The organism is Motilimonas pumila (genome assembly GCF_003596335.1).
GTDB lineage: Bacteria > Pseudomonadota > Gammaproteobacteria > Enterobacterales > CBDFNC01 > Motilimonas > Motilimonas pumila.
Genome location: NZ_QZCH01000002.1, coordinates 288,209 through 342,420, shown reverse-complemented (window position 1 = coordinate 342,420; position 54,212 = coordinate 288,209). Strand labels below are relative to the sequence as shown.

Genomic DNA, 54,212 nt, shown 5'->3' with positions numbered 1-54,212 from the left:
TTGCTAATTGTTAAAGAACATTTGACTGAAGCGTTTCGCCTCGTCAGGGCTGCGCATTCTACGCTAGCCGATTTGAAAGTCAACCGTTAATTTGCATTAAATTATCGAATTTTCTTTCCCGGTTAAAAGCCTTGCTTTTGAACCAGACTGATTGGCTTGTGACCCTTGCCCTTAGTGAGCTGGTCTGCCGTGTCAGTGGTTGCGCATTATAGGGAGAAACGGATTTGGCGCAAGCCCTTTTTACAATAAAATCGCAATTAATTTTCAGTCACATGTTACCCAATACTTACCCACAGCTTATCCATTAAAGGTGTATAAAATGCCACCAACTTTTATTGTGCTAACACCACAAGGCTTAGTTCATCGACCTAATGTGTGGCAGATAATCCGACACAGAAAAAGTTGTATTAAATTTAGCGCTTTCACATTGCAGCGAACAACGTTTTTGCTCAAGCTTGTAGGCTTATATCGAGAGGGGGTAACTACACAATTCAGGTGAAGCTTGCACACGGGGAATACATATCAAATAGGTATACTCATGGCGAGCCGCTTGGGATTGTCTTCAGATACAGCTAGCAGAGCCGAATCAAAAGCAATTGGGTTGCGGTAAAGAACATCGATTGAAGAAAATGTTGAGTTAAAGCGAGACTGTTGATAGTCAAACTTTAACTTTCGTGTTGTTTGAGCGCATCCAACGACCTAACAGCGCAAAGAGCCACAACGAAGGCAAGTCCGATGCAAGGGCTACATTATTAGTTTTTACCTTACTCACTAGAGGTGCTGCATTATTTATTGCAAAGTAGATAACACGCTAAAAGCCTACTCTAATGTATAAGCTGATAACACCCTAAGAGATGACTCTAGTGTATAAGCAGATAGCACCCTAAAAGCCTTCTCTAATGTATAAGCAGGTAACACCCTAAGAGATGACTCTAGTGTATAAGCAGATAGCACCCTAAAAGCCTTCTCTAATGTATAAGCAGGTAACACGCTAAGAGACTACTCTAGTGTATAAGCTGATAACACCCTAAGAGACTACTCTAGTGTATAAGCTGATAACACCCTAAGAGACTACTCTAGTGTATAAGCTGATAACACCCTAAGAGACTACTCTAAATGTATAAGTAGATAACACCCTAAGAGCCTACTCTAATGTATAAGCAGATACGGCGACGATCGAATCTAGCCTAATGTAACTAAGCTGCAGTTTTTCTTTGCCTGATTTAAGGTGTGTATTACCTGTATGCTGTTTCAGAACAAGTACTTCACTGGTTTGCTGTACATACTCACCACGAAAGGCACCCGCAGTCGTAGATACAACAATTTCTTTATACCCTGAACTTTTAGCATCGATAATGCTTTGACTGATTGCGGCATCAAAAGACATATCCGTTGGATATACCGGCTCCGCATGAACACTTTGCGGCCCTGCAAAAGCCAACAAAATTAGTCCGCAAAAGAGTGCTGTTACATATGACATATAAAACCTATAAGTGATTAACGCTGAGTAATTTGGCCAAGGTAAGTTTGGTAAAAAGCGGCCGGTTCAAAACTCTTAGGGCGTTCGGCTTTATAAAGGTACTGCTTTTCCTCTATACCCGGTGGGTACATAACTAGCCCAGTATTGCCACCCCAACTCTGCGTCGTTTGTATGGTCCACCACCTCTGAGTTCCAGGGATCTCTTTGGTTTCTAGTTTGTACTTTTTGCAGGAGGTGTTATCACATAAGGTGTGATGCTTGTAGATCTGACCGTCAAAGTCGTTATCTAAGCCATCCACTTTTACCAAGTAAGTTTGCGCTTCTTTACTACCTATTCGTAATATTGTTACTTGGTAATCTTGGGTTTGATACACCTTAGGGTATTTGCCTAATTCCGGACTTCCTTCATCAGCTTTGACCACTGCGGAACACAATAGCAGCGTGCTCAATGTCCACTTTATTAGTGTTTTCACATTTATATCCTTGAACAATATGATTATCGCAAAAACGGCGCGATAGAGTCTGATTTCAAGTTATTCCTAAATCAGTATCTTGTCGAACTTTTAACTGGTTGAGTATAAAACTTTGAGAGGTGACTGGAATTAGCGGTTTGAAGTGAAGGGGTACATTTGAGGCAAAAAAAAGGCCGGGAGAACCCGGCCTTCTATATTTACTCGTCTGCTGCGTCTTCTGCAGCTTCAACAACTGGACGTTCTACCAGCTCAATGTATGCCATAGGAGCATTATCACCAGCACGGAAGCCACATTTTAGAATACGAGTATAACCGCCAGGGCGAGACTCGTAACGTGGACCCAATTCATTGAATAATTTACCAACAACGCTGTTATCACGTGTGCGGGCAAACGCTAAACGACGATTAGCAACGCTATCTTGTTTAGCTAGTGTAATTAATGGTTCAATTACACGACGTAGTTCTTTAGCTTTTGGCAAAGTTGTTTTGATAACTTCATGAGTTACCAAAGAGCTTGCCATGTTACGAAACATAGCCTGACGATGACTGCTGTTTCGGTTAAGTTGACGTCCACTCTTACGATGGCGCATAACCTAATCCTTATAACTAATTCGTTAACTCAGTTAACCTGATTATTCGTCAGCAATACTTGCTGGCGGCCAATTTTCCAAACGCATACCTAGTGATAAACCACGAGACGCCAATACGTCCTTGATTTCAGTCAGAGACTTCTTACCAAGGTTAGGCGTTTTAAGTAGTTCAACTTCAGTACGTTGGACCAGATCACCGATGTAATGGATCGACTCTGCTTTCAAACAGTTAGCAGAACGAACCGTTAGCTCTAGATCATCAACAGGACGAAGCAGGATTGGATCAAACTCTGGCTTCTCTTCTTTCTCTTCTGGCTCACTTACATCACGAAGGTCAACAAATGCATCTAGCTGTTCAGCTAAAATGGTTGCTGAGCGACGAATCGCTTCTTCTGGATCCAATGTGCCATTAGTTTCCATGTCAATGACTAGCTTATCCAAGTCAGTGCGCTGTTCTACACGAGCAGCTTCAACGTTGTAGGCAATTCGCTCTACTGGGCTGTAAGCTGCATCTACAAGTAGACGACCGATTGGACGTTCTTCATCTTCTGCATGGACGCGAGTTGAAGCAGGTACGTAACCACGACCACGTTGTATTCTAATACGCATGCTGACTTCAGCATTGCCTGTTAGATTACAGATAACGTGCTCTGGGTTCACGATCTCCACATCACCATCATGAGTGATGTCTCCCGCAGTAACAGGGCCTTCACCAGACTTTGTCAGTGTAAGTAATGCTTCATCTTTGCCTTCCAGTTTAACTGCAAGACCTTTCAGATTAAGTAGGATTTCAAGAATATCTTCTTGAACGCCTTCTTTGGTGCTGTATTCATGCATTACACCGTCGATTTCAACTTCAGTCACTGCACAACCAGGCATTGACGAAAGTAAAATACGACGAAGAGCGTTACCTAAAGTGTGGCCAAAACCACGCTCTAGGGGCTCAAGAGTTACTCGAGCACGATTAGCCGTAGCTTGCTCGATATCAACTAGTCTAGGTTTAAGAAATTCAGTTACAGAACCCTGCATTATGTCCTCTCTTAGCAGTTAACTTTACTTAGAGTAAAGTTCGACGATCAGCTGTTCGTTAATGTCCGCAGACAAATCAGAACGTTCTGGTAGGCGCTTAAAGTTGCCTTCCATTTTGCCAGCATCAACTTCAACCCAAGTTGGAAGTTCACGCTGTTGTGCGATTTCTAAAGCAGCCTTGATACGTGCTTGGCTCTTAGCTTTTTCGCGAACGCTGATTACGTCGTTTGGTTTAACGTTGTATGAAGGTATGTTTACAACCTTACCGTTAACTAAGATAGCTTTATGGCTAACTAGCTGACGTGATTCAGCGCGAGTCGCACCAAAACCTAGACGGTATACAACGTTATCTAGACGACTTTCAAGAAGTTGTAACAGGTTTGAACCTGTTGCACCTTTAAGACGTGCAGCTTCTTTATAGTAGTTACGGAATTGCTTTTCTAGTACACCGTACATACGACGAACTTTTTGCTTCTCACGTAACTGTAAACCAAAGTCTGAAAGACGTGGTTTACGTGCACCATGAACACCTGGTGCGTTATCAATTTTACACTTAGAGTCGATTGCTCGAACACCAGACTTAAGGAATAAGTCCGTGCCTTCACGACGGCTAAGCTTGAGCTTAGGCCCAATATATCTTGCCATTTTCTTTCTCCAGCAAATCTAAAAAACGTTTATACGCGACGTTTCTTAGGTGGACGACAACCATTGTGCGGAATCGGGGTCACATCAGTAATGTTAGTGATGCGGAATCCTGCTGCATTTAAAGCACGGATAGACGATTCGCGACCTGGACCGGGACCTTTCACAAAAACTTCAACGTTTTTAAGGCCATACTCTTTTGCAGCTTCAGCAGCACGCTCAGAAGCGACCTGTGCAGCGAAAGGAGTAGACTTACGAGAGCCACGGAAACCAGAACCACCTGCTGTTGCCCATGAAAGAGCATTACCTTGACGGTCAGTGATGGTGATGATCGTGTTGTTGAAAGATGCATGGATATGAGCCATGCCGTCAGCAACTTGCTTTTTGACGCGCTTACGTGCGCGAGTTGGAGCTTTAGCCATTACTTAACCCCTACTTCTTAATCGGTTTACGAGGACCTTTACGAGTACGAGCATTCGTTTTAGAACGCTGTCCACGTACAGGCAAGCTGCGACGATGACGAAGACCACGGTAACAACCAATGTCCATTAGACGTTTGATGCTCATGGAAACTTCACGGCGTAAGTCACCTTCAACGGTAAACTTAGCTACTTCAGTACGAAGAGATTCAATTTGAGACTCTTCTAGATCCTTGATCTTAGCATCTTCAGCAATACCCGCTTCTGCACAGATTTGTTGTGCGCGAGTTTTACCGATACCGTAGATCGCAGTAAGTGCGATTACAGTGTGCTTTTGATCAGGAATGTTAATGCCAGCGATACGGGCCACTATGCACTCCTATTATTAACAAATGGTCACCTGCGAAAAGCCCGGTAGGATACTCAACAGGTGACAGAAATTCAAGCAAAAAGCAGCCCTAATGAATATAAATTCATCAGGCTGCGTTTCATCTCGACGAAATATCTGTATTAGCCTTGGCGTTGTTTATGCTTTGGCTCGCTGCAGATTACACGTACAACGCCATTGCGTTTGATAACCTTACAGTTGCGACAGATTTTCTTAACGGATGCACGAACTTTCATTGCAACACTCCGTAGATAGATAGCATACCCTAAAACTTAAGTCTTAGCGACCATAACCTTTAAGATTTGCCTTTTTCAGAACAGACTCATATTGATGAGACATCAAGTGAGTTTGTACCTGAGCCATAAAATCCATAACGACTACAACTATGATTAACAACGAAGTACCACCAAAGTAGAACTGCGTGTTCATCGTAATCATCATGAACTCGGGAACCAAACAGACAAAAGTAATATAGAGTGCGCCAGCTAATGTTAGGCGTGTCATCACTTTGTCTATGTAGCGCGAAGTTTGTTCTCCGGGACGAATACCTGGAATAAAGGCACCGCTTTTCTTCAAGTTATCTGCCGTCTCGCGTGGGTTAAACACAAGTGCAGTATAGAAGAAGCAGAAGAAGATAATTGCACCAGCATATAATAATGCATGCAATGGTTGGCCTGGAGATAGCGCTAGCGATACTTCAGATAACCAACTCAAACCTTCTGTCTGTCCGAACCATTGTGCGATAGTACCTGGGAACAAAATAACACTTGAAGCAAAGATAGCAGGAATAACGCCAGCCATGTTTAACTTCAACGGTAAGTGCGTGCTTTGAGCGGCAAATACCTTTCTACCTTGTTGGCGCTTAGCGTAGTTAACGACGATTCGACGTTGACCACGTTCAACAAACACTACAAAGTAGGTTACTGCAAATACAATTGCTGCAAGCAAAAATAACAGTAACAAGTGTAACTCACCTTGACGGGCTTGCTCTGCCGTTTGGCCAATGGCCGATGGCAGACCAGCAACAATACCCACGAAAATTAATATCGAGATACCATTACCAATACCACGTTCTGTGATTTGTTCACCTAGCCACATTAGGAACATAGTACCTGTGACTAAACTGATTACAGCTGTCAAATAGAAGCTCATGCCTGGGCTTACGACCAGACCTGGAATCATATTTGGCAAACCAGTTGCTATACCAATCGCTTGGAAAGTACCAAGCACCAACGTACCGTAACGGGTATATTGGTTTATCTTGCGTCGCCCCGACTCGCCTTCTTTTTTCAATTCAGCAAGAGGCGGGTGCACAACTGTTAACAGCTGTACGATAATCGATGCCGATATATACGGCATGATACCCAACGCAAGAATTGATGCACGCTCAAGTGCACCACCAGAGAACATGTTAAACATTTCAATGATGGTGCCTTTTTGTTGCTGCATCAACTCAGCAAGGACAGCGGCGTCAATACCAGGAATTGGAATAAAGGAGCCCGCACGAAACACCAAAATGGCGCCTAGTACAAATAACAAGCGCGTTTTAAGTTCACTTAAACCGCCCTGAGCAGCCTTCCCTTCTAACCCTGGTTTCTTAGCCATTTAATCTTATTCCTCGATTTTTCCACCGGCAGCTTCAATTGCAGTACGCGCGCCTTTTGTAGCTTTTAGGCCTTGGATTGTTACTGGGCGAGAAACCTCACCAGACAATACAACCTTCGCGAACTGAATGTTATCAGCAATGATACCGGCTTTTTTCAGAGTTTCTAGTGAAACTACGTCACCTTCTACTTTCGCAAGTTCGCTTAGACGAACTTCAGAGCTTACTAGCGCTTTGCGAGAAGTAAAACCAAATTTTGGTAGACGTTGTTTCAAAGGCATTTGACCGCCTTCAAAACCTGGACGAACACTACCGCCAGAACGAGACTTCTGACCTTTATGTCCGCGGCCACAGGTTTTACCTAGACCAGAACCGATACCACGACCTACACGTTTTGCTGCTGGCTTAGAACCGGCTGCTGGAGATAGAGAATTAAGTTTCATCAATTACTCCTCCACTGAAACCATGTAGTAAACTTTATTAACCATGCCGCGAACAGAAGGAGTATCTTCTAGTTCAACAGTGTGGCCAATGCGACGCAATCCTAGACCCGTTAACGTAGCTTTATGCTTCGGTAAACGGCCGATTGCGCTTTTAGTTTGTGTAACTTTAATCGTTTTAGCCATGGTCAATTACCCCAAAATCTGATCAACTGTCAGACCACGCTTAGCTGCAACTTGCTCAGGAGCATTCATGCTCTCAAGCGCAGAAATAGTAGCGCGAACGATGTTGATTGGGTTAGTAGAACCGTATGCTTTAGCTAGTACGTTTTGAACACCTACTACCTCAAGTACTGCACGCATCGCACCACCGGCGATGATACCTGTACCGTCAGATGCTGGCTGCATGTAAACTTTAGAGCCAGAGTGGCGACCCTTGATAGGGTGCTGTAGTGTTGTACCATTAAGCTGTACAGTAGTTAGATTACGGCGTGCTTTTTCCATTGCTTTTTGGATAGCAGCAGGCACTTCACGTGCTTTACCATAACCGAAACCTACACGACCATTGCCGTCACCAACAACTGTTAGTGCGGTAAAGCTAAAGATGCGACCACCTTTAACTACTTTTGAAACACGGTTAACTGCGATTAGCTTTTCGTTCAGTTCACCGGCTTGAGATTGTTCTTTTGCCATGATCCGCCCCTTAGAACTGAAGACCAGCTTCACGAGCCGCTTCAGCTAGTGCTGCAATGCGACCGTGGTATTGAAAACCGCTACGGTCGAAAGATACTTTAGAAACACCTTTCTCAACCGCTCTTTCAGCAACCAATTTACCGATTAGCTGTGCAGCTTCAACATTACCGCCGTTTTTAATTTGACCAGCAACTTCTTTCTCTAATGTAGAAGCTGTTGCTAGAACTTTTGCTTCTGACGAAATCACCTGCGCGTAAGTGTGGCGCGGAGTACGGTGGATCACCAGGCGAGTTGCTCCCAACTCTTGCAATTTCTTGCGCGTGCGAGTAGCACGACGTAGACGAGATGCTTTCTTATCCATAGTGTTACCTTACTTCTTCTTAGCCTCTTTACGGCGTACATTTTCGTCAGCGTAACGAACACCTTTACCTTTATAAGGCTCTGGCGCACGGTATGCACGAATGTCTGCAGCCACTTGACCTAGCACTTGCTTATCAGTTCCTTTAAGAACGATTTCAGTATTGCTTGGACACTCAGCAGTGATGCCTTCAGGTAGCTCATGCTCAACAGGGTGTGAGAAACCTAGTGTTAGGCTTACAACTTTACCCTTAACAGCAGCACGGTAACCAACACCATTTAGTAGAAGTTTACGTTCGAAACCTTTCGAAACACCTTCAACCATGTTGTTAACCAATGCGCGAGCTGTACCAGCTTGTGCGTTAGCACCCGCTACACCTTCAGCCCAAGTGAAAACGACTTTGCCGTCTTCTTGAGTCAGGTTTACAGCGCTGTTTAGAACGCGGCTTAGAGAACCTTGACCACCTTTTACAGTGATTTCTTGGCCATCAATTTTAACTTCTACGCCAGAAGGAATAGCAACAGGCGATTTAGCAACGCGTGACATATCTACTCCTTAAGCTACGTAACAGATAATCTCACCGCCGATGCCCGCTTTACGCGCTGCACGATCAGTCATCATACCTTTTGAAGTTGAAACAATTGCAACACCTAGGCCGTCAAGAACTTTAGGAAGTTCTGAAGAGCTCTTATAGATGCGCAGACCTGGACGACTGACACGCTTAAGGCTGTCAATTACTTTTTTGCCCTGGAAATATTTTAAAGTAATTTCCAATTCAGGCTTAGCTTCACCAGCTACAGCAAAGTCTGCAACATAACCTTCTTCTTTAAGCACTGCTGCGATAGCAACTTTTTGCTTAGAAGATGGCATTTTAACTGCAACTTTGTTGGCCGCTTGACCGTTGCGAATGCGTGTTAGCATATCAGCAATAGGATCTTGCATGCTCATATTTGCTTACTCCCGTGATTATTGGATTACCAACTAGCCTTTTTAAGACCAGGAACTTCACCGCGCATCATGTGCTCACGTAATTTAATACGGCTTAAGCCGAATTTACGTAGGTAGCCATGTGGACGACCAGTAATGTTACAGCGGTTACGCTGACGACTCTTACTGGAATCACGAGGTAATGTCTGTAGTTGAAGAACTGCAGCCCAACGATCTTCGTCAGATGTGTTCACATCAGCGATAGTCGCTTTAAGAGCTGCACGCTTTTCAGCGTACTTGCTTACCAGCTTCTCGCGCTTTACTTCGCGAGCTTTCATGGATTGTTTAGCCATAACCCTACACCTTATTTACGGAATGGGAAGTTGAATGCTGCTAATAGAGCACGCCCTTCTTCATCTGAAGCCGCAGTAGTCGTGATAGTAATATCTAGACCACGTACTTTATCAACTTTATCAAAGTCGATTTCAGGGAAGATGATTTGCTCGCGCACACCCATGCTATAGTTACCACGACCGTCAAAAGACTTAGGATTCAGGCCGCGGAAGTCACGCACACGAGGGATAGCAATGCTAACCAAGCGCTCGAAAAATTCCCACATCCGTTCACCGCGAAGGGTCACTTTACAACCAATAGGGTATCCCTCACGGATTTTAAAGCCAGCAACTGATTTGCGTGCTTTGGTGATTAGCGGCTTTTGACCAGAAATTGCAGCCATATCAGCAGCAGCATTTTCTAGGGCTTTTTTATCAGCCAAGGCTTCACCGACACCCATATTCAGGGTGATCTTATCAATCCGAGGGACTTGCATGACAGATTTGTAACCGAACTTCTTCTGAAGATCAGACGCTACTGTCTCTTTGTAGAAATCATGCAGTTTCGCCATCGTAAACTCCAAATTACTTCACAGATTCTTCATTAGACTTGAAAAAACGAACTTTTTTGCCGTCTTCAATTCTAAAACCAATACGATCAGCTTTACCCGTTGTTGGGTTAAGGATCGCTACGTTTGATACGTCGATTGCCGCTTCTTTCTCAACAATGCCACCTGCAACACCTGCTTGAGGGTTTGCTTTAGTGTGCTTCTTGATAATGTTCACGCCTTCAACGAATACTTTGCCGTTAGGTAGAACTTTGGTAACTTTACCAGTTTTACCTTTGTCTTTACCGGCTAGTACGATTACTTCGTCGTCACGAATAATTTTTGCTGCCATTATTTGACTCCGCCTTTTACAGTACTTCAGGTGCCAGAGACACAATTTTCATAAATTGCTCTGAACGAAGTTCACGAGTCACAGGCCCAAAGATACGTGTACCGATAGGTTGGTTGCTTCCGTTTAAGATAACCGCAGCATTGCGGTCAAAACGAATCAAAGAACCATCAGGACGACGTACACCTTTTCTGGTACGCACTACCACAGCGTTGTGAACATCACCTTTTTTAACTTTACCGCGAGGAATTGCTTCTTTCACAGTAACTTTAATGATGTCGCCAACTGCTGCATAACGGCGGTGCGAGCCACCAAGGACCTTAATACACATTACGCTGCGCGCGCCAGAGTTATCGGCTACGTCAAGCATACTTTGCATCTGGATCATTTCAGTGCTCCGCTATTATTACAACAAGACCCTTATGGGTCATGGGTACAATCCCTCTCATGAGGGCGGCGCATTATAACACCACTTTTTGAGAATGAATAGTACAAATAAAAAACGGCCCCAAAAAAGGGGCCGTTTTACTAAAAAAGCTTTAAATAAAGCTTATTTAATTACTTCAACCAATGTCCAAGACTTAGTCTTAGAAAGAGGACGACATTCGCGGATTACCACGTTGTCACCTGCAACACATTGATTTGTTTCATCATGAACATGTAGCTTAGTTGTACGCTTCATGAATTTACCGTAGATCGGATGTTTCACTTTACGTTCGATTGCTACAGTGATGGACTTGTCCATCTTGTCGCTGATTACTTTACCTTGCAAAGTACGAGTATTTTCGCTCATTACGCAGCTGCCTTCTCAGTTAGCAAAGTTTTAACACGCGCGATGTTACGGCGTACTTCTTTTAACAGGTGAGTTTGGCCTAGTTGGCCAGTGCTCGCCTGCATGCGTAGGTTGAACTGCTCACGCAGTAGGCTTAACAGCTCAGCATTCAGCTCTTCAACGCTCTTATCTTTAAGTTCGCTTGCTTTCATTACATCACCGTTCTAATTACGAAAGTAGTACTCACTGGTAGTTTAGCAGCTGCTAATGCAAATGCTTCACGAGCCAGCTCTTCTGGAACGCCTTCCATTTCGTAAAGGACTTTACCAGGTTGAATTTGAGCAACCCAATATTCTACGTTACCTTTACCTTTACCCATACGAACCTCAAGAGGTTTTTCTGTAATAGGCTTATCAGGGAAAACACGGATCCAGATTTTACCTTGACGCTTAACTGCACGAGTCATCGCACGACGAGCTGCCTCAATTTGGCGAGCAGTCAGACGACCACGACCAGTAGCTTTAAGACCAAATTGGCCGAAGCTTACGTCTTGTCCTTTAGCAAAACCACGGTTACGACCGGTGTGCTGCTTACGGAATTTAGTACGTTTTGGTTGCAACATTTCTGAATCTCCTTACTTACCGCGGCCTTTGCGCTTTGGTTTGGCTGGCGCTTCTGGTTGACCACCTAGAGGTAGTGCACCAAGAACTTCACCTTTGAAGATCCAAACCTTAACACCAATGATACCGTAAGTTGTTAAAGCTTCAGATGTTGCGTAATCGATGTCCGCACGTAGTGTATGTAGAGGTACACGACCTTCACGATACCACTCAGAACGAGCAATCTCAGCACCGCCAAGACGACCACTTACTTCAACTTTAATACCTTTAGCACCTAGACGCATTGCATTTTGAACTGCACGCTTCATAGCACGACGGAACATTACACGACGCTCTAGCTGTGAAGAGATGCTGTCAGCAACTAGCTGTGCATCAAGTTCAGGCTTACGAACTTCTGAAATGTTGATTTGCGCAGGTACGCCAGCCATTTTAGCTACGCGGTTACGCAATTTCTCTACGTCTTCACCTTTCTTACCGATTACAACACCAGGGCGAGCAGTGTGAATAGTCACACGGATGCTTTTTGCTGGGCGTTCGATAATGATTTTCGAAACTGACGCGTTTTGTAGTTCTTTAGTTAAGAACTTACGCACTTCGAAATCGCCGTAAAGGTTCGCAGCGAAATCTTTTTCGGCATACCAGGTAGAGCTAAAAGGCTTAGTGATACCTAGGCGAATACCGTTAGGATGTACTTTCTGACCCATTACTTATCCCCTGTCCGATACCACTACAGTGATGTGGCTAGAGCGCTTGATAATTCTATCAGCACTACCCTTTGCACGAGGCATAATGCGCTTCATGCTTGGGCCATCATCAACAAAAATTTTGGCAACTTTTAGTTCATCAATATCAGCGCCTTCATTGTGCTCCGCGTTAGCGATAGCAGAATCAAGTACTTTCTTAACTAGTGCAGCCGCTTTTTTCGGGCTGTAAGTAAGAACGTTAAGCGCTTCTTCAACTGGTAGACCACGGATCTGGTCAGCAACTAAGCGTGCTTTTTGCGCCGAAGTACGAGCAAATTTATGTTTAGCTAAAGCTTCCATCATCTACTCCTTACTTCTTCTTCGCTTTCTTATCCGCGACGTGGCCGCGGTAAGTACGAGTTGGTGCAAACTCACCCAGTTTTTGGCCGATCATTTCATCGGTAACAAATACTGGTACGTGCTGACGACCATTATGGACAGCGATGGTCAAACCAATCATATCTGGAATGATCATTGAACGACGGGACCAAGTCTTAACAGGCTTTTTGTCTCCGCTTTCCAACGCTTTCTCTACCTTCTTCAACAAGTGCAGGTCAATAAAAGGACCTTTCTTGAGAGAACGTGGCATGGCGTATTCCTCTAATTATTTCTTATTACGACGACGTACAATGTACTTATCAGTACGCTTGTTCGAACGAGTCTTGTAGCCTTTAGTTGGCACACCCCAAGGTGATACAGGGTGACGACCACCAGAAGTACGACCTTCACCACCACCGTGTGGGTGATCAACCGGGTTCATTACAACACCACGTACTGTAGGGCGGATACCGCGCCAGCGGCTTGCACCAGCTTTACCAAGCTGACGAAGCATGTGCTCTGCGTTACCAACTTCACCAACTGTTGCGCGACAATCTGCAAGTACTTTACGCATTTCGCCTGAACGAAGACGTAGAGTTACGTACTCACCATCACGTGCAACAATTTGTGCATATGCACCAGCTGAACGAGCCAACTGAGCACCTTTACCAGGCTTCATTTCAACTGCGTGTACAGTAGAACCTACTGGTACATTGCGCATTGGAAGTGCGTTACCTGTTTTGATTGGCGCTTCTACGCCTGACATGATTGCATCGCCAGCTTGGATACCTTTTGGTGCCAAGATGTAACGACGCTCACCGTCTGCATAAAGTACTAGTGCAATGTTTGCACTGCGGTTTGGATCATATTCCAAACGCTCAACTTTTGCAGGGATGCCATCTTTGTTACGTTTAAAGTCAACAATACGGTAGTGTTGTTTATGACCACCACCGATGTGACGAACGGTAATACGACCACCGTTGTTACGACCACCAGACTTAGACTTAGTGTCTAGTAATGGTGCGTATGGCTTGCCCTTATACAGGTCAGCGTTAACCACTTTAACAACGTGGCGACGACCTGGAGAGGTAGGCTTACATTTTACAATAGCCATTTCTTAAAGCTCCTTACTCAGCGCCACCAGCGAAGTCGATGTCTGCACCTTCAGCCAAAGTCACGTAAGCCTTCTTCCAATCAGAACGACGGCCCATACGTTGACCATGACGTTTGGTTTTACCCTTTACTACAAGAGTGCTAACACCAGTCACTTCAACTTCGAACAGTTTTTCAACTGCTGCTTTGATTTCTGCTTTAGTTGCATCTTTCGCAACTTTGAACACGATAGTGTTATCAAGTTCAGCAGAGCGAGTGCTCTTTTCTGAGATATGAGGAGCACTAATCACCTTCAGTAAACGTTCTTCACTGATCATGCTAAAGTCTCCTCAATCTTCTTAACTGCAGCAGCAGTCATTAGAACTTTGTCGAAGCCGATTAAGCTAACAGGGTCGATACCTGCAGCATCACGTACGTCTACTTTATATAGGTTACGTGCAGCTAGGAATAAGTTCTCATCAACTTCTTCAGTTACGATAAGAACGTCATTCAGTTCTAAATCTTTAAGCTTAGCTACTAGTTCTTTAGTCTTTGGTGTTTCCACAGCAAAGTTTTCAACAACTACTAGGCGCTCTTGGCGAACAAGTTCAGAAAGGATGCTTTGAACAGCACCGCGATACATCTTCTTGTTTACTTTTTGGCTGTGGTCCTGAGGACGAGCAGCAAAAGTTACGCCACCAGCACGCCAGATTGGGCTTGCTTGGCTACCAGAACGTGCGCGACCAGTACCTTTTTGACGCCAAGGTTTTTTACCAGTGCCAACAATCTCAGCACGGTTTTTCTGTTTACGAGTACCTTGACGAGCACCTGCAGCGTATGCAACAACTACCTGATGAATCAGGGCTTCGTTGAATTCACGTCCGAAGGTAGTTTCGGAAACTTCAAGAGCGCTATTCGCGTCTTTCAATACCAATTCCATTACTATCTCCTGTTACGCTTTGACGGCAGGTTTGATGATGACGTCAGCATTGATTGCACCAGGTACCGCACCTTTAACAAGGATAAGGTTACGCTCTGCGTCAACACGAACAACTTCTAGGTTTTGAGTCGTTACACGCTCAGCACCCATGTGACCAGCCATTTTCTTGCCTTTAAATACGCGTCCTGGAGTTTGACATTGGCCAATTGAGCCAGGAGCACGGTGGGCAAGAGAGTTACCGTGAGTCGCATCTTGCATAGAGAAATTCCAGCGCTTAACGCCGCCTTGGAATCCTTTACCTTTAGATTGACCAGTAACATCAACTTTATTTACTTCGTTGAAAAGCTCAACGTTAAGCTCTGCACCAACTTCGATGTCTGCGCCTTCGCTGTCTTGTAGGCGGAATTCCCACAAACCACGACCTGCTTCAACACCAGCTTTCGCGAAAATGCCTGCTGTAGGCTTGTTTACGCGACTCGCTTTTTTAGTGCCAGTAGTCACTTGAATTGAACGGTAACCATCAGTTTCCAGGCCTTTGACCTGAGTAACGCGGTTAGCAGTACATTCAACTACCGTAACTGGAATAGAAACGCCATCTTCAGTGAAGATACGAGTCATACCAACTTTACGACCGACTAGACCGATTGCCATTGTTATAACCTCTATTTTCCTGCTTAACCTAGGCTGATTTGAACGTCAACACCAGCTGCTAGATCTAGCCTCATTAGTGCGTCAACAGTTTTATCAGTAGGTTCTACGATATCAATCAAGCGCTTATGAGTGCGAATTTCGTACTGATCACGCGCATCTTTGTTTACGTGCGGAGAAACCAATACAGTAAAACGCTCTTTGCGAGTTGGTAGTGGAATAGGACCACGTACCTGAGCACCAGTGCGCTTTGCAGTTTCAACGATTTCCGCTGTAGAGTTATCGATCAGTCTGTGATCAAACGCTTTCAGGCGGATACGGATTCTTTGGTTCTGCATGGACCAAGGCTCCAATAGTTAAAAACATAAAAAAAGACACCACCAACGACAAATCATATATTTGTGCTAGTGACGCTTAAACCAATTGCCTTCCAAATCGGAGGCCTGTGTGCCGGACTTATTGTCGGCTTTAAAGAGCTTCTGCTCTACTCACACTATCTGTGAGCGGGGTGAATTATACGAATATCGGCGTAAAATGCAACAGTTAAGGCGGGTTTTCTTACAATTTTTTTAGCGTTGGCGATCAAACACCGATCAATCGGTGATCATCGCTTGTACAGTGTTATTTCTGCCTGTTTGCTTGGCTTGGTACAAAGCTTGGTCGGCAATGCGAATGATGTTTTTATTCGGCATGCCATTTACCGGAGTTAAGCAGACATAACCTGCACTGATCGTCACTTTATCTTCGATACCAATCACAGGATGACTGATATTTAGGCGCGCTATTTTCTTACGGCACATTTCGGCCATTGCGGCCGTTTGCGCTGTCGTCAACTCTGGGCACAACAACACAATCTCTTCACCGCCATACCGTGCAATGAGATCGCTCTTCTCATTAATACAGGATTTCAGCTCATTGGCAATTTGTTGTAAGCATACATCGCCTTCTTGATGACCGAATGTGTCGTTGTACTGTTTGAAAAAATCCACATCTATCATGATCAATGACAGCGATGATTTCTGCTTCAGCGCCAAGCTCCATTGCGTATCTAAATGCTCATCAAACTCTCGGCGGTTCGCCAGTCCTGTTAATGAGTCCATCGATGAAACTAGGCGTAACGCATTATTGGCATCGGATAATGCTTGATAGGCTTCAGCCAGTTCAGCGGTTCGTTCTCGCACTCGCAATTCAAGGTCTTTATTTAACTGTATAACCTGCTCTTCTGCTTGTTTGCGCATAATCATTTGCGCCACAGAAGCAGCCAGTAGTATAAGCACCTCTTTCTGATGGTCACCAAGGGGTTGTTTATTAATAAAGTTATCGCAAGCAATCCAACCTATGGTTTCGTCGCCATGCCACAGGGCTACCATGGCATTCCATCCGACTCCAATTTCTTGGCTGTTATGTAAAATAGACGCATTGTGCCAAATACTCAGGTAATCTTTTCGAGTTAACGCTTCTTGCACAAATGGTACGTTCGGTATTTTATTTTGAAAATAACTCTCGTCAGCAACGTCACCTGTTTCTGTTGTACCATAGGTACCGTAATAAGTATCTTGCTCTTTATCCATGATAAACAGCGCCATGCGGTCGATACCCAGGCGGCTTATACCGGCTTTCACCGTGTAATGGTATAACTCATCAAGGCTATCAAGCTTAGAGAGCTCAATCGTCAGCTGATGTAATTCTTTGAGTAATTGTGAAAAGAATAAGTTTTGCTGCTGCGCTTGTTGCAATAAGCCTTCTTGGCGTAATAACTGTTGCTGCGAATCGATGACTTTAAGATGCAAACAGTAATTGTCGAGGTGCAATGGCAGAGGTTTTAAAATGTCCGCAAAAGGAAAGTTGTGCGCTTGCTGCTCGACGACTAATAGGCCGCGGATCTGGTTACCCACAAATATTGGTGCGATATGAGGCAATGTCTTCTCGCCATGGATCACCGCGTAACAATCCCCCAGTGGGATATCCGTTTGTTGTATCACAGATTCAGGTTGCGAATAAAACACAAAATCGCTGGCTTGGGTCGACTTTGCTAATAGATACAAGCTTTGGTCATCCACTAGCAATAAAGCAATCATCGCGCACTTAGCGCTAACTTGGCTAAAACTCTGACGACAGAAGTTTTCTAGTGACAGATCTGAATGAGGATTACCTCGCACTGCCTGAATTTCAGAATTGGCCAACAACATGACTTCTTTTTCTACACCTAACCATTAGAGGCATACAGTGTAACAAAGGCCAATAGATAAGCCTGTAAATAAGCATAAAAAACGAGAGTTCAATCAATAAAATATAAATACACCCTCGTTTGCAAACAGGCTTCAACCATACCTAAACCAATATATGAGATAAACAGGTATGATATCTAATGCGCTTCACTCTTAAACTTAAGGCCAAGACTTGATTCAACAACAAGCCAATACTTCATTGATTCCTGATTTGATTAAGCGATTGCAACAGCAGCAACAACATGCCGGTCATCGCCAGTTCATCGTGCTTTCAGGACAACAACAATGGGGCATGGAGCATGCTCTTGAGCTATTGCAACAACAACACCTTTGGCTGGGGGAAGCGCCTGCCCACCCAAAGATCCTGCATAAAGATTTGCTCAACAAAGCCAAACACTGGTTAGGACGAGAGCGACAGCAGGTCATTATCAACGCTTTTTCTCAGTTTTCCGCTGACGGTATCGCTGCCATTAGCGGCATCATTCCCGCCGGCGGGCAACTTATTCTTGTGTGCCCTGAATTTACACATTGGCCCGAGTATGACGACCCTAATTACCGCCAGCTGTTATCGTACCAACAGCCAAGGCCTCACAAAAGTTTATTCCTGACTCGGCTGATACGTCACTTCCAACCAACAAAGGGGATCTGCCTTTGGCAACAACAGCAAGGGTTAAGCTACGTCGACAACCCTGTTGTGGTTTCAACGGTGCATCTAGCACAAGGAATAGATGATTCCTCAAGCAGCACGGATGCTTGCCTTAGCGCAAACCCGCAACAACAAGACGCGATCCATCGGATCATCAAATGCGCCACAGGGCGAGCCCGTCGCCCTTTGGTCATCACTGCAGATAGAGGTCGGGGCAAATCAGCCAGTCTTGGTCTCGCTTGTGCCACACTGATTGAGCAACATCAGCAACAGATACTGGTGTGCGCGCCAAATCGACACGCCACTCAGTCGGTATTGCGCTTTGCAGGTAAAGGATTGGGACAAGACGCTCGACATTACCCCGTTACCGGGCCTTTCGGACAGCTAGACTTCATCGCGCCGGATCACTTATTGAGGGCACGCCCTTGCGCCGACGTCATCATGGTTGATGAAGCTGCTGCGATCCCCATGCCCATGCTAAAAGCAATATGTCATCACTACCCTAGAGTGGTATTTGCCTCCACCCAACATGGCTATGAAGGCAGTGGCAGAGGTTTTAGCTTGAAGTTTATGCAATATTTACAACAAGACTTTAAGCATTATAAGCACTTGCACTTAAACGAACCGATTCGTTGGCGAAGTCATGATCCATTAGAGGATTGGACCTTTGCTAACTTTATATTGAATGCGCACGCCCAATCCGTAAATTTGCCAATTACAGCTAAGCAGTGGCGCTATCAAGTCATCAGTAAAGAAGCGTTAATGGCTAATGAAGCGCTGTTAAATCAAGCTTTTGCACTTTTAGTCAATGCCCATTATCAAACCAAGCCCAGTGATTTGAGAGCCCTGTTGGATAATGCCCGCATTAGCGTGCACCTCGTATTCCATCAACAAGACTTACTCGCCATCAGTTTATTGATGGATGAACCGCCATTGCCGCAGCCATTAAGCCAGGCCATTCACCAAGGTACTCGACGTGTACAAGGTCACCTTACCGCTCAAGCTCTCAGCCTGCATGCCGGACAAGCTGAAGCCGTCGGCTATCACTATGGCCGCGTCATGCGCATTGCCGTTCATCCGGAGAGCCAAAGTCATGGCGTGGGAACCTTCTTATTAGACAAGCTGTTCAGCTGGAGCCAGCAGCAGGGTTTTGATTTCCTTTGTACCAGTTTTGGTTTCACCCCTGACTTAGCCAGCTTTTGGCAAAGGAGCCAATTCCAACTCAATCATTTAGGCTTGAGTAAAGATGTTGCCAGCGGCTGCTATAGCGTGATTGCGATGCGACCTTGTAAGCAGCAAGTGCAAGCATTTACAACAGGGTTAAGCTCGCAACTACAACAGCAGCTGCAAGATTACCTCACCGGCCCCTTGCAAGATCTGGAAGCCGACGTTGCCAACGCACTCATTGCCTGGTTAAAAGCCAGCGTTTCCTCTAACAAACACCCCGTAGGTGCATATCGCGACGCAGTGCTGCATTATTGCTTATCACATCGACCTGTCGAGTTTGCTCTGCCCGCTATTCGCCAGTGGTTATGGCAACTGCCGCAATGGCCTTGCTTATTGCCGTCGCAATCTGATCTATTAATTCAGCGCTGCTTACAGCAACACACTTGGCAACAAGTGGTCGCTGCCAATCAGCTCTCAGGTAAAAAAGCAGCAGAAACGCAGCTAAAGCTTATTCTTCAACAAGTTCTTCAGGATCAGTTTGCTCCTCCTGAGTTGCCGACTTCTCAATGATTTTAGACGTTTTCTCGATCACGGTTTGAGTATGCTCTTGGTCAACTTCAACGCCTGACGCTTTGAGCTCTGCCGTGACTTTTTCGATCACTTTAGCTTGTTGCTCTTTTTTCTTCTTGGTCTGCTCTAGCTCAACTTGCTCCGGGGTAGTCGTTGTCGCCACATGAAATAAGGCAAAACCCGGATAAACAAACTGATTCAAGGCTTTACCTATCACAGTACTGTGATGCTCCGCGCGCACTCGAAATGATGCATTGGTCACCGGGTCGGTTACCGTGCCGATGACCTGCTGCGGAATGAGCTTTTCCCCAAGGGCGACATCACTGACAAATATGCCGCTGTGATCGGCTCGCAGCCAAGACGATTCGACGTAAAAGGGCAACGGCTCTATCAGCTCCATCGTCTCAGGTAGCATTTTCATTTTGGCCATCAAGTGCTTTATCGCGTCCACTCCTACTGCAACGCTCGCAGTATCGAGACTCATGGGCGCACCTAACTCCATAGTGACCGCTAAGATCCCAGCTTCAAGCGCAGCACCGCGCAATGTCCCTTTGCTTGCGCGGCTTTGAATAATGGTGATGTTGCCAAAGCCGCGGCTAAACTTCGCCATACCACTGTGACTTAAGTCAGCTCTTATTTGCGGTAAGTTAGTGCGATAAAAAGAACCTGTGTGCAAATCAATAAGGGCATCGCACTTGCTAACCACCTTATTGAAAAAAGAATGGGCGATGCGATCCGCTGAAGAGCCATCAGGCGAGCCAGGAAAATAGCGGTTTAAGTCGCGTCGGTCTTTTAAGTAACGGGAAGAATTATGAAAGCCGTCCAGGTTAACAATCGGTACACCGATGACGGTGCCATTCAATTCGCGGGTATCAATATGGTGCAATACTTGCCGTGTAATCTCGATGCCATTGAGCTCATCACCATGCACTGCCGCAGTTAAGCATAACACGGGACCTGCATTTTCACCTCTGGCAACAAGAACCGGAGTACCGACATCAATCCCTGTAAAAGACTGCTCACTCGACCATGAAAGGGTGCGGAAACTGCCTGGTTCAATCTGGTGACCTAACAACTCAAACTGCTTTTGCTGCTCAGGTGCGACCACAGTATCGGGTTTAGATTGAGGCTCTACCTTCCCTTCAGAGACTTTCTCAACTTGTTCATTGGCCCATACTGAACAAGTTAATAATGCTGTGAGTAATAACCACTTCTTCATTCGTCTCTCTCTTTATTGTTCTTTGCTTGATTCAGTATAACAACAGAAAATTGTTGCAAACTTAATCTTAGGTCAAAAAAAAGGACTGTATAAACAGTCCTTTAGTATTTATCAACAAAGCTAATGCTAAGTGGCTTAATCCATTAAGTGTTCAAGACCGTAGACCAGTTGTTGGCGAGTCATCACTTGTTTACACGCTAAACAAATGCCGGGCATGAATGATTCACGATGTTGCGAGTTATGCTCGATTTTAAGAGTTTCGCTCAAGCCACCAAAGAAAACAGTTTGCTGTGCAACCACGCCTGGCAAGCGAATCGAATGCAAAGGCACATCTTTCAAGTTGGCGCCACGAGCACCAGGGATCAACTCTTTGTTTGAAGTTGGCATCGGTGCCTGAGTGCGCGCGGCTGCGATTAGCTCGGCAGTGCGTACACCGGTACCAGAAGGACTTTCTTCTTTTTGCGGGCTATGGGCTTCAATCACTTCAACGTCCGGTAAATACTTGGCGGCTTCTGCTGAAAATTTCATCATCAACACGGCGCCAACTGAGAAGTTAGGGGCGATTAAACCACCAAGGCCTTTTTCTGCTGACAGCGCTTGTAGCTCTTCTACTTGCTGCTGCTGAAAACCACTGGTACCAATAACTGGACGAGCGCCAGCATTTAAAATAATCTGCGTATTGTTATAACCTGCAGAAGCAGCGGTAAGATCGACGACGACTTCAGCTCCCGAGGCAGCAATGCTTGCCGCTAAATCATCACCCACGTCAGCTTCGCCAACCAAGGTTAACTCAGGATCATTATTGATCGCTTTAACCGCTTCGCTGCCCATACGCCCTTTGGCGCCGTTCACTAATACTTTTACCAAGTGATTCTCCTTAAATACTTGCCGCCGACTGTGCGCCAACGTGAATGACGTGATTATACCTTAGCCACACGGTTATTAAATGAAAATGCCGCCATCTGGGGCAAAATCCTCAGCATTGATTTTTTCTTCTGCCATTTCTTCAAGGTCAAACCTAAGCTCGCTGAATAATGTCATCGCCTCCCCTTGTTCAACAATAGCAAGACGTAACAGACTGGCTTTGCTGACACGACATACAATCAACTGGCCCATGACCAAGGCCGGAAATTCTATTTGTTGTTTTTCTTCTGACCAGGTTTGCTGGTCGGGAAATTGAATGGCCTGATTCATTAACCTAAGTTCTTCCTCAGTTCATTGGCGACTTGTTTCATGCCTGGGCGGATCCCTCTCCATACAGCAAAACTTTCGGCAGCTTGACCCACAAGCATACCTAAGCCATCGATGATCATTCGTGCGCCCTGCTCTTTCGCCCACTGGTTAAACACCGTGGTTCCTGAGCCATACATCATGTCGTATACGGCGGTTTCAGGGCGTACTAATTCAGCGCTGATGGGTGGCAGCTCACCTGACAAACTCGCCGATGTTGAGTTGATGATTAAATCAAATGGGCCACTTAGCTCTGAGAAAGGCTGAGCACTGACGTTGCCATGCGGGGCAAATAACTCGGCTAAATGCTCCGCTTTACTCACAGTGCGATTAACAATCACTAACTCTGTTGGTTGCTCCGCTAATAAAGGCCCAGTCACACCACGGGCAGCGCCGCCAGCACCAATTAATAGAATACGGCTACCTTCTAATGGCACATGGTGATTTTTAAGATCTTGCACTAATCCTGCGCCATCAGTGTTATCACCTAATAACACCCCATCATCGGTCAATTTGAGAGTATTGACCGCACCGGCTAGCTCAGCTCTTGGAGTCAGCTTCTGAGCAGCAGCAAATGCTTGTTCTTTAAAAGGAACGGTAATATTACAACCTTTTCCGCCGCTGGCGAGAAACTGGTTTAACGCGCCTTGGAAGTCATCTATAGGTGCCGCAATGGCTTCATAACTGATATCCTCCCGAGTCTGATGGGCAAATAATGTGTGTATAAATGGGGATTTACTGTGGCTTATTGGATTACCAAAGACTGCATATCTATCCATGACTGCCTCTAAACTGGATATAAAAAATAATGAATCTGATTAAAAAGATCTTTGCTAAAGAAAGCAAGCAAGAAAAAGCAAAGCAACCGGACACCGCTTATGATTTACTCGGTGGAGAAGCCGGCGTGAGGGCGTTAGCCAATGAATTTTATGACATTATGGAAAGTGCTCCAGAGGCCGCAGATTTATACGCTATTCACCCTTTGCCACTCGATACCATCCGCCAAAAGTTTTTTGAGTTTTTATCTGGCTGGACCGGCGGCCCGGGACTGTTTGAGGAAAAATACGGTCACCCACGGCTGCGCGCGCGCCATTTACCTTTTAAGGTTGACTGTAAAATGCGCGATCAATGGATGTTTTGTATGAACAAAGCACTTGATAACTGTGTGCAACACCCAGAGCTAAGAGAAAATATGCGGGCATCGCTGGATCAACTTGCCAGCCACATGCGTAATCAATAACTTAAGCCGTCGAGCGACTTTTATACTTGCCCACTATAAACAACACACCTAATAACTTAGCCATGCGGCTAAGTTATGGCTTTGCAAAATACTCGCTATAGCCACTCTCGCGGCATTAGGTATTGTGCTAGGGCTGCCTCAGTACTGCCAGGGGCTGGCTGTAAGTTATATTCCCAACGCGCCAATGGTGGCATCGACATCAATATAGACTCCGTGCGGCCACCTGTTTGTAAACCAAATAAAGTGCCCCTGTCATACACCAGATTAAACTCAACATAACGGCCGCGGCGATACAGCTGAAATTCACGTTGCAGCTCGGTAAACTCCTCGTCTTTGCGGGCAGTGATAATCGGCAGATAGGCGTCAATGTAACCCTCTCCCACAGCCTGCATAAAAGCAAAACACTGCTCAAACGGCCATTGGTTGAGGTCGTCAAAAAATAGACCGCCTACCCCGCGAGTCTCATTGCGATGTTTAAGGAAAAAGTAATTGTCACACCAGGTCTTGTATTCTGGGTAAACCTGCTCACCAAATGGTTGGCATAAATCATGGGCCACTTGGTGCCAATGGCGACAATCTTCATCTCTTGGATAGAAAGGCGTTAAATCAAAGCCGCCACCAAACCACCATACCGGCGCTTCACCCTCTTTTTCGGCGATAAAAAAGCGCACATTGGCATGAGATGTCGGTATATGTGGGTTATGAGGGTGGATAACCAAAGATACCCCCATGGCTTCGAAACTTCGCCCAGCAAGCTCTGGGCGATGAGCCGTCGCAGACGCTGGCATTTCATCACCAAACACATGGGAAAAATTGACCCCTCCTTGCTCAATCACGGTGCCGTGGCGCATCACACGAGTACGGCCACCGCCGCCCTGCTCACGCAGCCAGCTGTCTTCGATAAACTCGCCACTGCCATCAGCCGTTGTTAGAGCTTGGCAGATATTATCTTGAAGGGTTAATAAAAATGCTTTTACTGCTGCTTTATTGGGGCTTGTCATATTATCCCTGTCTGATTGTCGCGCCGGTTCTGGCATCTCTTATGTGGGTGGGGTTGGCAAGGCCGCCTAAGGGGCCGTCAATGATGTGTTTAATTTGACCCGCCAGTTGCCGCTCGACTTCTAACGCACTTAAACCTGGTGCTTGGCCGCTCAAATTTGCACTGGTTGACGTAATCGGCTTACCAAATTGACGACACAGTTGTTGAACTAATGGGTGGTCACTGACTCGCACAGCAATGGTATCAAACTGTCCGATCAAATCTTCAGTGAGATGAGGCTGCGCTGGCATGACCCAAGTATTGGGCCCAGGCCAAGAGGCGTTAATTTCTGCCAAGCGTGATTCGCTTAACTGACTCAAGTCAATATACTGGTGTAACTGTTCCATATTCGCGGCCACCAAAATTAAACCTTTCGATTTAGGCCTTTGTTTTAATGCCAATAAAGCGGCAATCGCGTCTCGGTTATCGGGATCACAGCCGACGCCGTAAACGGCCTCTGTAGGATAAGCGATGACTTCACCTTGAATAAGCGCTTGCACCGCCTGAGCTATCTGAATTTGGGTATTTTTTTCCATCTGCTATTAAATTGGTTCACTTTTATATTTACATTGTTTTTGTGGGCAAACTAAGCGTTTACCGGCAGCGGTTTTTTTCACCGTTAAAATAGGCCAATCGCATTCCGGACAAGGCTGTGCCACAGGAGGTTCATTCACGGCATATTTGCACTTAGGATAACTGTCACAGGCATAAAACAACTTACCAAAACGCGATTTTCGTTGTACTAAGTGACCCGATTTGCAATTAGGACAAGCAATATCAGTGGCAGTGGCCTGAGATAAAGACGCGATATGTTGGCATTCTGGGAACTGAGTACAACCGACAAACATGCCGTACCGACCTTGCTTTAACGCGAGCTCATGTTGGCACAAGGGACAGCTCGATCCAGTTAACACCTTAGTGATGTCACCGTGTTGCTGCAGTGGGCGTTTAAAATCGCACTCCGGATATGCGCTGCAGCCTAAAAAGGGGCCATGCTGGCTATTTTTTACCTGTAACGATTGGCCACACTGTGGGCAGGTTTCATATTCTTTTTCTAACGCATGCTCATGAGCAGAAAATAACTGCTGGTCAATTTTTGACACGCTACCCTCAACTTACTTCAAAGACTGTTACCAGCTCAGTTTACCAAAAAAGGGCAAAATGGTCAGCAAAGAAGCGCTAGGGAGAATTATAAATGCAGGGATATCGGGTAAGGGAAAGGCGTTACCTTTCCTCTACACCCGGAAGATGTGGTTAATGTAAAGGGCCGTCATTGACATCAAACAGTAGATCTTCCATCTGCTTATAGGCGTTTTCGTTGCCTGGTACGTTGAACAATACCATCAACACAACCCACTTCAGATCTTCAAGATCAAACCCTGCGTTGTCCAACTCCATCACTCTGTCGATCACCATCTCTCTGGTTTCCGAAGTGAGAAGCTTTATCTGCTCTAAATATAATAAGAAGCCTCGACAATCAGTATCTAGACGAGTCATCTCTTCCTGGGTGTAAATCCGCACGGAATTTTGACCATCGCGACAAAGATATGGATTCTGGTCATTGTCTTGGAGAGCAGCAAGCTTCTCTAACCAATCTAACGCCTTGTATATCTCGTCTTGATGAAAACCAGCACGGGTAAGTTCTTCTGTAAGCTCTTCTTGATCCACCATTAACTCAGCATCGCTGTGTATATATGTCTCAAAAAGGTACATGAGGATGTCGAACATAATTAATTCCTCCCCAACTTGACGTATCCTTCAGGCACTTGTGCAATCAAACCTTCTAGTTCCATTTCCAGTAGTTGGCTTTGTACAAACTGCACCGTTTCCCCACTACGTTCCACCACAACATCAATTGGTGTGGCTTCAAAACCTACACTATCCAACAATTTTGCAAATGGCAATGCATTTACTTGGCTTTTATCCTCCTGTAATACGTTTTGATGTTTGATTAAGTTTAATTGAGCGGAAATTGACTCCGTCATTAATAGCAGCTCTTCTAATATATCGACCGGTTGAGTCACTAATTTAGCTCCCTGTTGAATTAAATAGTGACAACCACAAGCTTGGCCATTGTCGATTGAGCCTGGCAAGGCGAAGACATCACGGTTTTGCTCTAAAGCGTAACGTGCGGTAATCAAAGAGCCACTGCGCTGGGAGGCTTCAACCACAAAGACCCCCAAGGACAAGCCAGAAATAATACGATTACGACGCGGAAAATTGCTCGCCCGCGGTGGAGTGTCAGGCCAAAACTCGGATATAAGTAGGCCTTGTTGGCCGATTTTTTCACTCAACACCAAGTTTCGTTTCGGATATATATGATTCAAGCCAGCACCTAAAACAGCAATGGTAGCTTGCCCTTGTTGCAAGCAACCTAGGTGAGCTTGAGTATCTATACCCAGCGCCATGCCGCTGACAATGACAAAGCCTTGCTGCGCAAGTTCGCCGGCAAAAAAGTGGGCTTTTTCTTTTCCATAGTAGGTGCAATGACGGCTGCCAATGATGGCTAATTTAGGCGCAGCAAGATAAGTTAAATCCCCTTTGCAAAATAGCACTAGGGGAGCCGCGGCAATCTGCTTTAATGGCTCAGGGTAACGCTTATCGTGTAAGTGTATAATCGAGATGCCTTGGCGTTGGCAGTCGCTCATCACTCTGTCAATAAAGGCCCAATCAGGATGACGTATATACTGAACTTGTTGAGAACTCAGGCTTAAATTTTGTAACTGCTCTGCGCTGAGCTGAAATATTTGTTGAATGGAATAACGCTGAAGTAAAGAGAGGGCTTTGCGAATTCCCAGCCTTGGCGTAGCTTTTAACGCTAACCAAAGCCGGGTAAGGCTAGGATCAGAATTCAGTTCCTTGGATATCGAAGTCGTCGCCAATTAAGTCTTTACCTCGAACAATAATGGCCAAACTGGTTTTATCATAAGATTTAAATACCATTAATGTGCCAATGTCTTCTTCTGGTAAGGTTAGCGCATTTTCGCCTTTGAGGAAGGTCTTTTCAAAAACATTCGCATCGTCTTTGTAAACCAACTTGCCTTTACGTTCTACCACTTCTGCGCCAGGACGCATAATGCTAAAAATGGCACCAGGGCGAATTTGTTCACGGCGGCCTTTATTTATGACTACGATATCACCCCGACCTAACGCTCGAGATTCATTGAGGGCATCAACAATATAACCGCGGAATTCTTTTGGCGTCGCTGTGGGAATAAAGAACGCAGGCATGACGTCAAACTCAGGGATAGGCAAGATTAAATCACCCAGTTTAGCCTCTATCTTACTGCTTGTTAGCAGCATAGGCGTTACTCGCTCATTACTTTGCACATGCTTCGATTTACTTGGCTTGGTCAATCCCACAAAAATAAGCTTGCTGCCAAGCGGTTCTTTGGTGGTTTTATCCGTTAACTTTGCGCCTAAACGATAAATGCCGTATTGAGTATCCGCTTCAAATCGGCCTTCTCCGTAAAAAATATCCCCTTGACGTAAACGGGTATTTTTAGTGTTTTTACCCATCACACGTGGCGCACCTTCAAGTAGCTCTTCATCGATGATGTGGTCACGGCTTAAGAAAGGTTCGATTAACGTCAATGGCACTGTTGGCACTGCTGGGCGCTTCTCTTCAATGCGTGGCTGTGGCGACATTTTCTTCAGGCGTTTACGACCTAACCTAGGCTCGCCATCTACCCAAGTAAGGTAAAGTTTGTCACCAGGATAGATAAGGTGTGGGTTTTTCACTTGTGGGTTGGTTTGCCAAAGACGTGGCCATAACCAAGGTGAATCTAAAAAATACGCTGAAATATCCCAGAGGGTATCGCCTTTTTTAACGACGTATGAATCTGGGTGGCCTTGTTTTAATTGTAATGTATCGGCCGTGGCGGCGAAGGATAGCACAACACCAAATATCGCTGCCGTCACTTGTTTAAATTTCATAACTCTCCCTGTGTAGGCATTTACTCTGTCATTTCACCCCAGAAATGACTAGAATTAACCCATCCCATAGAATCATATATACGGTTGAATCAAGATAATAACATGGCTTTGCTCGAAGTATTGCATTTTCCAGACGAACGTCTAAGAACAGTTGCTAAACCTGTAGCCCAGGTCACACCAGAAATCAAACAGATCGTTGAAGATATGTTTGAAACCATGTACCAAGAAGAAGGTATTGGCCTGGCCGCAACCCAAGTAAATATTCACCAACGCATCGTTGTGATTGATGTCTCAGAAGACAGAAATGAGCGATTAGTATTAATCAACCCAGAAATTGTTGAAACCTCTGGCATTGAGAAAATGGAAGAGGGCTGTTTATCCGTTCCAGAAACCCGTGCAGAGGTACAACGTGCCGATCATATTAAAGTGCGCGCGTTAAACATTGACGGAGAAGAATTTGAGTTTGAAACTGGCGACTTGCTCGCGGTATGTATTCAACATGAATTAGATCATCTAAATGGCAAGCTTTTCATCGACTATTTATCGCCTTTAAAGCGTCAGCGTATTAAAGCGAAATTAGAAAAAGCTCAGCGACTTGCTCGTAAATCTTAAGCTAAGGTGACCTAGCGCCATGAAAATTATCTTTGCAGGCACGCCCGACTTCGCGGCGCGCCACCTTGCGTCTTTGGTGGCTGCTAAGCACCAAGTAGTTGCGGTATATACTCAACCCGACCGCCCTGCAGGCCGCGGCAAAAAGCTCACGCCAAGTGCTGTTAAAAGCCTTGCTCTTGAACACGATATTCCTGTGTATCAGCCTGAGAACTTCAAGTCAGACGACGCTAAAGAGGCGCTGGCCGATTTAAATGCTGACCTAATGATAGTCGTGGCCTACGGCTTATTACTGCCTCAAGATGTACTCGACACTCCAAAGCTTGGTTGTATTAATGTACACGGCTCCCTACTGCCTCGCTGGCGTGGCGCGGCACCGATTCAACGCGCCATTTGGGCCGGAGATGAAGCAACTGGGGTGACCATTATGCAAATGGATATCGGCTTAGATACCGGCGCCATGCTGCATAAAGCCAGTTTACCCATTGCTGCCGATGATACCAGTGCCAGTATGTATCAAAAGCTTGCTGAACTTGGGCCGCAAGCCCTACTGGACACCTTGGATAAAATGGCACAAAACCAGTTAATCGCAGAGCCTCAAGACGATAACCAGGCCAACTATGCGAAAAAACTCAGTAAAGAAGAAGCGCAAATTAACTGGCAAGACGATGCGGCATTTATTGAACGATGCATACGCGCTTTCAATCCTTGGCCTTGTTCTTTCTTTCAATGCGAAGGGAACAATATCAAGGTATGGCAGAGTCAAGTAACAGAGGGCACAACTGATGCCAATCCCGGCACCATTTTGAGCGCAGATAAACAGGGTATTCAAGTGGCAACCGGCAATGGCATACTAAACCTGCGAACAATACAAGTACCGGGTAAAAAAGCGATGGCGGTAAAAGATGTACTTAACGCTAAAAAAGAATGGTTTGCGGTAGGAAAACAGCTTGGCTAATCAAAATGTTCGCGGCACTGCGGCTATCGTGCTTAATAAAGTAGTTGAACAAGGTGAGTCTCTTAATACCGCCTTACCTGCTGCTCAGCAGCTGGTTGCTCCAAAAGACAAAGCTCTGTTACAAGAGCTGTGTTACGGCGTATTACGCTGGTTACCTCGGCTTGATTTTTTTGCCAAGCAATTGATGGATAAACCGTTAACCGGTAAAAAGCGTCCATTGCACTTTTTGGTCTTGGTTGGCATCTATCAAATTCTGTACACTCGGATCCCTGCCCATGCGGCAGTCGCAGATACGGTAAATGGCATCAAAACCTTAAAAGCGCCTGGCCTTAAAGGGTTAGTCAACGCGGTGCTGCGTAATTTTCAACGTCAACAGGATGAGTTAATTGCGGCTGCCAGCGACAAGCCCAGCCTAGTGTTTTGCCACCCTAACTGGCTTATCAAACGCTTACAGCATGACTACCCCGCTCAATATGAAGCGATTTTAGCGGCAGCGAACGAGCGCTCTCCTATGTGGTTAAGAGTTAACCAGCAAAGACATAGCACCGCAGAATACCAAGCCCTTTTAGCAGAACAAGACATTGTCAGTGACGTTAGCGCAATTTCTCCCCACGCCTTGATGTTAGAAAAACCGACCGACGTCAGCAAACTCCCAAGCTTTATGCAAGGTGATGCTTCCGTGCAAGATGCAGCGGCACAAATGGCGGCGAGCTTGCTGGCCCCCCAAGCCAACGAGCGTATTCTTGATGCCTGCGCAGCGCCCGGCGGTAAAACCGCTCACCTGCTAGAAATACAGCCCGGCATTAGCCATTTAACAGCCGTCGATTTTGATGCTAAACGGCTTGAGCGGGTGCAACAGAACTTAGATCGCATTGGACTCCACGCAGAGTTGATCCATGGCGACGCGAGCCAACCTAACGATTGGTGGGATCAACAACTGTTTGACCGCATCTTACTGGACGCCCCGTGTAGTGCAACGGGCGTTATCCGCCGGCATCCGGATATAAAATGGTTACGCCGTGACAGCGACATTATTGAGCTAAGCAAATTACAACAGGCAATATTACAGGCGAACTGGCAATTACTTAAACCTGGTGGCACCTTGTTGTACGCTACTTGTTCGGTTCTGGCGATTGAGAACGTAGAACAAATTAGGGCTTTCTTAGCGGCAACCCCTGACGCAAGCTTAGTTCCTATCAATAGTGAAGATACGCCAGAACACCCTGGTTGGCAGATATTACCAGGACAAGATAATATGGACGGCTTTTATTACGCTCGCTTACGTAAAAGCTTGTAACAATATAAAAATGCCGTAGAGGGTTTTACGGCAAAGACATAACCTGAGGTTATCATGAAGATCATCATCCTAGGTGCAGGCCAAGTAGGCGGAACACTGGCAGAGAACTTAGTGGGCGAGAACAACGACATCACCATTGTTGACCAAGATGATGAGAGCCTCAGAGATTTACAAGATAAATTTGATTTACGGGTAGTACAAGGCCACGCCGCCCACCCTCACGTATTGCGTCAAGCTGGTGCAGAAGACGCCGACATGTTAGTGGCCGTAACCAATGCCGATGAAACCAATATGGCGGCTTGTCAAATTGCTTATAGCCTGTTTAACACGCCGAACAAAATTGCCCGGATCCGCTCAGCAGCCTTACTCAAAGAAAAAGATCGTCTATTTAATAACGATAATGTTCCCATTGACCACCTTATCGCGCCAGAGCAACTCGTCACAGACTATATTAAACGCTTAATTGATTATCCAGGCGCATTGCAGGTGGTTGATTTTGCAGAAGGTAAAGTGGGATTGGTCGGTTTAAAAGCTTATTACGGTGGACCCTTAGTGGGTAACGCGCTTGCCGCTCTCAAGCAACATATGCCAAACATTGAAACCCGTGTCGCGGCCATCTTTCGTCAAGGCAAAGCCATCCGCCCTCAAGGGACAACCATAATAGAGGCGGATGATGAAGTTTTTTTTGTTGCGGCTGACGCTCATATTCGAGCGGTGATGAGCGAACTGCAAAAACTTGAAAAACCTTACCATAGGATCATGATCGTCGGCGGTGGTAACATTGGTGCAGGCCTGGCGAGAGCGTTAGAGAAAAACTACAGTGTAAAACTGATTGAGCGTAACTATAAACGCGCAGAGCGTCTGTCAGAGGTATTAAGCAACACCATTGTATTTAGTGGCGATGCTTCCGACCACGAACTGCTAGCGGAAGAGCATATCGACCAAACCGACGTTTTTATAGCCGTAACTAATGACGATGAAGCGAATATCATGTCAGCAATGCTAGCAAAACAGCTTGGCGCCAAAAAAGTCATGGTATTGATTCAACGCGGCGCTTACGTCGATTTAGTGCAAGGTGGGCCCATTGACATTGCCATTTCACCGCAACAAGCGACTATTTCAGCCCTCTTAACCCATGTACGTAAGGCTGACCTTGCGAATGTATATTCACTCAGGCGAGGCGCAGCGGAAGCGATTGAAGCCATCGCTCACGGCGATAAAATCACCTCTAAAGTCGTCGGGAGAAAAATCAGTGAGCTTAAGTTACCGCCGGGTACCACGATTGGCGCAATAGTGCGTGGTGAAGAAGTGCTCATTGCACATGATAATACCGAGATAGAACAAGACGACCATGTAGTGATGTTCTTAGTGAATAAGAAGTTTATTCCTGAAGTTGAGAAGCTGTTCCAACCTAGTCCATTCTTCCTATAAGTTATAGGCTTTTGCCCTATGCTAAATTACAAACCGCTATTGTTCGTAACAGGGCTAGTGCTGTCTAAGTTGGCCCTGTTTATGTACATTCCCATGTTGATGGCTTTTGCTACCGCCGGCCCTGGAAGCATGGAGTTTTTGCAATCAATCGTGATCACTCACTGCGTTGCATTCATTTGTTTGCATCTAGGCCGAGTATCCGAGTTTCGCCTAGGCGTGCGAGAAATGTTTCTGCTCACGACCTCAGTCTGGTTAATCGGTAGCGCCTTCGCCGCTTTACCTTTTATGCTAATCGAGCATATCAGTTACACCGATGCCTTTTTTGAAACTATGTCTGGGATCACGACGACTGGCAGTACGGTACTGAGCGGCCTTGATAATATGGCTCACAGTATTCTTATTTGGCGCTCCATTCTACAATGGATAGGCGGCATAGGTTTTATCGTCATGGGGGTGGCCATTTTGCCATTTCTCAATGTCGGCGGCATGCGTTTATTCCAAACAGAGTCTTCAGAATGGTCAGACAAAAGTACCCCTAAAACACGCCAGTTAGCCGGCCAAATTGTCAAAGTATACCTGCTCTTAACCCTGCTTTGTTTCTTCGGTTTTCTAGCGGCAGATATGACCACATTTGAAGCCATTAATCATGCTATGACGACCTTATCTACCGGAGGCTACTCCACCTCCGATGCGTCTATGTCGCACTTTTCTGCCGCCGCGCACTGGAATGCTAGTCTGTTTATGTTTCTTGGCGGTTTGCCTTTTTTACTCCTTATTCAAGCCTTAAAAAAACAGCAAAGTAAATTAATATGGCAAGACGCTCAAGTCATTGGCTTTAGTAAGCTGGTTATCGTAACAAGCTTAGTGGTGGCATTTTTTCTGTGGCAACAAGGCCATTTCAGCCCCGTGGATGCGTTAAGGATCAGCGTATTTAATGTCATCTCCGTAATTACAACAACGGGCTATGGCTTGTCAGATTTTAGCCAGTGGGGCCACTTAAGCAGCGTGATTTTCTTTTTCTTGCTATTTTGCGGAGCTTGTTCGGGCTCAACCTCTGGCGGAATCAAGATTTTCCGCTTTCAAATCGCCGCTGCTTTATTGAAAAAGCAGAGCATGCAATTATTACATCCTCGTGGTGTTTTTCCACAGAATTACAACCGACGCCGAGTCAGTGATGCCATCATACGGTCATTGATCGCCTTCATACTGGCGTACTTTATGACTATCCTCATTACGGCGGTAATTCTCGCGTGTTTAGGGTCGAACATAACAGTATCATTGACAGGCGCCATTACCGCTGTTTCAAACGTTGGTCCTGGAATTGGCCCGGAGATTGGTCCATCTGGTAACTTTGCCGATCTTCCAAATACGTCGAAGTGGGTGCTAAGCTTTGCTATGTTAATGGGAAGATTAGAGATCCTTACCGTAGCAGTATTATTTTTCCCGGCATTTTGGCGCACATAATATGACGACAACTTTGCAATTACCGCGTTTAATTGGCCACCGAGGCGTCAAACACTTAGCGCCAGAAAATACCTTGGCCAGCCTGAGTTTAGCTGCAAAACTCGGTTTGTCATGGGTTGAAATCGACGTTTGTGAATGTGGCACAGGGGAATTAGTCGTCAGCCACGACGATACATTGTCCCGCTGCAGCAATGGTGAAGGCAAGTTGTTAGATTTGAGCCTGGCACAATTAAAGCAACTCGACTTTGGCAGCTGGTTTGACCCTAAATACCAAGGCCAACGCATTCCCACCTTGGTAGAAGCATTACGCTATATTGATAGCCTTAAGCTGAGCCTTAACCTTGAATTAAAAACCTACGATTGCGATCCTGCGTACATTGCAGCGCAAGCTTTGCATGCAGTAAAAGTAAGCGGTTTCTCGCAGCAGTTGATCATCAGTAGTTTTTGCCATGAAACCTTGCACTATCTGCGTCAATTCGACCAGAAGATAGCGATCGGAGCGCTATTTGAAATTATACCTTCTGGCTGGCAGGGGATTATGGAGGAACTAAGAGCCGTTACTTTGCATTGCAATGCAGACTTGATCGTGGAAGATCGCGAACAAGACGTGCTGGAACACGGTTATCCGATTCTATGTTACACCGTGAATGATCTCGCTGATGCCCTGAAACTTTGGCGTTTGGGCGTAACCAGCATATTTACCGACAACCCAATTATTTATAATTAATATAAATTAAACGTTTTGTCACAGACATGCTTAGCAATTTTTGGTACAAATAGGCCACACGATGCCTGGATGCATCGAAAATATAACTACAAAGAAGTATTTGCATGAAGCAATTATTAATCGTTTTCTCTCTCGTATTAGCGCTTAACCCGGTGAGTTTACTCTACGCCGAGTGTTGGTTAGTTAGCGCGCTTATCCAAAGTGATAAGTCTCCCATTGAACTAGTTAAGCGTGCCACGCCTATTGCTGAAAAAGAGACGCTACAAGCCAACAATCAACCTTGACCGGCTTGCTCTGAGCGCTTACCTAAGGCATTACTCGGGCCCAATTTGTTAGCTTCGTTGTGAGCTAATACGGCTTCAGGCAGTGGTTTGTTCACCTCTGCACCTAATTCCCTGAAATGCTCTGCTTGCTGAACTAAATTGCCACGGCCTTGACTAAATCGCTTTAGCGCTCTGTCAAAACTGGTCTGTGTTCGGTCGAGACCTTGCCCCACTTCTAATAAATCTTCGCTAAATAAACGCAATTTTTCATACAACTTGCCCGCTTTTTGCGCAATTTGACGAGAGTTATCCTCCTGTTTCTGGTAACGCCATAAATTCTCGATAGTGCGTAGTGCTATCATCAAGTTAGAGGGACTCGCTAATAGAATATTATTGTCTAACGCCAGCTTAACCAAGCTGGGGTCTTCTTGAATGGCTAATAAGAATGCCGGCTCGACCGCAATAAACAGCAGTACATAATCCAAGGTTCGAACGCCATTGAGCTTATGGTAGTCTTTTTGTCCTAAACCTTTGATGTGACCTTTTACAGACGCCACGTGCTCCGCTAACGCTTGATTTTGCAAGTTTTTGTCGTCGCTATTGAAATAGCGTTCATACGCGGTTAAAGAGACTTTAGAGTCGATGATAATGTCTTTATTCTGAGGTAAGTGCACTACAATATCAGGCTGATAACGTTTACCTGCGCCATTGGTCAGGCTTTGCTGAGCATGATATTCATATCCTTCTCTGAGACCTGAATTATCCAAAATTTGCTGCAAGATCACTTCGCCCCAACTCCCCTGCTGCTTGTTATCACCTTTTAAAGCTTGGCTTAAATTGGCGGCCTCGGTTACGATTTGCTGGTTTAACTGGGCCAATTTCTCGACTTCTACTTTTAAGCTGTGCCTTTCTTTTGCTTCAGAGTGATAGCTTTCGTTAACCTGATTTTTAAACCCTGCGATTTGTTGTTGAAGAGGATTGAGCAACAATTCTAAACTTTCTTTATTTAGCGTCTTAAACTTTGCCGTTTCCTCGGCAAAAATTCGCTGCGATAAATGTTCAAACTGTTGCTGTAATTTGCGTTCATTCTCGCTGTGTAACTGCGCTTTTTCTTCGGAGCGTTGCTTTTCATAGCTCAATTCAAGCTGACTTTCCCTGAGCCTGGCAGTAAATTTATGCAGTTGGCTCTGTTGAGATTCCAATTTAAGTTGGGCTTGCTGAAGCTGAATTTGTTGATCCTGATTGAGCTCACCAAATTGACTGACCTGTTGTTGCAATAACGCTTGCTCGGTTCGCCAGTCTTGCTGTTGCTGGTTAAGCGCTATTTTGTGGCGAAAATACTGCCAACCCAAGGCAAATATCGCCACGATGAGTAAGCCCGCTAAAATATACTCCACCTCATTAAGCTGCTGCATTATTACACCCGTCGACTCAATACGCGTTGTACTTTGACGTTGAGCCACCACCAAACTGCAACGACAGCGAGATAAATGAAGAAAATGGAGAGCTTATGCCCATTAGTTCCAGTATCTAGGTCTGTAAATTCGATCCCTGTCACTTGCATATAAGCCCAAATAACAAATGGGAAGGCTAACAAAATAACTATTTTCCACAACACACTGAGTAGCGGTAATCGGTAAGATAAATCCATCGTTACACCATCCAAGAATACAAAGATTTATTGATTGCCATGCCTAACATATATGTAAAGCAAGCCAATGCTGCAAACGCGTAAGCCCATTTCTGCCAAGGCTGCTTGGCACGCTTAATAGCAAAGCTGCCTAGCACGATATAAACCAATAACAAAAGCAGCTTTCCTGCTAACCAAGAGACTTGCCAAGGCCAAATGTGCAATTGATAACAGAGTAAACCACCTAATACGAGCAACAAGGTATCGTTGCCGTGGCAAAGCCACATGAGCCACTTTTTTTGTAACCAGTTCGGTTTTTTCACACTGAGCAAGAAACGGCCAACAAAAAGGCCTAAACTTAAGTACACCACCACCATATGGCTGTGTTTTAATATGAGGTAATCCACGACTTTACCTTATGACTCTAATGCTTATGTATATTATCAAAGTCTCTGTTTAAAATGAGGATATTACTGAAAGCGAACAATAAATTGCGAGTGATACTTCATTTTACGCTGGCTTCAAGTAAAATGCTCTAAGTGGCTGCGATTTTAGCGTCAAATTTTGGAAAGGAAGACCATGTTTAAGTTATTTGTTGTTTACCCCTTCGTTGCATTTGTGTTTATGCTCATTTTGAGCGATATGGAAGTGAGTGCCTCTTTGTATAAATTTTCAGATAACTCTGTTCACGTTCGTTTTCCACGCGCCGATTGGGCCGAAGAGCCTATATTAGAATTTACTTGGAACGCCGAGACCATTCATCAAGATGTTCGTGCTATTAATGATGAGTAGTCCGCAGATTGAACTTTAACTTGGTTAGAATGAGCTGCCATCAGGTCAACACGTGTAGCTCAGCCGCTTTACTGCATTTTAGATATCAGCTCTCGCCATTTATCCTAAACATCGCCCCGTTGTCCCGTTAAACTGCCATTTGTCGCACCCCTCTATGCAAACACATCTCAATCGTTACTATAGCCTTAGTTTTTTTGAAAACTGTTAAACAAAACTTTGAATGCCAAACACTTTGGACGCTCCCTGCAACCATCAAGTGACATCCTAGGCAAACCGCCATCACTAGTTAAGGCCCATACTAGTGATGGTTTTTTTTTAACTGTCATGTCAAAAAAATCAACCACAAATATAATAAAATAGCCTGCCACTACAGAGGCAACAATATGGAACATGTAGAGCCAACCAGCGTGCCAGCCCGACCTCGGTCTCTGCGCATTGAAGCTGTAATTATTTTGGTAATGAGCTCAATAATCGGCCTGTCTATCAATTACTTCGGAATAGGCGCACTCGAGCTTTGGAAAAACCTAGTTGTAGCCAATTGCCTTGGAGTACTTTGCTTAACTGGCTTTTACCTCATCAATCGCTATTCTCATTTATTTCTTGACCGCTTAAGCCTGGCTTGGTTGTTGAGTTTACCTATTGGTATCTTGCTAGGATTCTGGCTGCATCATTATATTTATATAAGCGATGTTAATATTGCCGGCCATACGACGGTTAACGTATTTATGCTGGCAGTTATCGTCAGCTTAGCCATTACTTGGTGGCTAGCATCGCGGTCCTCTGCCTTCAAAGTTAAAGAGCAACTCAGGCAAAGCCAACTAAAACAATCGCTGCAAGAAAAAGAGCTTATTCTTAGTCAACTGCAGTTGCTACAAAGCCAAGTTGAACCGCACTTTTTATTTAATACCTTGGCAAATTTGCAAGCTACCATTCAGGTCGATAGTAAAAAAGCTATACAACTACTTGACTTATTGACACAATTGTTAAGACAGAGCTTGAGTAGCTCGCGTAAACAAACGATCAGTTTAGAGGAAGAGCTCAACTTTATTGGCGCCTACTTAGCGATCCATAAAATACGTCTAGGAGGCCGCTTCGACTATCAAATTGATCTTGCGGACGACATCAGTCGCGATATTCAATTGCCACCATTGCTGCTGCAACCTTGGGTTGAAAACGCCATTATTTATGGTATTGAACCGTCAGAGCAAGGCGGGAACTTATATTTCACCATTAGTCGAAGCCAAAACTTATCGCAAGGCTTGAAGATAACAATTAAAGACACTGGCGGTGCTGGACGTTTTGAGCGTTTATCTGGCCTTAATATACACAATACGAAACAACGTTTGCTAAGCTTGTTCGACGGTCAAAGCTCTTGGCAGTTTAAAGAACTTAACGGCACCGGCTTTTTATTAGAGATGGAAATACCTTATGTTGACTGACGTAACCGCTATCATTGTTGATGACGAACCTTTATTGAGAATTTACCTCGATAAACTACTCGCCGATAGCTGGCCAGAACTTACCGTTGTTGGTACCGCCGCTGACGGTAAACAAGCGTTGGAATTAGTGGCCGAGCAGCAACCTGACGTCATGTTCCTCGATATCCGCATGCCGGGTATTGACGGCATTGAGGTGGCGCGACGTATCAGTAAGCAAGAAGAAAGCCCGCTGATTATCTTTACTACCGCCTATGATCAGTACGCGGTCGATGCGTTCGAACACGAAGCGGTCGATTACCTTTTAAAACCCATTTCCGAAGACCGGCTTTTGAACGCCATAGAGAAAGTAAAAAAACGTTTAACCGATAAGTCCCAAGGTGAAGACAGCGGGGCTGAGAATTTCGATAAATTATTAGAAAAGCTGGGCCGTAATGATGCGCAGTACCTCGAGTGGCTAAAAGCCAGTCGCAAAGATAATATCCATATTATCCCTATTTCAGATGTGGTGTGCTTTCATGCCGAAGATAAATACACCACAGCCATCACTAATGAAGGGGAGTTTGTCATTCGAACCCCGATTAAAGAACTGGTACAGCAACTGGATCCTCAGAGCTTTTGGCAAGTTCATCGTAGCAGCATTGTCAATGTCTCTTCCATCAAGCACGTCAATAAAGACATGACAGGCAAGATGCAAGTTCACCTGCATCAAATGAACCGGCCCGTTGCGGTCAGCCGCAGTTTCCAAAACCTGTTTAAACAGATGTAAGCGGCTTGAACCGCTATCGTTGATTTGCCATTAGCGGCGCCAGCGTTTCATGATTGGCGAAATGCTCCGCAAAAAAGTCTAAAAAGCTGGTAATTTTAGTCGCCAGCTGACGCCTGCTTGAATACACGCCGTACACCTTAATCGGTTCAATAGGGAATTCTTGCAGCACGCGTTTAAGCATGCCTGAGGACAATTCTTCACGGCAAATGGACTCTGTAAGCATTGCAATGCCAACTCCCGCTTTGGTCATTTGTTTGAGCATGGTATTGCTGTTGACCCGTACTCTGCGCTCAAACTGTACCATGGTTTTTTCAGTTCCTAGCCCAAGTGGCCAAATGGCTGATGACCTTGGAGTCCCCAACAACAAGCCTTGATGCAGGGATAAATCTTGAGGTGTCATGGGTGCGCCATGCACATTGAGATAAGTATCACTGGCCACCAAAATAGGTTGTCGCTCAATCAACACCCTCGCAATCAAATCTGAAGGCTCAAGTGGGCCATATTTGATTGCAATATCATACCCTTCGCCAATCAAACTTACCTCAGAGTCAATAAACTGTATATCTATGTCAATTTTGGGAAACTTTCGTAAAAAGCCGCTGCATAAAGTTGCCATTGCATCTTGGTTAAAAGAAACTGGCAGAGCAATGCGCAATAAACCACTGACGTCTTGATGACTATTTTCTATGGTGGCGGTGGCTTGTTCGATTTCTTTTACTATATTTGCACAATGTTGATAATACAGAGCGCCTACATGGGTTAAACTTAGGCCACGGGTATTGCGCTGCAATAATCGCACCCCGAGCAGATCTTCTAATTGTGATATTTTTCGGCTAATGGTCGATTTCGGCAAACCAGTATTACGAGAAGCTTGAGAGTACCCCTTCGCTTCCACTACCTTTGCAAAAATCGCCATTCCATTTAGATCAGTCACAGTTTTCCTTGCTGTTCCATTTTTGGAACATGCTGTTTAACACCAAAGCATAGTAACACATTTAACTTTGCTGTAGATTATGCTCACACATATATGCATATGAATAAAATAAGGATAATGTATGGCTAACAAAGCAACATCCTCGTTCCTTGAAATGACTAAAGGACCTGATCCTCTATTCGTTCAAGCAGAACACTTAGCTAAAGATTTCTCTCTCTTCCCTGATAAAAGCCTGCCATCCGTTGTTGAAAAGTTAGACGGCCTCATCGACGATGACAAGATCCAGGCGAATTTAAAAGCAATCAAAAAGCTGGATGTTGATGCCTACATCACCCGTACTGTTGAGCCTGCTGAAGACAACAAACGCCCAAGCGCAAAAGATGTCATTGCAGGGTTTAACGGTAAAGTTATCACAGAGACGAGCCAAGGGCCGTTTTACTGTGCTGAGATAGACCTAGACTTTGGCGCAGGCTTTCGCCGTGTAGGTGTTATTGCGCAAGAGCGTACGACAAATAATGGTGCGTGGATGCCTGAACATCACCACGCGGCCAGTGAAGCTATTCGTAAGTATTCAGAGATGGCACTGCCAATCGTGTACCTTATCGACACCCCAGGAGCGGATGCCGGTGAAGAGGCCAATGCTAACAACCAAGCCCATAGCATTTCACAAATGATCACTGAGTCGGCCAATGTTGACGTACCGACGGTAGGTATCATCATAGGTGTTGGTTACTCAGGTGGCGCAATTCCACTGGCGACTGCTAACATTTTATTATCGGTACGTGACGGTATCTTTAATACCATCCAGCCAAAAGGCTTGCAGAGTATTGCTCGTAAATACAACTTGTCTTGGCAAGAATGTGCCAAATTTGTTGGCGTATCACCTGAAGAGCTGTACAACAACGGCTGTATCGATGGCATTATTGATTATTCTCCAGTCGATAAAGACGAGCGTCAACGCAACCTGCAAAAAGCCATTGTATCTTCAATCTTGTCGATTGAAGGTGCTTCTATTGAATTTGTTCGCAAGTACCCGGATATTCACGAGCATTATCAGCGCAGCTTAGCGCGTTACCTAACGCCATCTAAGCACTTAAAAGAAGTAGAAAGTGCGTCTGAATTTAACCTAGCGAACAACCCAACCGTGCACAACAACGCGTTTGGTTTGGCTTACCGCTACATGCGGTATCTCACTCTGCGCTCACGCATCAGCTCTATTTCAGAAGACCAATATGGTCGCCTTTCTAAACTAGAGGTACCTGAAGGTGACCTTAAAAACCGTATCAAAGAAGACCAGCGTCGCATCTTTGAGCAATGGGTTGAATCACCTGATAAAATCAAATACGACGACCAGCTCAACAAAGACTGGAAAAACTTCACCGGCAAACGTGAAGAAATAGACACAGAGCGTAACGTTCTCACGAAGTTAATTTTGGGTGAACCAAAAGAAAACTACGAGAAAGCCAAACAAGCGTTACTATTCAACTTGAGCTTGTCTCTTTACAACCGTTGGAAATCTAGCGCAGTCAATAACTTCCGCTCACTGATTAGATTCTTATCAGACGACAGCAATGCGGAAACAGAGCAGTGGCCAGAGCTGAATGACCTGACAGTGATTGACGTCATTGTGCACAAAGAGCTGCGCCAAGACTTTATTCAAGAGTGTCGCAACATCCTGCTATTCAACGCCTTGTATGACAATGCGATTGGTAACTTGGCGTCTATCGCGAAAGAAGCGATGGACAACCAAGCCCTTTCTCGTGAGGCAGTCTCTGCACTTATGCACGAGTCATTAGACGGCGCATTAGAAAAAGTCAGTAAAAGTGGCGACACTGCAGAACAAAAAGAATCATTCAACAATTGGTTGAAGTTCTTCTTATCTCAATCTCATCGTGGCGACCTACTGTCTAAAGTAGAACAATGGAAAAGCATCGGCTTCCCGCAGCTAAACGACAGTTTGTTCGTGGTACTGACTTACTTCTTCGAACGCCTACTGCCTGAATACTACGAAACCGAAACGGACAAAGGCAGCTACAAAGGTGCCATCAACCCAATGCGTATCGGTCGTCGTAAAGACTTCTGGAACCGCTTAACCATGGGTTACCAAGACTTACTTATTCAAGGTTTGCTTCGCGAAGAAAAGCGCAAAGGTAACAAAGGTTTCGCTGATATCATCGCGAAGTTCTTTGGTAACTTCTATGAGCTTAACAGCAAGCAAATGACAGCAAACAGCTTAGACTTCCCTGGCTTTCGCCTATCAGTGGAAGACGCCCTTGACCGCAACATCAAACCGTGTGGTTTGGTAACAGGTATTGCCGATTTCGACCTAGCAGAAGGCGGCAGCCAGCGCGTCGGTATCGCGGTTTCCAATATGTCATTCCAAGCCGGTGCGTTTGATATGGCAAGTGCTGAGAAATTCTGTGCCTTGTTGGTTGAGTGTGCCAAGCAACACTTACCTGTGATTGCGTTTATCAGCTCTGGCGGCATGCAAACTAAAGAAGGTGCTTCTGCGCTATTCTCTATGGCGATTGTCAATGACCGTATCACCCGCTTTATTCGTGATAACGAGTTACCCATCGTGATGTTTGGCTACGGTGATTGTACTGGTGGTGCACAAGCAAGCTTTGTGACTCACCCACTGGTGCAAACTTACTACTTCTCGGGCACCAACATGCCGTTTGCGGGACAAATGGTGGTACCGGCTTACTTGCCATCGACGTCTACCCTGTCGAACTACTTATCAGTTAAGTCCGGCTCAATGGCGGGACTGGTGAAAAACCCGTTCTCAGACGAGATTGACACTAAACTGCGTGAAATTGACGTGGCAATGCCTATGCCAACCAGCACGGTAGAAGAAGTGATCAACCGTGCATTAGCAGGCTTTGTACCTAAGTTTGAAGTTGAACAAGGGGAACCAACGCAAGCCGATCCTGTTGCGCTGATGAAACCGGTCAAGAAAACCCTGATCCATGCTCGTGGCTGTACCGCGGTGAAACTGATCCGCAAAGCACAAGAGAATGATATCGACGTAGTATTGGTCGCTTCAGATCCAGATATGAACTCTGTACCTGCCGATATGCTACGTGAGAACGACCGCCTTGTATGTTTGGGTGGTAATACCTCAGATGAAAGTTACCTAAACGGCTACTCAGTACTGCGCGTTGCAGAGCACGAACAAGTAGATTCGCTGCACCCAGGCATTGGCTTCTTATCAGAAAGCCCACAATTTGCCAGCATGTGTGTTAACCACGGAGTGAACTTTATTGGTCCTAGCACCAAGAGCATGTCAACCATGGGTAACAAGTCGAACGCAATTAAAACAGCGCAAGACAACAATGTGCCTGTAGTACCTGGCTCGCACGGTATCCTCAGTAGCGCAGAGCAAGCAGAGGATATTGCTGAAACAATTGGTTACCCTGTGCTGTTAAAAGCGGTGAACGGCGGTGGTGGTAAAGGTATTCAAGTCGTAGAAAAGCCAGATGAAATGTACGAGCTATTCCAACGCGTAAGCGCTGAAGCCCGCGCAGCATTTGGTAACGGCGACTTATATCTAGAGAAATATGTAACGTCATTGCGCCACATCGAAGTCCAGCTACTGCGAGACAAGTTTGGTAACACTCGAGTACTCGGCTTACGTGATTGTTCGGTGCAGCGTAACAACCAAAAAGTGGTGGAAGAGTCTGGTTCTACCATGCTGCCAAAAGAGCTGGAAGATCGTTGTTACCAGTACACGGCAGACATCGCTGATGCTGTGAATTACTTTGGTGCAGGTACGGTAGAATTCATTTACGACCTTGATGCCAACGATGTTTACTTCATGGAAATGAATACTCGCCTACAGGTTGAGCATCCGGTCACAGAAGCAACTTCTGGTATTGATATCGTATCAACTCAGTACAAGATTGCTTCAGGTGAAAGCATTGAGTCAATGGAGCCTAAACCAAACGGCTACGCCATTGAAGTGCGTGTAACTGCGGAAAAAGCGGCGATTGACAACCACGGCGTGATGCAATTAGTGCCTAACCCTGGTTTAGTCACCGAATGTGTATTGCCAGAACGTGATGATGTTGAATTAATGGCGATGGTAGCTGCAGGTAAAGAGGTTTCACCTTATTATGACAGCTTAATTGCTCAAATCATTATTACAGGCAAAGATCGTGAAGATACGGTTAAGAAACTATACGACTACCTAGACTCAGTAGTAATCAAAGGTATAGCAACCAATATTCCACTATTGAAACGCATCCTGGCTGATGAAACTTTCAACCAAGGCGTATACGACACCAACTACCTGCCTAAATTAATGGCAGAGCTTGACCATGATGCATTAATCGCTGAAATGGAAGCCGCCGCTATCATTGAAGGTGGAAAACAAGCTGAGTCGGTGAAAGTAGAAGGCTCTGATGAGCTGAAAGTTATCGCTCAAAGCGCCGGTATTTTCTACACTGCGTCGTCGCCAAGTGAACCAGACTTTGTCAAAGAGGGCGACATTGTAACCGTTGATCAAACATTAGGTTTAATGGAAGCAATGAAGATGTTCTCGCAAGTCAACCTGGCCGGCTTTAACCGCAAAGACGCCGAAGTTTATCCAGCAGATAAGAAGTACAAAGTAGAGCGCATTATGAATACCAGCGGTCAGCAGGTATCAACGGGTGACTTACTGTTTATCGTCTCGCCGGTAAACTAATCCCTTGATATGATCTTCAAAAAGCACCGCTTCGGCGGTGCTTTTTTATGTCCCCTGATTTAAACCTTCCATCTGTTTGACTAACTAGCACGCTTTGCCGCATCTCAACTAGAATTAAATAACGCCAACACCAAGGCGCATTTGGTATTTGTTGAATGCTCAAGGAAGAAGCGATGACATCCACAGCGACAGGCCCTCTTGCATCAGAATCACGAATGCTCAAACGCCAACTTTGGGTATTACTGCCCTTATTTTTAGCGCTGACGGCGATAACTTTTGTGCTGCAATACCTGCCATTGCCTAAAAACCTGACAGAGCTGGTATCACAATCTTCGCCATTTGGCCTTGCCCTCAGCTTAGTTGCCTTATTACACCTAGGCATTATCTATCCCTTAAGCTTATGTACAAAGCAGCCTTCTGCGTTGCACCTTTTAGCCCGGATTTTCATTGCTGACTGTTTACTCTGGCTTGTTCTTAGTCAATTCATGGCAGCAGAAAGTCTGTTCGACGTGCTGGGTAGCCCCATTTACCGTTGGCCGTGGGAGTGGGAGTTAATCATTCGGTTTTGGGCTTGGTTATGGCTTATACAACTGGCGTTTATGGCCGCTTGTTCGCCCCCTAGAATAAGAGGCTTAAGCCTGTTACTGCTGTTACCAGTCGCCTGTTTCAGCTACGCCATGATCGTCATGTATGCTGCGACCGATAATATTACCGAACTACTGCGACAACCATTTGGCCTACTTGCGGTGTTCACCTACTTACTCATACTCGCAAAAGCCAGCCAATGGCTCGCACATCCCTACCATATTGGCCCTCGATTATTACTTTATTGCTCTGTGTGGCCCATTAGCTTTATTTGTCTGTGGTTTAGCATTGAGCCTAATGTGGAAAAATATGGCCTGGCTTACCACGGCCTAAGCTTTATTTTAGGGCAAAGCCGACAGGGTAACTGGGGCTTTTGGCAACTGCTGCTACTCTATATTCCTGGCTACATAGTGGTAATGATGATTTTGGTGCAAAGCCATAAATTAATTCGTCATAGTTTGCGTCACACTGACTCGCGCGTCTCGTCAAAAATTGAAGGAAACAGCTCTGCTCAAGCAAGTTCGCTTCAAGAACCTGAATCATTGAGTCTCACTAATGATTCAACCATGAGCGTTTGGCCGCTGTTCATTTATGCTTTATTAATTGCCTATGGCACTTTATTTCCGTTTACGCATTGGCAAGGTGAACCTCCCGCGATTTGGTCAGTATTGCTCAGTGCACCCGAAGGCTTAAGTCTGACAGATATTATTGTCAATAGTGTTATTTATCTGCCATTGGGTTTTATGTTGCTGCAACACTTAAAAAGCCCTATTTGGCAACGTTACCTTTGGGTTGGTTGGTGGGGATTTGCATTAAGCTACTGCTTGGAGTACCTACAATTTTTCTTGCCCCACCGTAATACGTCTTACCTTGACCTTATTCTTAATACCACAGGAGCATTTATTGGCGCCCTCATCGCAGCGCGCTATCGTCAGCACATTCATTACGGTGGTCAACTTAAACTTTACTACCACGGTTTATTTAACTCAGGCAGTCGCACATTAGTCGGTGTGCTAACCTGCATTTTTTTATTATTGGCTTACTTAGCGCCGCTGCAACCTAACCTCAGCCCAGCGGGTGTATGGCACAGTATTAAGCCTTTGCTCTCTCCTCATTTAGCACCTTGGAACTTTTATGAATTCGGCCGCTTTTTGTTGCAATTTATTGCGCTTGGCTTATTACTAAGAGCAACACTCAAGCCACTGTGGCACAGTTATATTGCAATCGTGCCTTGGGTCTTATGGCTAATTCAACCCGCCTTTTTATACCACCAGCTGAATATCAGTAATTTAACGGCCACTTTGTTGGCCAGTTTCACCTTGATATTTGCGTGCAGGCAACGGCAAATCACGGCCAAACAATATAGCGTGATTGCGTGGGTTGTGCTGACCTGGCTAATTCTCAATAGCTTAACCCCAGGGCAAGGACCAAGCCACGCTTTTAATTGGTCTCCTTTCTACCATCAGTTGCAAAATTTATCTCATGCGGTCTCCATGTTTAACCCTGTGTGGGCCGTTTTTGCGCTGGCCTTTTGCGCCATAAGCACGCACCCCAAATGGTTTATCAAACGAGAGCTACAATCTGCCATCGCCATTTTTATTCTCTTTTTATTGCTTGAAGCCGTGCAACTTATGCAACCAGGCCGCTACCCTGATCTCACCGACGCCTTAATCGCCAGTATCAGCTGGATCTTCGTATTGCACTTTTGGCGCAATCATCACCCACAGTGCGAACAACCAATATTCTCCCCTTTACCCTATTGGCCCATCGGCGTTTTTTCACTCGTACTTTTACTTTTGGGCACTTTAGTATCTGTGACTCAATATCAAGGCCAAGATCTGCAACGACAATACCCGAGCCGGGTGCAACTGCAGGGCTTTCACTCCCAGCGGCCACGCTTACCGGCACCTTCAACGCAAGAGATTCAATTATTGCTTCAGGATCAAAGCTATATCAATACCTTGCTGCCACTGGCGCAAGGCGGCAAGTTGCACGCCCAAGTTGAGTTAGCGCTGTTGTCGCCAGGCAGCATCGATTTAAATCGACTGCACCAAGCCTTATTAGCACAAACCTTTTCAGGGCGAGGCAATCATCAAGTCAAACCCTTGGCCACAGCGTATGACTGGCTTTACCCTCAGTGGTCAGCCGAGCAACGGCAAAGCTTATTGCTCAAACTACTCGCGGGCTGCCAATATCAAGTTGATTTCATTCAACAGCAGGCCTTGTCACCTTACAACGTGTATCTATACAACAGCCCTTTTCAAGCCTTAATGGCTTGTGCTATTGCTGGATACCAAGACCATCCCGAGTTTGAGCCTGTGATGGCATTCACAGCACATTTTTGGTTACAAAATGTGTTGCCCGTGTGGCGCCAAGTAATGGGACAAAATGGTGGCTGGCACGAAGGTAATGAATATATAGGCATAGGCATTGGTCAGGCTATTTATCAATTGCCAGCTATGTGGCGAAAAGCCACCGGACAAGACTTATTTAAAGAACCGGGCATTCAAGGCTTTGCTGACTTTTTACTGGCGAGAATAAGGCCAGACGGCAGCTCTATGCGTTATGGTGACGGCCGCTTCTTTGATAGAGCGGTGCCCGACCAGTTAGCCCTCGCAAGAGAAATACATCATCACGCGACCTTGGAGGCAGTTCCAAATTCAATCCTGGCGCCTTCCAGTTGGCCTTGGGGGCCGGTGCAAAATCCAGTGACGCCAACAAGCTATCCTGCCAAGCCTTGGTTTCAATTCTTTGACGGCATTGGTCATGCCACGGCTCGTAGTGATAACTCAAAAAATGCCACTTATGTCAATTTTCGAGCGGGCAATAATTACTGGTCACACCAGCACCTTGATCAAGGCAGTTTCACTATTTTCAAAGGTCAAGCTTTGGCCTTAGACAGCGGCTATTACGGCCCATTTTATGGCAGTGACCACCACTTAAACTACAGCTATCAGAGCATCGCCCACAATACATTAACCGTCACAGCGGCAGGTGACACGGTGCCAATGCCACCAAAACAAGACAATAAAGACAACTCTCCTAGCCGTGACATTGCCAATGACGGCGGACAACGCCGAATTGGCTCAGGTTGGGGGGTGCCAGCCCCTGTGAGTTTGCATGAGTGGCAGCAGCAATACGACACCTACCACACCGCGACCATGCTACAACTGGAGCAAACTCCTGAATTGTTCGCTGCTTGGGCTGATATTACCCCCGCTTACAGTAACTCGCAGTCAGGTAGCGGTGACTTTTCCAGTCGGCAACGGCGGGTAGAATCTGCGAAGCGGTTATTTATATATGATCGTCAGCTCGACACTGCCTTGGTCTTTGACTTAGTCACAGCCAGCCGAGCCGAAGATGTCAAACGCTGGTTATTGCATACCAGCGTCGAACCCAGACGAATATCACCTCACCATTATGAAACTCAAGGTGATAAAGCCAGCCTGTATATTGACGTGTTACTGCCACGGCGGGCAGAAACCATCGCTTTAGGAGGCCCAGGGTTTGCGTTTTATGTAGATGGCCATAACTATGATGCTAACGGCGAAATAAAACAAAAAGTCGCCGCAGCTCGCCCACCTCAACCAGAGCCTGGGCAGTGGCGCCTCGAAATACTGCCAAGAGATGGCCAATTGCAAGATCAATTTCTAGTCATGTTAACGCCCCGATTGGCGCAGCAAGAGAAACTACTGGCGCAAGCTTTTGAAGGTGATGAGCAAGCTTGGTCTTTCAGCGTATGGCACCCGACCAATGGCTATCAATTAACCTTGTCGTTCGATGCTCAAGCTGAACGTATCAACCTCTTACAAGTTATGCAGTCGCAGCAAAAAATATGGTCTTTCCAGATGGAAGACAAGGCATACCATAAAAGCAGCCATTAATGGTAAAAGTCGACTTGGAATTACTCATTTTTTAATAATCCGACTATCGTTAATAAAGGGTGGGTGGTTTATCTACCTCTCTTTATCAGCTTAGTTATCAACCAGAAAGGCCTCTTGCATGGACGCATTTGTCGGAATTGTCAGCCCCTCTCGCTCACCTCTCAAACGTTGTGATGCCCTGCATCAGCAGCAACTTGGGAGAATGCAGCTAGCGAGTTCACAACCCGATCTATTGTTGCCGCCACAAGCAGGCTCAAGCCTTAGTTTTTTTGGCCGGCCACAATGGCAATCTCAACCGCTTTGTCGGCAACAAAGCCAGCAAGACTTTCAGCTAAGCTTTCAAAAAGACCAACAGCGCGCATTAGATACACTCAATGGCAGTTTTGTTTTATTGGCTTATCAAAATGAGCGCCTAAGTTTGTTCACCGACCCCTTCGCCAGTCAGGGCATCTATTATTGCCAACTTGGCGAGCGTTTTATGTTTGCAAATAAACTAGGCCTACTACTGCAACAGCTGCCGCAAATGCCCGAACTCGACCCTCAGGCAATTTATCACTATTTATATTTTCACATGATCCCAAGTCCAGATACCATTTATCAAGGGATCAAAAAAATGCGTCCAGGCGAAAAACTGGAGTTTGATAAAGGACAGCTTACCACCCATAACTACTTTCAACCCCAATTTGTTGAGCAAACTGGTACATCTCATACCAAGCTTGCAGAGCAACTTCAGCATACCCTGGCAGACGCCGTTGCTCGCAATGTCGACACAGGCAGTACGGGCAGCTTTCTGAGTGGGGGGTTAGACAGCTCGACCATTACTGGCTTATTGAATCAGCAACAGCCGCAAAGCCCGAGCTTTTCGATCGGCTTTGACGTTGAAAAATATAATGAGTTACCTTGGGCAAGACTCACAAGTCGCCACTTTAATAGTCAAAGCCACGAATATACGGTAACAGCCGATGAAACCGCCGATATTATTCCGATTATCGCCGCTGGCCAAGATGAGCCTTTTGGTAACTCATCTGTTATTCCTACGTATTTTTGTGCCCGTTTTGCCCAGCAACAAGGACAGCAAGTACTGCTTGCAGGGGATGGGGGGGATGAGCTTTTTGCGGGAAACGAGCGTTACGCTAAACAGCAAGTTTTTGAGCTATACCACAAACTGCCACGCCCTCTCCGGCAACAAGTATTTGACCGCAGTGGTCAGTCCTCATGGTGTCAACGCACAAAAGGCTTGCAGAAATTAGCCAGTTACGTCAACCAAGCTAATGTGCCGTTACCTGACCGTTTACAAAGCTATAACTTTATTCACCGAATGGGAGCAAAGCATTTTTTAAAACAAGACTTCATTGAATCCATTCACCTTGCCCAGCCAGATAAGATGAACCGCACGCGCTATCATCAGCCCGCAAATGCCAGTAGCCTAAACCGCATGCTCTGGCTAGATTGGAAACATACGCTCGCCGACAACGATCTCAAGAAAGTATCGAACATGTGTCAATTAGCGGGTGTGGAAGTGCGCTATCCCATGCTCGACCGTGAAGTTGTTGACCTGAGTTGTCAGATCCCATCAAACATGAAATTACCCTTTGGTAAATTACGTCACTTCTATAAACAAAGCTTTAAATCTTTTCTACCTTTAGAACTGCAAACCAAGCCAAAACATGGCTTTGGCTTGCCTTTTGGCATGTGGGCGAAGCAACACAAGGGGCTACAGTCATTGGCTCAATCAGGTATTGCGACCTTGTCTGATATGGATATTTTCAACCCCGATTTATTGCACCAAGTGACCCATTTACACCAACAAGAACACGCCGAATATTATGGCGAAATGATGTGGATCTTAATGATGTTAGGGCTTTGGATGCAGCAACATCAAGACCTTAAACTCGCTTTTAACCGAGATAATGCCGCATGAAGTCATCCTCATTTGCCTTATTTCAGCCACAACCAGACAGTTTTGCCGATAAAGTGGGCAAAACCATACAGCACTACCAGCAGTTGGGCTTAATCAGATGGCGCCAATGGCAGTTTGATACGGGATCACGGCCTCTGCCAGCACCGATATTTGTGATCGGATGTTCTCGGGCTGGCACTACTTTGGTATACAAAACCTTGTCGCAAAGTGAAGCTTTAGGATCCATAGATAAAGAGACTCATGACCTTTGGGCTGAGCTTCACCCTCCAAGTGAACGCGACTGGGACAGTCATAGGATCCCTCCTTCTGTTGCCTGTACCCAAGACAGCCAATATATCGCGCGCTGGTTTTACAGCCAGACAGGACAAGCAAGATTCGTCGACAAAAATAACCAAAATGGCCTCTCGGTAGCCTATTTAGCAAAGCTTTTTCCCGCTGCACATTTTGTCTACGTTAAGCGCCACCCTGGCGATAATTTACTTTCTCTGATTCGAGGCTGGCAAAAGCCATCGGAGTTTGCGACTTGGTCTGACAAACTGCCGGCAAAGCTGAATTTGACTGAAGCAGATATCAAGCAATGGTGCTTTTTTATCGCTCACGGCTGGCGAGAATATATCAACCAAAGCATCGCGGATGTCTGCCGGTTTCAGTATCAAAGCATCAATCAGGCCATACTGACAGATAAACCCTTAGTGCCCCCTGAGCAATGGCATGAAGTTTTTTATGAAGATCTGGTCGACGACCCCAAGCAAAGCTTTGCGCAGTTATTTGCAACCCTGCAATTGCCTTTTGAAAGCAAGTTGCAGCAGCATTGCCAAGACGTTCACGATAAGCCATATAATACATTTTCAGCTATTGCACTAAACAAATGGCAACAATCTGAATGGCAAGCGGCTATTTCAGAGCAACTGCCGCAGCTCGCGCCACTTTGCCATCAAATGGGTTACGCTACGGAGTCACATGATGCTTGAGTGGTCCATCACGGCAGTCTTAGCTTGGTTAACGCTAAGTAATCTCGTCATTTTAATTCTATACCGTAAGTCGTTGTATGCGATGTGGCATGAGCCAGTTTGCAAACAAGCCGTGGTTATTTTTGAAAGTGATGATTGGGGACCTGGTGACTCGCACCATGCCCAAGCTCTTGAAAAACTAACGCAAATATTAGCCAAATATAGTGATTATCGTGGTCACCCTGCACATTGCACCATCGGCACTCTGTTAAGTGTGCCCGATGAACAAAAAATAAGCCAAAGTCAGTACCAAAGTTACAGCGAAAAAACCCTGCTCGACCGAGATTATCGAGAAATGCTGCAAAGCCTCAAGCAAGGCGCCAAAAGCGGTTTACTTTCATTGCAGCTGCATGGCAAAGCACATTATTTTCCGGCGCAATTATTGTCTGCTTTTCAGCAAATGCCAAAGCTGAAAACCTGGCTACAACATACCCCTCTTTACCATGAGCTGCTACCAAGTGAACTACAGAGCCGGTGGAATAACCTTGCCGATACTCAAAGCATTGCCCAAGCCGTAAAGGAAGAGGTGGAACTCTTTCAACAATGCTTTGAGTCCTCACCTACCGTAGCCGTGCCCCCTACCTTTGTTTGGAATAGCGATGTTGAAGTCAGTTGGCGCAGTCATGGTATTACGACCATTATTACCCCCGGGCAGCGCTTTGTAAGTCGTCAGGGCCAAGACTTTTATGCCGATATCACTCGTATAGTGAATTTCCAGCAATCACAAACGGGTCAAACATACTTGGTACGAGATGCGTATTTTGAGCCACAACTTGGCCACCAATGGCGAGATGCCTTAAAAGTACTCAAGCGCCAAGTGCAACTTGGCCGCCCATGTTTGTACGAAATGCACCGGTTTAATTTTGTCGGCCCTCAAGCAAACGCGGCAGATAATTTTGGCCAGCTGGATCAACTGTTACAGCACAGCTTAAGTTTGTTCCCACAATTGTGTTTTTTCTCTAGCGCGGAGTTTGCCAATTTAACCCAGCACGACCCAGACAAACTGATTGAGACGCAATGGAGAAAAAGGTTACCACCTTGGCTGCTACGCCTGAAGAGGTTACCTGGTTTTAGTAAGATCGCCGCGCTATCTGGGTTGTCGGCATTGATCTGGCTGCTTGGCCAAACATCGAGCC

The 54,212-nt window shown here is 45.6% G+C and carries 62 protein-coding genes (1 of these 62 cut by a window edge); 17 read left to right on the top strand and 45 right to left on the bottom strand.

Going from position 1 to position 54,212, the window contains the following annotated elements:
• Positions 1 to 1,144 precede the first annotated feature (1,144 nt).
• The 31 genes from D1Z90_RS04315 to D1Z90_RS04165 all read right to left on the bottom strand — a co-directional run bounded on the left by D1Z90_RS04315 (position 1,145) and on the right by D1Z90_RS04165 (position 17,593).
• Positions 1,145 to 1,480 (bottom strand): hypothetical protein, encoded by a 336-nt coding sequence (locus tag D1Z90_RS04315; protein ID WP_119909505.1) that lies wholly within the window; start codon positions 1,478 to 1,480, stop codon positions 1,145 to 1,147.
• 17 nt (positions 1,481 to 1,497) lie between these two features.
• A complete protein-coding gene (locus D1Z90_RS04310; protein ID WP_119909504.1) occupies positions 1,498 to 1,953 on the bottom strand; it encodes a hypothetical protein in 456 nt (151 codons plus the stop codon).
• 197 nt (positions 1,954 to 2,150) lie between these two features.
• A complete protein-coding gene (rplQ, locus tag D1Z90_RS04305; protein WP_119909503.1) occupies positions 2,151 to 2,543 on the bottom strand; it encodes a 50S ribosomal protein L17 in 393 nt (130 codons plus the stop codon).
• 42 nt (positions 2,544 to 2,585) lie between these two features.
• Positions 2,586 to 3,572: a DNA-directed RNA polymerase subunit alpha gene (locus D1Z90_RS04300; protein WP_119909502.1), complete on the bottom strand. Its 987-nt coding sequence runs from the start codon at positions 3,570 to 3,572 to the stop codon at positions 2,586 to 2,588.
• 24 nt (positions 3,573 to 3,596) lie between these two features.
• On the bottom strand, positions 3,597 to 4,217 hold the full coding sequence (rpsD, locus tag D1Z90_RS04295) for a 30S ribosomal protein S4 (protein ID WP_119909501.1): 621 nt from the start codon (positions 4,215 to 4,217) through the stop codon (positions 3,597 to 3,599).
• Between the two features lie 29 nt (positions 4,218 to 4,246).
• Positions 4,247 to 4,636: a 30S ribosomal protein S11 gene (gene rpsK, locus D1Z90_RS04290; RefSeq protein WP_119909500.1), complete on the bottom strand. Its 390-nt coding sequence runs from the start codon at positions 4,634 to 4,636 to the stop codon at positions 4,247 to 4,249.
• Between the two features lie 10 nt (positions 4,637 to 4,646).
• Complete coding sequence (gene rpsM, locus D1Z90_RS04285) at positions 4,647 to 5,003, bottom strand: 30S ribosomal protein S13 (RefSeq protein WP_119909499.1); 357 nt, start codon at positions 5,001 to 5,003, stop codon at positions 4,647 to 4,649.
• A 140-nt stretch (positions 5,004 to 5,143) separates the two neighbouring features.
• Entirely contained in the window at positions 5,144 to 5,257 is a 114-nt protein-coding gene (rpmJ, locus tag D1Z90_RS04280; protein WP_000868186.1) for a 50S ribosomal protein L36, read from the bottom strand.
• A 43-nt stretch (positions 5,258 to 5,300) separates the two neighbouring features.
• Positions 5,301 to 6,626 (bottom strand): preprotein translocase subunit SecY, encoded by a 1,326-nt coding sequence (secY, locus tag D1Z90_RS04275; RefSeq protein WP_119909498.1) that lies wholly within the window; start codon positions 6,624 to 6,626, stop codon positions 5,301 to 5,303.
• Between the two features lie 6 nt (positions 6,627 to 6,632).
• Positions 6,633 to 7,067 carry a 50S ribosomal protein L15 gene (gene rplO / locus D1Z90_RS04270; RefSeq protein WP_119909497.1) on the bottom strand — a complete coding sequence of 145 codons (435 nt, stop codon included), beginning with the start codon at positions 7,065 to 7,067 and terminating at the stop codon, positions 6,633 to 6,635.
• A gap of 3 nt (positions 7,068 to 7,070) precedes the next feature.
• On the bottom strand, positions 7,071 to 7,250 hold the full coding sequence (gene rpmD, locus D1Z90_RS04265) for a 50S ribosomal protein L30 (RefSeq protein ID WP_119909496.1): 180 nt from the start codon (positions 7,248 to 7,250) through the stop codon (positions 7,071 to 7,073).
• A gap of 6 nt (positions 7,251 to 7,256) precedes the next feature.
• Entirely contained in the window at positions 7,257 to 7,757 is a 501-nt protein-coding gene (rpsE, locus tag D1Z90_RS04260) for a 30S ribosomal protein S5 (RefSeq protein ID WP_119909495.1), read from the bottom strand.
• 10 nt (positions 7,758 to 7,767) lie between these two features.
• Positions 7,768 to 8,118 carry a 50S ribosomal protein L18 gene (gene rplR, locus D1Z90_RS04255; RefSeq protein WP_119909494.1) on the bottom strand — a complete coding sequence of 117 codons (351 nt, stop codon included), beginning with the start codon at positions 8,116 to 8,118 and terminating at the stop codon, positions 7,768 to 7,770.
• A 9-nt stretch (positions 8,119 to 8,127) separates the two neighbouring features.
• Positions 8,128 to 8,661 carry a 50S ribosomal protein L6 gene (rplF, locus tag D1Z90_RS04250; protein WP_119909493.1) on the bottom strand — a complete coding sequence of 178 codons (534 nt, stop codon included), beginning with the start codon at positions 8,659 to 8,661 and terminating at the stop codon, positions 8,128 to 8,130.
• A gap of 9 nt (positions 8,662 to 8,670) precedes the next feature.
• The gene (gene rpsH, locus D1Z90_RS04245; RefSeq protein WP_119909492.1) at positions 8,671 to 9,063 is read right to left on the bottom strand and encodes a 30S ribosomal protein S8; all 393 of its coding nucleotides are present in this window, start codon (positions 9,061 to 9,063) and stop codon (positions 8,671 to 8,673) included.
• Between the two features lie 26 nt (positions 9,064 to 9,089).
• Entirely contained in the window at positions 9,090 to 9,395 is a 306-nt protein-coding gene (gene rpsN / locus D1Z90_RS04240) for a 30S ribosomal protein S14 (protein WP_119909491.1), read from the bottom strand.
• 11 nt (positions 9,396 to 9,406) lie between these two features.
• Positions 9,407 to 9,946, bottom strand: a complete 540-nt coding sequence (gene rplE, locus D1Z90_RS04235) for a 50S ribosomal protein L5 (protein ID WP_119909490.1) — start codon at positions 9,944 to 9,946, stop codon at positions 9,407 to 9,409.
• A gap of 13 nt (positions 9,947 to 9,959) precedes the next feature.
• A complete protein-coding gene (rplX, locus tag D1Z90_RS04230; protein WP_119909489.1) occupies positions 9,960 to 10,274 on the bottom strand; it encodes a 50S ribosomal protein L24 in 315 nt (104 codons plus the stop codon).
• Positions 10,275 to 10,290: 16 nt separating this feature from the next.
• Entirely contained in the window at positions 10,291 to 10,659 is a 369-nt protein-coding gene (rplN, locus tag D1Z90_RS04225; protein ID WP_119909488.1) for a 50S ribosomal protein L14, read from the bottom strand.
• A gap of 162 nt (positions 10,660 to 10,821) precedes the next feature.
• Positions 10,822 to 11,064 carry a 30S ribosomal protein S17 gene (gene rpsQ / locus D1Z90_RS04220; RefSeq protein WP_119909487.1) on the bottom strand — a complete coding sequence of 81 codons (243 nt, stop codon included), beginning with the start codon at positions 11,062 to 11,064 and terminating at the stop codon, positions 10,822 to 10,824.
• Positions 11,064 to 11,255, bottom strand: coding sequence for a 50S ribosomal protein L29 (rpmC, locus tag D1Z90_RS04215; RefSeq protein WP_119909486.1), 192 nt, complete (start codon positions 11,253 to 11,255; stop codon positions 11,064 to 11,066). Before rpmC ends, rpsQ begins: the two co-directional genes overlap by 1 nt.
• Complete coding sequence (rplP, locus tag D1Z90_RS04210; protein WP_119909485.1) at positions 11,255 to 11,665, bottom strand: 50S ribosomal protein L16; 411 nt, start codon at positions 11,663 to 11,665, stop codon at positions 11,255 to 11,257. The genes rpmC and rplP overlap by 1 nt, the downstream gene beginning before the upstream one ends.
• A gap of 12 nt (positions 11,666 to 11,677) precedes the next feature.
• Positions 11,678 to 12,367 (bottom strand): 30S ribosomal protein S3, encoded by a 690-nt coding sequence (rpsC, locus tag D1Z90_RS04205; protein WP_119909484.1) that lies wholly within the window; start codon positions 12,365 to 12,367, stop codon positions 11,678 to 11,680.
• 3 nt (positions 12,368 to 12,370) lie between these two features.
• The gene (gene rplV, locus D1Z90_RS04200) at positions 12,371 to 12,706 is read right to left on the bottom strand and encodes a 50S ribosomal protein L22 (RefSeq protein WP_119909483.1); all 336 of its coding nucleotides are present in this window, start codon (positions 12,704 to 12,706) and stop codon (positions 12,371 to 12,373) included.
• Between the two features lie 10 nt (positions 12,707 to 12,716).
• Positions 12,717 to 12,995: a 30S ribosomal protein S19 gene (gene rpsS / locus D1Z90_RS04195; RefSeq protein ID WP_119909482.1), complete on the bottom strand. Its 279-nt coding sequence runs from the start codon at positions 12,993 to 12,995 to the stop codon at positions 12,717 to 12,719.
• Positions 12,996 to 13,010: 15 nt separating this feature from the next.
• A complete protein-coding gene (gene rplB / locus D1Z90_RS04190; protein ID WP_119909481.1) occupies positions 13,011 to 13,838 on the bottom strand; it encodes a 50S ribosomal protein L2 in 828 nt (275 codons plus the stop codon).
• Between the two features lie 13 nt (positions 13,839 to 13,851).
• A complete protein-coding gene (gene rplW, locus D1Z90_RS04185; protein ID WP_119909480.1) occupies positions 13,852 to 14,154 on the bottom strand; it encodes a 50S ribosomal protein L23 in 303 nt (100 codons plus the stop codon).
• On the bottom strand, positions 14,151 to 14,756 hold the full coding sequence (rplD, locus tag D1Z90_RS04180; protein WP_119909479.1) for a 50S ribosomal protein L4: 606 nt from the start codon (positions 14,754 to 14,756) through the stop codon (positions 14,151 to 14,153). Before rplD ends, rplW begins: the two co-directional genes overlap by 4 nt.
• 12 nt (positions 14,757 to 14,768) lie before the next feature.
• On the bottom strand, positions 14,769 to 15,407 hold the full coding sequence (gene rplC, locus D1Z90_RS04175; RefSeq protein ID WP_119909478.1) for a 50S ribosomal protein L3: 639 nt from the start codon (positions 15,405 to 15,407) through the stop codon (positions 14,769 to 14,771).
• A gap of 23 nt (positions 15,408 to 15,430) precedes the next feature.
• Complete coding sequence (rpsJ, locus tag D1Z90_RS04170) at positions 15,431 to 15,742, bottom strand: 30S ribosomal protein S10 (RefSeq protein WP_119909477.1); 312 nt, start codon at positions 15,740 to 15,742, stop codon at positions 15,431 to 15,433.
• Between the two features lie 255 nt (positions 15,743 to 15,997).
• Positions 15,998 to 17,593 (bottom strand): diguanylate cyclase domain-containing protein, encoded by a 1,596-nt coding sequence (locus D1Z90_RS04165; protein WP_119909476.1) that lies wholly within the window; start codon positions 17,591 to 17,593, stop codon positions 15,998 to 16,000.
• 211 nt (positions 17,594 to 17,804) lie between these two features.
• On the opposite strand from D1Z90_RS04165, the gene D1Z90_RS04160 reads away from it, so the two are divergent.
• Positions 17,805 to 20,015: a tRNA(Met) cytidine acetyltransferase TmcA gene (locus D1Z90_RS04160; RefSeq protein WP_119909475.1), complete on the top strand. Its 2,211-nt coding sequence runs from the start codon at positions 17,805 to 17,807 to the stop codon at positions 20,013 to 20,015.
• Here D1Z90_RS04160 and D1Z90_RS04155 read toward each other — a convergent pair.
• The 4 genes from D1Z90_RS04155 to aroE form a co-directional block, all read right to left on the bottom strand.
• Positions 19,954 to 21,234, bottom strand: coding sequence for a succinylglutamate desuccinylase/aspartoacylase family protein (locus D1Z90_RS04155; protein ID WP_119909474.1), 1,281 nt, complete (start codon positions 21,232 to 21,234; stop codon positions 19,954 to 19,956). The two genes, D1Z90_RS04160 and D1Z90_RS04155, sit on opposite strands and share 62 nt — an antisense overlap.
• A 135-nt stretch (positions 21,235 to 21,369) precedes the next feature.
• Positions 21,370 to 22,101, bottom strand: a complete 732-nt coding sequence (gene dapB, locus D1Z90_RS04150; protein WP_119909473.1) for a 4-hydroxy-tetrahydrodipicolinate reductase — start codon at positions 22,099 to 22,101, stop codon at positions 21,370 to 21,372.
• A gap of 75 nt (positions 22,102 to 22,176) precedes the next feature.
• Positions 22,177 to 22,428 (bottom strand): DUF1488 family protein, encoded by a 252-nt coding sequence (locus tag D1Z90_RS04145; protein ID WP_119909472.1) that lies wholly within the window; start codon positions 22,426 to 22,428, stop codon positions 22,177 to 22,179.
• On the bottom strand, positions 22,428 to 23,243 hold the full coding sequence (aroE, locus tag D1Z90_RS04140; RefSeq protein ID WP_119909471.1) for a shikimate dehydrogenase: 816 nt from the start codon (positions 23,241 to 23,243) through the stop codon (positions 22,428 to 22,430). The genes D1Z90_RS04145 and aroE overlap by 1 nt, the downstream gene beginning before the upstream one ends.
• 29 nt (positions 23,244 to 23,272) lie before the next feature.
• Here aroE and D1Z90_RS04135 point away from each other — a divergent pair, with 29 nt between their 5' ends.
• On the top strand, positions 23,273 to 23,704 hold the full coding sequence (locus D1Z90_RS04135; RefSeq protein ID WP_119909470.1) for a group II truncated hemoglobin: 432 nt from the start codon (positions 23,273 to 23,275) through the stop codon (positions 23,702 to 23,704).
• A gap of 95 nt (positions 23,705 to 23,799) precedes the next feature.
• On the opposite strand, the gene hemF is transcribed toward D1Z90_RS04135, so the two are convergent.
• The 6 genes from hemF to D1Z90_RS04105 form a co-directional block, all read right to left on the bottom strand.
• Positions 23,800 to 24,705, bottom strand: coding sequence for an oxygen-dependent coproporphyrinogen oxidase (gene hemF, locus D1Z90_RS04130; RefSeq protein WP_119909469.1), 906 nt, complete (start codon positions 24,703 to 24,705; stop codon positions 23,800 to 23,802).
• Between the two features lies 1 nt (position 24,706).
• Positions 24,707 to 25,279, bottom strand: coding sequence for an L-threonylcarbamoyladenylate synthase type 1 TsaC (gene tsaC, locus D1Z90_RS04125; RefSeq protein ID WP_119909468.1), 573 nt, complete (start codon positions 25,277 to 25,279; stop codon positions 24,707 to 24,709).
• Between the two features lie 6 nt (positions 25,280 to 25,285).
• Entirely contained in the window at positions 25,286 to 25,846 is a 561-nt protein-coding gene (locus D1Z90_RS04120; RefSeq protein WP_119909467.1) for a DNA topoisomerase family protein, read from the bottom strand.
• A gap of 151 nt (positions 25,847 to 25,997) precedes the next feature.
• Positions 25,998 to 26,471, bottom strand: coding sequence for a DUF494 family protein (locus D1Z90_RS04115; RefSeq protein WP_119909466.1), 474 nt, complete (start codon positions 26,469 to 26,471; stop codon positions 25,998 to 26,000).
• 2 nt (positions 26,472 to 26,473) lie between these two features.
• Positions 26,474 to 27,625, bottom strand: a complete 1,152-nt coding sequence (dprA, locus tag D1Z90_RS04110; RefSeq protein WP_232525194.1) for a DNA-processing protein DprA — start codon at positions 27,623 to 27,625, stop codon at positions 26,474 to 26,476.
• The gene (locus D1Z90_RS04105) at positions 27,588 to 28,679 is read right to left on the bottom strand and encodes a LysM peptidoglycan-binding domain-containing protein (RefSeq protein ID WP_119909465.1); all 1,092 of its coding nucleotides are present in this window, start codon (positions 28,677 to 28,679) and stop codon (positions 27,588 to 27,590) included. Before D1Z90_RS04105 ends, dprA begins: the two co-directional genes overlap by 38 nt.
• A gap of 102 nt (positions 28,680 to 28,781) precedes the next feature.
• On the opposite strand from D1Z90_RS04105, the gene def reads away from it, so the two are divergent.
• The 7 genes from def (at position 28,782) to D1Z90_RS04070 (ending at position 35,449) form a co-directional block, all read left to right on the top strand.
• Positions 28,782 to 29,291, top strand: coding sequence for a peptide deformylase (gene def, locus D1Z90_RS04100; RefSeq protein WP_119909464.1), 510 nt, complete (start codon positions 28,782 to 28,784; stop codon positions 29,289 to 29,291).
• A 19-nt stretch (positions 29,292 to 29,310) separates the two neighbouring features.
• Positions 29,311 to 30,246: a methionyl-tRNA formyltransferase gene (gene fmt, locus D1Z90_RS04095; RefSeq protein WP_119909463.1), complete on the top strand. Its 936-nt coding sequence runs from the start codon at positions 29,311 to 29,313 to the stop codon at positions 30,244 to 30,246.
• Positions 30,239 to 31,543 (top strand): 16S rRNA (cytosine(967)-C(5))-methyltransferase RsmB, encoded by a 1,305-nt coding sequence (gene rsmB, locus D1Z90_RS04090; protein WP_119909462.1) that lies wholly within the window; start codon positions 30,239 to 30,241, stop codon positions 31,541 to 31,543. The genes fmt and rsmB overlap by 8 nt, the downstream gene beginning before the upstream one ends.
• A gap of 54 nt (positions 31,544 to 31,597) precedes the next feature.
• Positions 31,598 to 32,974: a Trk system potassium transporter TrkA gene (gene trkA / locus D1Z90_RS04085; RefSeq protein ID WP_119909461.1), complete on the top strand. Its 1,377-nt coding sequence runs from the start codon at positions 31,598 to 31,600 to the stop codon at positions 32,972 to 32,974.
• An 18-nt stretch (positions 32,975 to 32,992) separates the two neighbouring features.
• A complete protein-coding gene (locus D1Z90_RS04080; RefSeq protein ID WP_119909460.1) occupies positions 32,993 to 34,438 on the top strand; it encodes a TrkH family potassium uptake protein in 1,446 nt (481 codons plus the stop codon).
• Position 34,439: 1 nt separating this feature from the next.
• Complete coding sequence (locus tag D1Z90_RS04075; RefSeq protein ID WP_119909459.1) at positions 34,440 to 35,165, top strand: glycerophosphodiester phosphodiesterase family protein; 726 nt, start codon at positions 34,440 to 34,442, stop codon at positions 35,163 to 35,165.
• Positions 35,166 to 35,269: 104 nt separating this feature from the next.
• Entirely contained in the window at positions 35,270 to 35,449 is a 180-nt protein-coding gene (locus D1Z90_RS04070) for a hypothetical protein (RefSeq protein WP_119909458.1), read from the top strand.
• Here the strand turns inward: D1Z90_RS04070 and rmuC are convergent.
• The 3 genes from rmuC to D1Z90_RS04055 are packed head-to-tail and all read right to left on the bottom strand — an operon-like array spanning position 35,440 to position 37,465.
• Entirely contained in the window at positions 35,440 to 36,843 is a 1,404-nt protein-coding gene (gene rmuC, locus D1Z90_RS04065; protein WP_119909457.1) for a DNA recombination protein RmuC, read from the bottom strand. The two genes, D1Z90_RS04070 and rmuC, sit on opposite strands and share 10 nt — an antisense overlap.
• Positions 36,844 to 36,845: 2 nt before the next feature.
• Entirely contained in the window at positions 36,846 to 37,079 is a 234-nt protein-coding gene (locus D1Z90_RS04060; RefSeq protein WP_119909456.1) for a hypothetical protein, read from the bottom strand.
• Between the two features lie 2 nt (positions 37,080 to 37,081).
• The gene (locus D1Z90_RS04055; protein WP_119909455.1) at positions 37,082 to 37,465 is read right to left on the bottom strand and encodes a SirB2 family protein; all 384 of its coding nucleotides are present in this window, start codon (positions 37,463 to 37,465) and stop codon (positions 37,082 to 37,084) included.
• 172 nt (positions 37,466 to 37,637) lie between these two features.
• Here D1Z90_RS04055 and D1Z90_RS04050 point away from each other — a divergent pair, with 172 nt between their 5' ends.
• The 3 genes from D1Z90_RS04050 to D1Z90_RS04040 all read left to right on the top strand — a co-directional run bounded on the left by D1Z90_RS04050 (position 37,638) and on the right by D1Z90_RS04040 (position 40,055).
• Positions 37,638 to 37,850 (top strand): hypothetical protein, encoded by a 213-nt coding sequence (locus tag D1Z90_RS04050; RefSeq protein WP_119909454.1) that lies wholly within the window; start codon positions 37,638 to 37,640, stop codon positions 37,848 to 37,850.
• A gap of 383 nt (positions 37,851 to 38,233) precedes the next feature.
• Positions 38,234 to 39,289: a sensor histidine kinase gene (locus D1Z90_RS04045; protein ID WP_119909453.1), complete on the top strand. Its 1,056-nt coding sequence runs from the start codon at positions 38,234 to 38,236 to the stop codon at positions 39,287 to 39,289.
• On the top strand, positions 39,279 to 40,055 hold the full coding sequence (locus tag D1Z90_RS04040; RefSeq protein ID WP_119909452.1) for a LytR/AlgR family response regulator transcription factor: 777 nt from the start codon (positions 39,279 to 39,281) through the stop codon (positions 40,053 to 40,055). The genes D1Z90_RS04045 and D1Z90_RS04040 overlap by 11 nt, the downstream gene beginning before the upstream one ends.
• A 13-nt stretch (positions 40,056 to 40,068) precedes the next feature.
• Here the strand turns inward: D1Z90_RS04040 and D1Z90_RS04035 are convergent, their stop codons facing one another.
• Complete coding sequence (locus D1Z90_RS04035; protein WP_119909451.1) at positions 40,069 to 40,989, bottom strand: LysR family transcriptional regulator; 921 nt, start codon at positions 40,987 to 40,989, stop codon at positions 40,069 to 40,071.
• Positions 40,990 to 41,110: 121 nt separating this feature from the next.
• Here D1Z90_RS04035 and D1Z90_RS04030 point away from each other — a divergent pair, with 121 nt between their 5' ends.
• The 5 genes from D1Z90_RS04030 to D1Z90_RS04010 all read left to right on the top strand — a co-directional run.
• A complete protein-coding gene (locus D1Z90_RS04030) occupies positions 41,111 to 45,676 on the top strand; it encodes an ATP-binding protein (RefSeq protein WP_119909450.1) in 4,566 nt (1,521 codons plus the stop codon).
• A gap of 173 nt (positions 45,677 to 45,849) precedes the next feature.
• Positions 45,850 to 50,145 carry a VanZ family protein gene (locus D1Z90_RS04025; protein ID WP_158587051.1) on the top strand — a complete coding sequence of 1,432 codons (4,296 nt, stop codon included), beginning with the start codon at positions 45,850 to 45,852 and terminating at the stop codon, positions 50,143 to 50,145.
• Positions 50,146 to 50,263: 118 nt separating this feature from the next.
• Positions 50,264 to 52,066 carry an asparagine synthetase B family protein gene (locus tag D1Z90_RS04020; protein WP_119909448.1) on the top strand — a complete coding sequence of 601 codons (1,803 nt, stop codon included), beginning with the start codon at positions 50,264 to 50,266 and terminating at the stop codon, positions 52,064 to 52,066.
• Positions 52,063 to 53,037, top strand: coding sequence for a sulfotransferase family protein (locus D1Z90_RS04015; RefSeq protein ID WP_119909447.1), 975 nt, complete (start codon positions 52,063 to 52,065; stop codon positions 53,035 to 53,037). The genes D1Z90_RS04020 and D1Z90_RS04015 overlap by 4 nt, the downstream gene beginning before the upstream one ends.
• Positions 53,027 to 54,212: the 5' portion of a glycosyl hydrolase gene (locus tag D1Z90_RS04010; RefSeq protein ID WP_147378728.1), read on the top strand. Its footprint extends 44 nt past the window's final position; 1,186 of the gene's 1,230 nt are visible here — the first part of the coding sequence; its start codon is at positions 53,027 to 53,029; its stop codon lies beyond the right edge, outside the window. Before D1Z90_RS04015 ends, D1Z90_RS04010 begins: the two co-directional genes overlap by 11 nt.

What these genes read in the sequence shown, in the direction of transcription:
- rmuC (WP_119909457.1), bottom strand. Translation starts at nt 36,843, where the DNA reads ATGCAGCAGCTTAATGAGGTGGAGTATATTTTAGCGGGCTTACTCATC.
- D1Z90_RS04080 (WP_119909460.1), top strand. Translation starts at nt 32,993, where the DNA reads ATGCTAAATTACAAACCGCTATTGTTCGTAACAGGGCTAGTGCTGTCT.
- D1Z90_RS04165 (WP_119909476.1), bottom strand. Translation starts at nt 17,593, where the DNA reads ATGTTGTTGGCCAATTCTGAAATTCAGGCAGTGCGAGGTAATCCTCAT.
- rpsS (WP_119909482.1), bottom strand. Translation starts at nt 12,995, where the DNA reads ATGCCACGTTCTCTCAAGAAAGGTCCTTTTATTGACCTGCACTTGTTG.
- rplB (WP_119909481.1), bottom strand. Translation starts at nt 13,838, where the DNA reads ATGGCTATTGTAAAATGTAAGCCTACCTCTCCAGGTCGTCGCCACGTT.
- tsaC (WP_119909468.1), bottom strand. Translation starts at nt 25,279, where the DNA reads ATGGAAAAAAATACCCAAATTCAGATAGCTCAGGCGGTGCAAGCGCTT.
- D1Z90_RS04060 (WP_119909456.1), bottom strand. Translation starts at nt 37,079, where the DNA reads ATGGATTTATCTTACCGATTACCGCTACTCAGTGTGTTGTGGAAAATA.
- rpsH (WP_119909492.1), bottom strand. Translation starts at nt 9,063, where the DNA reads ATGAGCATGCAAGATCCTATTGCTGATATGCTAACACGCATTCGCAAC.
- rplO (WP_119909497.1), bottom strand. Translation starts at nt 7,067, where the DNA reads ATGAAACTTAATTCTCTATCTCCAGCAGCCGGTTCTAAGCCAGCAGCA.
- rplR (WP_119909494.1), bottom strand. Translation starts at nt 8,118, where the DNA reads ATGGATAAGAAAGCATCTCGTCTACGTCGTGCTACTCGCACGCGCAAG.
- rplX (WP_119909489.1), bottom strand. Translation starts at nt 10,274, where the DNA reads ATGGCAGCAAAAATTATTCGTGACGACGAAGTAATCGTACTAGCCGGT.
- D1Z90_RS04075 (WP_119909459.1), top strand. Translation starts at nt 34,440, where the DNA reads ATGACGACAACTTTGCAATTACCGCGTTTAATTGGCCACCGAGGCGTC.
- D1Z90_RS04040 (WP_119909452.1), top strand. Translation starts at nt 39,279, where the DNA reads ATGTTGACTGACGTAACCGCTATCATTGTTGATGACGAACCTTTATTG.
- rplW (WP_119909480.1), bottom strand. Translation starts at nt 14,154, where the DNA reads ATGATCAGTGAAGAACGTTTACTGAAGGTGATTAGTGCTCCTCATATC.
- D1Z90_RS04300 (WP_119909502.1), bottom strand. Translation starts at nt 3,572, where the DNA reads ATGCAGGGTTCTGTAACTGAATTTCTTAAACCTAGACTAGTTGATATC.
- rpsK (WP_119909500.1), bottom strand. Translation starts at nt 4,636, where the DNA reads ATGGCTAAAGCTCCAACTCGCGCACGTAAGCGCGTCAAAAAGCAAGTT.
- rpsC (WP_119909484.1), bottom strand. Translation starts at nt 12,367, where the DNA reads ATGGGTCAGAAAGTACATCCTAACGGTATTCGCCTAGGTATCACTAAG.
- D1Z90_RS04050 (WP_119909454.1), top strand. Translation starts at nt 37,638, where the DNA reads ATGTTTAAGTTATTTGTTGTTTACCCCTTCGTTGCATTTGTGTTTATG.
- rpsJ (WP_119909477.1), bottom strand. Translation starts at nt 15,742, where the DNA reads ATGCAGAACCAAAGAATCCGTATCCGCCTGAAAGCGTTTGATCACAGA.
- def (WP_119909464.1), top strand. Translation starts at nt 28,782, where the DNA reads ATGGCTTTGCTCGAAGTATTGCATTTTCCAGACGAACGTCTAAGAACA.
- rpmJ (WP_000868186.1), bottom strand. Translation starts at nt 5,257, where the DNA reads ATGAAAGTTCGTGCATCCGTTAAGAAAATCTGTCGCAACTGTAAGGTT.
- rpsE (WP_119909495.1), bottom strand. Translation starts at nt 7,757, where the DNA reads ATGGCAAAAGAACAATCTCAAGCCGGTGAACTGAACGAAAAGCTAATC.
- rplN (WP_119909488.1), bottom strand. Translation starts at nt 10,659, where the DNA reads ATGATCCAGATGCAAAGTATGCTTGACGTAGCCGATAACTCTGGCGCG.
- rplE (WP_119909490.1), bottom strand. Translation starts at nt 9,946, where the DNA reads ATGGCGAAACTGCATGATTTCTACAAAGAGACAGTAGCGTCTGATCTT.
- rpsD (WP_119909501.1), bottom strand. Translation starts at nt 4,217, where the DNA reads ATGGCAAGATATATTGGGCCTAAGCTCAAGCTTAGCCGTCGTGAAGGC.
- rpsN (WP_119909491.1), bottom strand. Translation starts at nt 9,395, where the DNA reads ATGGCTAAACAATCCATGAAAGCTCGCGAAGTAAAGCGCGAGAAGCTG.
- rplD (WP_119909479.1), bottom strand. Translation starts at nt 14,756, where the DNA reads ATGGAATTGGTATTGAAAGACGCGAATAGCGCTCTTGAAGTTTCCGAA.
- D1Z90_RS04315 (WP_119909505.1), bottom strand. Translation starts at nt 1,480, where the DNA reads ATGTCATATGTAACAGCACTCTTTTGCGGACTAATTTTGTTGGCTTTT.
- D1Z90_RS04025 (WP_158587051.1), top strand. Translation starts at nt 45,850, where the DNA reads ATGACATCCACAGCGACAGGCCCTCTTGCATCAGAATCACGAATGCTC.
- rplP (WP_119909485.1), bottom strand. Translation starts at nt 11,665, where the DNA reads ATGTTGCAACCAAAACGTACTAAATTCCGTAAGCAGCACACCGGTCGT.
- aroE (WP_119909471.1), bottom strand. Translation starts at nt 23,243, where the DNA reads ATGGATAGATATGCAGTCTTTGGTAATCCAATAAGCCACAGTAAATCC.
- trkA (WP_119909461.1), top strand. Translation starts at nt 31,598, where the DNA reads ATGAAGATCATCATCCTAGGTGCAGGCCAAGTAGGCGGAACACTGGCA.
- D1Z90_RS04115 (WP_119909466.1), bottom strand. Translation starts at nt 26,471, where the DNA reads ATGTTCGACATCCTCATGTACCTTTTTGAGACATATATACACAGCGAT.
- rplQ (WP_119909503.1), bottom strand. Translation starts at nt 2,543, where the DNA reads ATGCGCCATCGTAAGAGTGGACGTCAACTTAACCGAAACAGCAGTCAT.
- rplF (WP_119909493.1), bottom strand. Translation starts at nt 8,661, where the DNA reads ATGTCACGCGTTGCTAAATCGCCTGTTGCTATTCCTTCTGGCGTAGAA.
- hemF (WP_119909469.1), bottom strand. Translation starts at nt 24,705, where the DNA reads ATGACAAGCCCCAATAAAGCAGCAGTAAAAGCATTTTTATTAACCCTT.
- D1Z90_RS04145 (WP_119909472.1), bottom strand. Translation starts at nt 22,428, where the DNA reads ATGAATCAGGCCATTCAATTTCCCGACCAGCAAACCTGGTCAGAAGAA.
- D1Z90_RS04020 (WP_119909448.1), top strand. Translation starts at nt 50,264, where the DNA reads ATGGACGCATTTGTCGGAATTGTCAGCCCCTCTCGCTCACCTCTCAAA.
- D1Z90_RS04030 (WP_119909450.1), top strand. Translation starts at nt 41,111, where the DNA reads ATGGCTAACAAAGCAACATCCTCGTTCCTTGAAATGACTAAAGGACCT.
- fmt (WP_119909463.1), top strand. Translation starts at nt 29,311, where the DNA reads ATGAAAATTATCTTTGCAGGCACGCCCGACTTCGCGGCGCGCCACCTT.
- rpsQ (WP_119909487.1), bottom strand. Translation starts at nt 11,064, where the DNA reads ATGAGCGAAAATACTCGTACTTTGCAAGGTAAAGTAATCAGCGACAAG.
- D1Z90_RS04155 (WP_119909474.1), bottom strand. Translation starts at nt 21,234, where the DNA reads ATGAAGAAGTGGTTATTACTCACAGCATTATTAACTTGTTCAGTATGG.
- secY (WP_119909498.1), bottom strand. Translation starts at nt 6,626, where the DNA reads ATGGCTAAGAAACCAGGGTTAGAAGGGAAGGCTGCTCAGGGCGGTTTA.
- rpmD (WP_119909496.1), bottom strand. Translation starts at nt 7,250, where the DNA reads ATGGCTAAAACGATTAAAGTTACACAAACTAAAAGCGCAATCGGCCGT.
- rplC (WP_119909478.1), bottom strand. Translation starts at nt 15,407, where the DNA reads ATGGCAATCGGTCTAGTCGGTCGTAAAGTTGGTATGACTCGTATCTTC.
- D1Z90_RS04015 (WP_119909447.1), top strand. Translation starts at nt 52,063, where the DNA reads ATGAAGTCATCCTCATTTGCCTTATTTCAGCCACAACCAGACAGTTTT.
- rplV (WP_119909483.1), bottom strand. Translation starts at nt 12,706, where the DNA reads ATGGAAGCTTTAGCTAAACATAAATTTGCTCGTACTTCGGCGCAAAAA.
- D1Z90_RS04135 (WP_119909470.1), top strand. Translation starts at nt 23,273, where the DNA reads ATGAATCTGATTAAAAAGATCTTTGCTAAAGAAAGCAAGCAAGAAAAA.
- D1Z90_RS04045 (WP_119909453.1), top strand. Translation starts at nt 38,234, where the DNA reads ATGGAACATGTAGAGCCAACCAGCGTGCCAGCCCGACCTCGGTCTCTG.
- D1Z90_RS04105 (WP_119909465.1), bottom strand. Translation starts at nt 28,679, where the DNA reads ATGAAATTTAAACAAGTGACGGCAGCGATATTTGGTGTTGTGCTATCC.
- rpmC (WP_119909486.1), bottom strand. Translation starts at nt 11,255, where the DNA reads ATGAAAGCAAGCGAACTTAAAGATAAGAGCGTTGAAGAGCTGAATGCT.
- D1Z90_RS04070 (WP_119909458.1), top strand. Translation starts at nt 35,270, where the DNA reads ATGAAGCAATTATTAATCGTTTTCTCTCTCGTATTAGCGCTTAACCCG.